This is a genomic window from Streptomyces sp. NPDC025784, from assembly GCF_055558435.1.
In genome coordinates this window covers 1-56190 of sequence record NZ_JBVHMN010000016.1, presented here as the reverse complement: position 1 = coordinate 56190, position 56190 = coordinate 1, and the positions used below count along the sequence as shown (strand labels likewise).

The following is a 56190-nucleotide window of genomic DNA, read 5'->3' as shown; positions in this document are numbered from 1 at the left end:
GAGGGGACCCCGCGCCCGTTGCCCAGCGGTGTGGAGCTCACGGCGTACCGGATCGTGCAGGAGGCGCTCACCAACACGCGCAAGCACGGCGGTCCGAACACCGGTGCGAGCGTGCGCCTGGTCTACTTCGACGACGGCCTCGGCCTGCTCGTCGAGGACGACGGCAAGGGCGCGCCCCACGAGCTGTACGAGGAGGGCGGCGCCGACGGCCAGGGTCACGGCCTGATCGGCATGCGCGAACGCGTCGGTATGGTCGGCGGCACCCTGGACGCGGGGCCGCGCCCTGGTGGAGGCTTCCGCATCAGCGCGCTGCTGCCGCTGAAACCGGCCCACTGACCACGGCCCACTGACACCTGTAACGACCGTTTCCGACTGTTTTCAACTGTTTCTGGCTGTTCCCAAAGCTTTTCGGCCTTTGGTGGAGAGGGAAGAGGACCCCGATGGCGATCCGAGTCATGCTCGTCGACGACCAGGTGCTGCTGCGCACCGGTTTCCGGATGGTGCTCGCCGCCCAGCCGGACATGGAGGTCGTGGCCGAGGCGGGCGACGGGGTCGAGGCCCTCCAGGTGCTGCGCACCACCGCGGTCGACGTGGTCCTGATGGACGTGCGTATGCCGAAGCTCGACGGCGTCGAGACGACCCGGCGGATCTGTTCCGATCCCAATCCGCCGAAGGTGCTGATCCTGACCACCTTCGACCTCGACGAGTACGCCTTCTCCGGGCTGAAGGCCGGCGCCTCCGGCTTCATGCTCAAGGACGTGCCCCCGGGAGAGCTGCTCACCGCCATCCGGTCCGTGCACAGCGGCGACGCCGTGGTCGCCCCCTCCACCACCAGGCGGCTGCTCGACCGCTTCGCCCCGATGCTGCCCAGCGCGGGCAAGCAGCCGCAGCACAAGGAACTGGAGCGACTCACCGACCGTGAGCGCGAGGTCATGGTCCTGGTCGCGCAGGGCCTGTCCAACGGCGAGATCGCGGCGCGCCTCGTGCTGTCCGAGGCGACCGTGAAGACGCACGTCGGGCGGATCCTGACCAAGCTGGGGCTGCGCGACCGGGTGCAGGTGGTCGTGCTCGCCTACGAGACGGGGCTCGTGCGCGCGGGCGGACACGGCTGACCCGGGGCGGACCGGGGGCGTGACCCCGGCGTGACCGTCGGCCACTAGGGTCTGCGCATGCTCCTGTGGATCAACGGCCCCTTCGGGGGCGGAAAGACACAGACCGCACACGAGATCCGGCGACGGCTGCCCGGAAGCGTCATCTGCGACCCGGAACACGCGGGTTTCGGCCTGCGTCGCATGCTGCCTCCCGAACTGCGCGGCGATTTCCAGGACTTGGCGTCCTGGCGCGAGGGTGTGGTCGAGGTGCTGGACCTCGCCCTCGCCAAGCACGACGGCGTGGTCATCGTCCCCATGACGGTCACGAACTCCCGCTATTTCGAGGAGACGGTCGGCCGGCTGCGCGAACGGGGCCACGACGTACGGCACTTCGCGCTGCTCGCCGAGCGCGAGACCGTGCTCCGGCGGCTGCGGGAGCGCGGCTTCGGGCACCTCCTGCGGTACGTCGCGGGCAAGGACGCCCCGCTGCGCCGCGAGAGCTGGGCCGTGCAGCAGCTCGATCACTGCCTGGAGCGGCTGCGTGAGGCCGAGTTCGCCGAGCACCTGTGGACCGACCACACGACGGTGGCCAAGACGGCGGACCGGATCGCCGTACTGGCGGGGCTGACGCTCACGCCGAACCGCGACGGGGCGCTGCGGGGGCGGCTGCGCAGGGCGTGGACGGGCGTGCGGCACATCCGGTTCGACTGACCCGGGCGGAACGGCTTGCGACCTCTTGCGGCGCGAGCCGTGCGGGGGTCAGCGCAGGACGCTCTCCAGGAAGTCGCTGCCCAGTCGGGCCACCACGGTGACGTCCAGCTGGTGCAGCACGTACCGGCCGCGGCGGCGCGTGGAGATCAGACCCGCCTTCTTGAGCACGCCCAGGTGACGGGATATCTCGGGCGCCGTCATCCCGTGCACCTGCGCCAGCTCGCCGGTGGTGTAGGCGCTGCGGGCCAGATGACGGCAGATCCGCATCCGGACCGGGTGGGACAGCGCGGTCATCCGCCGGGACAGCTCCTCGACTGAGGGCGGCGCGGCGAGCTCGGGCGAGCCCACGGGGTAGTGCAGCACGGGCTGCCAGCCGGGCCGGTGCAGCACCATCAGGTGCGGCCGTCCGAGGCTGGTGGGGACGAGGAGCAGACCGCCGTCCGCCGTGACCGTGTGTCCCTCCGTCAGCTTGTCGACGGTGAGCCGCCCGGCCGCCTCGTCCAGCGACACCGCGGGGGAGACGGACGTCAGCGCCTCGGCGGGGCCCTTGTGCCGCAGCAGGTCCGTCTTGTGGCGGGCCTCCGCGGCGAGCTGGTGGCGCAGCCGGGACCAGGTCTCCGCGAAGAACGCCTCGTCGCAGTCCTGAAGGAACTGCCTCAGCCAGGCCCGCACGCGCGGCGGATCCTCCAGGAGGCGCTGGGTGAAGCGGGTCTGCTGCGGTCCGCGCGAGGCGGCCAGGTCCACGGCGCGGCGCCGCACCTCGGGGTCGGAGAGATAGCCGGGCTCCTGCGAGCCGTACGCCAGCGCGCAGGTGAACTCCAGCGCCGCGTCCACGAACTGCTCGTCCGTCAGCTTGTCCAGCAGGTCCAGGTCGTCGGCGAGCGTCGCGCCCGGCAGCGTGTTTCCGCCGGGGATGCCGGCGAAGGGCAGGAACAGGTCCGAGAACGTCGTCCGCCACAGGAAGTCCGCCTCGCACATCCGGTCGGCGAGATGCGGGTCGAGCCGGGCCGTGACCCCGGTCGCCCAGGCCTGGAGGCCCGGGTGGTGACCCGGCTCGGCGAGGGCGTGCAGCGCCATCCCGAGCTCGGCCAGCGGGGACGGCACGACGGCGATCCGCTCCCGTCGCAGCCCGGAGATGTCGATGTGCACGCTCATGCCCCCATGGTGCACCCCGCCACCGACAACGCCGCCTTCGATTGACACCGCCCGTCAATCGGGGCGACATGCGCCGCGAGCGGGCGCAGCCTGGGAGGACACCGGGGCAACCGCGGGCCTTCGGATCCCATCTCCCGTCCCGAGAGGCGATCGGCCGTGAGCATTACCCAGCAGTACCTCCTCGACACCTACCGGTCCCGGCAGCACGGCGAGTCCGTGCCCCCGGCGCCCGGCCGGTACGACCGGCGGCTCGTGAGCGAGCTGCGCGTCCAGCGGCAGTTCCGGGCCGTACTGGCGGGACACCCGGCCCACGGGCGGATGCGGGAGGCCCTGGTCCGTCTGCTGCACGGGCGCCGCCGTCAGGTCGGCTGCTGACCCCGTGCGGGGGTGCGGGTGCGGCGCCGGGCCGGCGGGCGCTCCGGCTCGGCCGCGCCCGCCGTACACGTCAGCGCGGCAGCGGGCTCGGCCGTGCCCGCCGCGCCCGGTCACTGCGGCGGCGGGCCCACTCGCTCGCCCGCGCCCGCCGTACACGTCAGCGCGGCAGCCGCTCCACGAGGTCCTTCACGACCGACCTGACGTCCTCGGCGGTCCACTCCAGCCCCGCCGCGTCCACCGTGACCTCGGTGGACGCGAGGCCGGGACCGGCATGCCCCCACCGCTGCCCGAAGAGGCCGGCGCCCGTCTCCTCGACCTGTGCCGTGCCCGCTTCCGTGAGGACGTCGGCGTCGTACGGCAGCCATACCTGGAACTGGTGGGTGTGGGGCTGCTCGGGGTGTACGCGGGCCCAGGGCACCCCGGCCTCCGCGAACCCCTCGCGCAGCGCGGCGGCGACCACGCGCGCGTGCGCCACGTACTCGGGCAGCCGGGGCAGCTCCCGCTCCAGGCCGACGAGCGCGGCCAGGGCCGTCGGGAACTGCTGGAGGACCATGCCGCCGTACCGGTGCCGCCAGGCCTTCGCCTCGTCGACGAGCGTCCGGGGTCCCGCGACCGCCGCCCCGCCCAGGCCGCCGAGCGACTTGTAGAACGACACGTACACGCTGTCCGCGAGACCCGCGATCTCCTCCAGGGGGCGCCCGAAGTGCGTGGTGCACTCCCACAGCCGGGCCCCGTCGAAGTGGACCACCGCGTCGCGCTCCCGGGCGGCCTCCACCACCTCGGACAGCTCCTCCCAGGAGGGCAGCACGAAACCGGCGTCCCTGAGGGGCAGCTCCAGCATCAGCGCCCCGAAGGGCTCGTCGAAGTCCCGTATCTCCGCCGCGGTCGGCAGTCGCTGCCCGTCCGTCACCCGGACCGGACGCAAACCGCTGACCTGGCTGAACGCATGCCGCTCGTGGACCTCCGGATGGCTGAGCGCGTGCACCGCCACCGTGGTGTTCCCGGTGCGGCCCGCCCAGCACCGCAAGGCGACCTGCTGGGCCATCGTGCCGGTCGGGAAGAAGACCGCGGCTTCCTGGCCGAGCAGGTCCGCGACCCGTTCCTCCAGGGTCTCGACGATGCCGTCGCCGTACATGTCGACCGGCCGGTCGAGGTCGTACACGCCCTCGGCGTTCTCCGCCAGCCACGTCAGGCGCTCGCGGACCGTGTCGCGGAAGCTGGGCCGCCACAGCACCCGACGCGCCGCCCGCCACGCGGCCGCCCGCCGTTCCTTCCCCCCGTCCGCCGGCTCCGCGCCGGCCGTCGCTCCCGCCTCCGTGTCCGTGGCCGTCCCGTCCTCGTGTCGTTCCGCCGCCTCTTGCGTCCTGTCACTCATGACCGGATCATCCCGCGGGCCGACCTGACGAAGCACCCCGATTTCGGCACCCGCGTGACCTGCGGAAACCCACAGGCTGTGGACAAGGAAACAGCCGCTCGGACCAATCGCGTTAACATGACGAGAAATCGTCCGGTACCCCGAGCGGACTGGAACGGAAGGCCGCCGTCGAGTGAGTACATCGCCACAGCAAGATCCCAAGGACCGCCCCGCCAGGCTGGCCGTCGGTGTCGTCGGGGCCGGCCGGGTCGGCCCCGCGCTCGCCGCGGCGCTCCAGCTCGCCGGGCACCGGCCGGTCGCCGTCTCCGGGGTCTCCGACGCCTCCAGGCGGCGGGCCGCCGAGATGCTGCCCGACGTGCCGCTGGTGTCCCCGGCGCAGGTCCTGGAGCGTGCCGACCTGGTGCTGCTGACCGTCCCCGACGACGCCCTGCCCGCTCTCGTCGAGGGGCTGGCGGAGACCGGAGCCGTCCGGCCCGGCCAGCTGCTCGTCCACACCTCCGGGCGGTACGGCGCGCGCGTGCTGGACCCCGCGCTCCGGGCCGGTGCGCTGCCGCTCGCGCTGCACCCCGCGATGACGTTCACCGGCACCGCCGTGGACGTCCAGCGGCTCGCCGGATGCTCCTTCGGGGTCACCGCGCCCGAGGAACTGCGGCTGGCCGCCGAGGCCCTGGTGATCGAGATGGGCGGCGAGCCCGAGTGGATCGCCGAGGAGTCCCGGCCGCTGTACCACGCGGCCCTCGCGCTCGGCGCCAACCACCTGGTGACGCTGGTGGCCGAGTCCATGGACCTGCTGCGCGCCGCCGGCGTGGAGGCCCCCGACCGGATGCTCGGCCCGCTGCTCGGCGCCGCCCTGGACAACGCGCTCCGCTCGGGCGACGCCGCCCTGACCGGCCCCGTCGCCCGTGGTGACGCCGGCACCGTCGCGGCGCACGTCTCCGAGCTGCGCAGGCACGCCCCGCAGACCGTCGCGGGCTATCTGGCCATGGCCCGCGCGACCGCCGACCGCGCGCTCGCCCACGGACTGCTCAAGCCGGAGCTCGCCGAGGACCTCCTCGGGGTGCTCGCCGACGGGACCGCCGGAACCGCCGGGCCCGGAAGCGCCGAGGGAGACGCCCGATGAGCGGGGTGCGCGACGCCGCGTGCGTCGCTCGGAGCGGGGCCGCGGACCGCGCCCGTCCGGCGAACCGGGCCGCGTCCGGGACCGCAGAGGAAGGCCGCCCGACCACGCGCGTGCCGGAGAACGGAGACGCCCGATGACCACCGCCCTGCTGCGCACCGCCGACGAACTGCACGCACGCACGCGTGCGGGCCGCCGAGCCGTCGTGATGACCATGGGCGCCCTCCACGAGGGACACGCCACGCTGGTCCGCGCCGCCCGCGAGATCGCCGGGGACGGGGGCGAAGTGGTCGTCACCGTCTTCGTCAACCCGCTCCAGTTCGGCGCGGGGGAGGACCTCGACCGCTACCCGCGCACCCTGGACGCCGATCTGAAGATCGCCGAACTGGCGGGCGCCGACGTCGTCTTCGCCCCCTCCGCCGACGAGGTCTACCCGGGGGGTGAACCCCAGGTCCGTATCAGCGCGGGCCCCATGGGCGAGCGCCTGGAGGGCTCCTCGCGGCCCGGGCACTTCGACGGCATGCTCACCGTCGTCGCCAAGCTGCTGCACCTCACCCGGCCCGACGTGGCGCTGTACGGGCAGAAGGACGCGCAGCAGCTGGCCCTCATCCGCCGCATGGTCCGGGACCTGAACTTCGGCGTGGAGATCGTCGGTGTGCCCACGGTGCGGGAGGAGGACGGGCTCGCCCTCTCCAGCCGCAACCGCTACCTCTCGGCGGAGGAGCGGCGCACCGCGCTCGCCCTGTCGGGCGCCCTGTTCGCGGGCCGCGACCGGCACGCCGCCCAGGAGGCGTTGCGCGCGCGTGCCCGCGAAGTGCCCGCCACGCGCGCGCGTGCCGAGGCCCTGAGCGCCATAGGCGAGTCCCGCGCCGCCGCCGACGCCCACGCCGTGGCGAAGGCCGTCCCCGGCGGTCCCGCGGGCGTCCGCGCGGCGGCCAGGCTCGTCCTCGACGAGGCGGCCCGGACGAAGCCGCCGCTGCTTCTCGACTACCTGGCCCTGGTCGACCCCTCCGACTTCACCGAGGTCGGGGACGACTTCACCGGCGAGGCGGTCCTCGCCGTCGCCGCTCGGGTCGGGACGACCCGGTTGATCGACAACATCCCCCTCACCTTCGGAGCCGCCTCGTGACCGGCACAGGCACAGGTACTGGTATACGACTGCACGCGCCCGCCCCGGGCTGGGCCCTCACCGCCGACGTCGTGGTCGTCGGCTCCGGAGTGGCGGGCCTCACCGCGGCCCTGCGCTGCGAGGCGGCGGGTCTGCGGACCGTGGTGGTCACCAAGGCCCGTCTGGACGACGGTTCCACCCGCTGGGCGCAGGGCGGCATCGCCGCGGCCCTCGGCGAGGGCGACACCCCCGAGCAGCACCTCGACGACACCCTGGTGGCGGGCGTGGGCCTGTGCGACGAGGAGGCCGTCCGCATCCTCGTCACCGAGGGCCCCGACGCCGTACGCCGTCTCATCGCGACCGGCGCCCACTTCGACGAGTCCTCCGAGGGCGATCTGGCCCTCACCCGCGAGGGCGGCCACCACCGGCGCCGCATCGCGCACGCGGGCGGCGACGCCACGGGAGCCGAGATCTCCCGCGCCCTGGTCGAGGCGGTCCGCGCGCGTGGTCTGCGCACCGTCGAGAACGCGCTCGTCCTGGACCTCCTCACGGACGCCGACGGCCGCACCGCGGGCGTGACCCTGCACGTGATGGGAGAGGGCCAGCACGACGGCGTGGGGGCCGTGCACGCCCCCGCCGTGGTCCTCGCCACCGGCGGCATGGGACAGGTCTTCTCGGCGACCACCAATCCGTCCGTGTCCACGGGGGACGGCGTCGCGCTCGCCCTGCGCGCCGGGGCCGAGGTCAGCGACCTCGAGTTCGTGCAGTTCCACCCGACGGTGCTCTTCCTCGGCCCGGACGCGGAGGGCCAGCAGCCGCTGGTCTCGGAGGCGGTGCGCGGCGAGGGAGCCCACCTGGTCGACGCCGACGGCGTGCGCTTCATGGTCGGGCGGCACGAGCTCGCCGAGCTGGCGCCCCGGGACATCGTCGCCAAGGGCATCATGCGCCGCATGCAGGAGCGGGACGCCGAGCACATGTTCCTCGACGCCCGGCACTTCGGCGCCGAGATGTGGGAGCACCGCTTCCCGACGATCCTCGCCGCCTGCCGGGCCCATGGCATCGACCCCGTCCACGAGCCGATCCCGATCGCCCCGGCCGCCCACTACGCCTCCGGCGGAGTCCGCACCGACTCCCGGGGCCGCACCACGGTCCCGGGGCTGTACGCGTGCGGGGAGGTGGCCTGCACCGGCGTCCACGGCGCCAACCGGCTCGCCTCCAACTCGCTCCTGGAGGGCCTGGTCTACGCCGAGCGGATCGCCGCCGACATCGCGGGCAGCCGCGCGGAGAACGGTCTGCACGCGCGCGTGCCCGAGCCGGTCCCGCACCCGGAGAAGCCCGCGCACCCGCTGCTGGCGCCCGAGGCACGCTTCGCGATCCAGCGGATCATGTCGGAGGGAGCGGGCGTACTGCGCTCCGCCGAGTCCCTCGCCACCGCCGCCGACCAGCTCCAGCGGCTGCACACCGACGCGCGCGACGCCCTCGACGAGAACGGCAAGACCTCCGAGCCAGGTGTCGACACCTGGGAGGCCACCAACCTCCTGTGCGTGGCACGCGTCCTGGTCGCCGCCGCCCGGCTGCGCGGGGAGACCCGCGGCTGCCACTGGCGGGAGGACCACGCCGACCGGGACGACACACAGTGGCGCCGTCACATCGTCGTACGGCTGAATCCCGACCGGACGCTCGCGGCGCACACCACCGACACAGCAGACTTCCCCCCGACCCTCCCAGGGGGGTCCCCCGAGCCCCAGCCGGCGCTTCGGCATCGTTCTCAGGAGCAGTGACAGCAGTGAGCACCCCCGACCTTCCCCTCGCCCAGAGCGGCGGCTGCGGCGACGGCTGCGGCTGCGGCGCCGAATCGGACGACGCGTACCTGGAGTGCGGGCTCGACCCCGCGCTCGCCCAGCTCCTCGCCGACGCCGGACTCGACCCCCTGGAGGTCGAGGACGTCGCGAACGTCGCCATCCAGGAGGACCTCGACCACGGCGTGGACGTGACGACCGTCGCGACCATCCCCGAGGACGCCGTCTCCACCGCCGACTTCACCGCCCGGGACGCGGGCGTCGTCGCCGGCCTGCGGGTGGCCGAGGCGGTCATCTCCGTGGTCTGCACCGACGAGTTCGAGGTCGAGCGGCACGTGGAGGACGGCGAGCGCGTCGAGGCCGGCCAGAAGCTGCTGAGCGTCACCACCCGCACCCGTGACCTGCTCACGGCCGAACGCAGCGCGCTGAACCTCCTGTGCCGCCTCTCCGGCATCGCGACGGCCACGCGCGCGTGGGCGGACGCCCTGGAGGGCACGGGCACCCGGGTCCGCGACACCCGCAAGACGACGCCGGGTCTGCGCTCCCTGGAGAAGTTCGCCGTGCGCTGCGGCGGCGGCGTCAACCACCGCATGTCCCTCTCGGACGCCGCGCTGGTCAAGGACAACCACGTGGTCGCCGCGGGCGGTGTGGCACAGGCCTTCGAGGCCGTACGGGAGGCTTTCCCCGAGGTTCCGATCGAGGTCGAGGTCGACACGCTGCACCAGCTGCGCGAGGTCGTGGACGCGGGTGCCGACCTCATCCTTCTGGACAACTTCACGCCGGTCGAGTGCGAGGAGGCGGTGGCCATCGTCGACGGCCGGGCGCTGCTGGAGGCCTCCGGGCGGCTCACCCTCGACAACGCCGCGACGTACGCGAAGACGGGCGTCGACTTCCTCGCGGTGGGCGCGCTGACCCACTCCTCCCCGATCCTGGACATCGGCCTGGACCTGCGAGCGGCGGAGTAACCGGGACCATGCTGCTGACCATCGACGTGGGCAACACCCACACCGTCCTCGGCCTCTTCGACGGCGAGGAGATCGTCGAGCACTGGCGCATCTCCACCGACTCGCGCCGCACCGCCGACGAGCTCGCCGTGCTCCTCCAGGGCCTCATGGGCATGCACCCGCTGCTCGGCGAGGAGCTCGGCGACGGGATCGACGGCATCGCGATCTGCGCCACGGTCCCGTCCGTGCTGCACGAACTGCGCGAGGTGACCCGCCGCTACTACGGCGACGTGCCGGCCGTCCTGGTCGAGCCGGGCGTGAAGACCGGCGTGCCGATCCTCACGGACAATCCCAAGGAGGTCGGCGCCGACCGCATCATCAACGCCGTCGCGGCCGTCGAGCTGTACGGCGGGCCCGCGATCGTCGTCGACTTCGGCACGGCGACGACGTTCGACGCGGTCAGCGCCCGCGGCGAGTACATCGGCGGTGTCATCGCGCCCGGCATCGAGATCTCCGTCGACGCGCTCGGGGTCAAGGGCGCGCAGCTGCGGAAGATCGAGGTGGCCCGGCCGCGGGCGGTGATCGGCAAGAACACCGTCGAGGCCATGCAGTCCGGGATCATCTACGGCTTCGCCGGGCAGGTCGACGGGGTCGTCAACCGGATGGCCCGCGAGCTCGCCGGCGACCCCGACGACGTCACCGTCATCGCCACGGGCGGGCTGGCCCCCATGGTGCTCGGCGAGTCCTCGGTCATCGACGAGCACGAGCCGTGGCTCACGCTCATCGGGCTGCGCCTGGTGTACGAGCGGAACGTGTCGCGCATCTGAAACGTGTCGCGCATCTGAGGGGCCTCGCCGCTCCGGCAGCGCCCCGCACCGTCCCGGCCGGGGGCGGCAGCCCCCGTGTCCGGGGGCTGCCGCCCCCGGCCGTTCGGCGCCGCCGCGATGCGGACGCGCCACGATATGCCCGCTATGCGGATTTTGTCTGATTAGCGCGTATCGTCGGCGCATGCCCACGCCATACGGATCCCACGGCGGCATGGCGTTCGGTGCGGAGGAGCTGCGTGTGCTCCGCCGCGCTCTCGCCCTCGCCCTGCAGCCCAGCCCCGCCTCGGCCGAGGACGTCCAGGACTGTCTCCGCCTAGCCGAGTCCGTCGACGAGGCCGCCCGCGAAGGGGCCAGGCTCCGGGCCTTCCTGCTGGCCGACCTGGGCCGCTACCGGGCCGCGCTGCCGGGCTCGGTCGCCGGCTACCTCGCCCTCCTGGAGGAGATGCTCGTGGCCGGCTACCGGCCCGTCCCCGACGACCTCGCGGCGCTGCGGGCGCTGCGCGGCAACCCCGCGGCGGCCGCCCTCCTGGACCGCTGCCGGACTCTCGCCGAACAGGACGTGCGCACCCGGCTGGCGGGCCGCGCCGCCCCGGTGGTCCCGCAGTCCCGCACCCGTCTGCTGGCGCTGCCCGGCGGCCGGGCGGCCGACGAACCCGCGAAGAAGCCGGCGGAGCGGCCCGCCGCCGCGCCGAAGCCGCAGTCCCCGGACAGGTCACCGCGACCGGACAGGCCCATCCCCACTCCGGGTGAGGTCTTCCCCCCGAGGCGCAAGCCCACGCCGCCGCCGGCGAACCCGCCGCAGCAGCTCGCGGCGGGCTAGCTACCCTGGAGGCATGGACTACGTCTCCGCGCTCGTGCCCCCGGTAGTGATGGCCGTGTTCTTCATCGGGCTGATCGTGACGATCGTGAAGACCCAGGGTGGGGCCAACAAGGCCAAGGAGGACGCCGTCGTCGACGCCGCCCTCGCCCGCGCGGAGAGCGCCCCCCGGCCCGCGAAGGACAGCGGGGCCTGACCCGCCCGGCGCGGTTCCGGGCGGGCCCGTGCCCGCCCGCAACGCGTCCCACCTGCTCCTCCCGGCCCCCTGCGGCCCGCTCCCGCCCCTTCGACGGGACACCAGGGCGTACGACTCATACGTTTTTCGAGTCGTACGCCCTTTTTGCCGCCTATCTCCCACTATTGTGCTGAGCGTGCCTCGCCCATTGGGAGAACTCGAAGACGCGGTCATGACGCGGGTGTGGAAGTGGAACCGCCCGGTGACCGTTCGGGAAGTCCTGGAAGACCTTCAACAGGAACGGTCCATCGCGTACACGACGGTGATGACCGTTTTGGACAATCTCCATCAGAAGGGCTGGGTGCGCCGCGAGGCGGAGGGCCGGGCCTATCGATATGAGGCGGTCTCCACCCGAGCCGCCTACGCGGCCGCGCTGATGAACGACGCGTGGTCGCAGAGCGACAACCCGGCGGCCGCTCTCGTCGCCTTCTTCGGCATGATGTCGGCGGAACAGCGCGAAGCCCTGCGGGACGCCGTGCGTATGGTCCAGGGGCCGGAAACCCCCACCGGGCAGAACCCGCAGGAGGGCCCCGCGGACGAGAGCCCCGCCGCCCCCGAGGCCGACGACGGGCGATAGCGTCCGTTCATGCCAGCAGAGCATCCCGCAGAGCATCAGGCAGGGGTTTCGGCGGAGCGTCCGGAAGCCGCGGCAAAAGCCGTCACCGTCCGGCGGGCCAGGACCAGCGATGTCACGGCCGTACGACGCCTCCTGGACCAGAACGTCCGGCGCCGCATCCTGCTCGACAAAGCGACCGTGACGCTTTACGAGGACATCCAGGAGTTCTGGGTCGCGGAACGCGACGACAACGCCGAGGTGGTCGGCTGCGGTGCGCTGCACGTCATGTGGGAAGACCTCGCGGAAGTCCGCACTCTCGCGGTGAACCCTGCGGTCAAGGGCCTCGGGGTCGGACATCAGTTGCTGGAGAAGTTGCTGCAGACCGCGCGCTGGCTCGGCGTTCGACGCGTTTTCTGTCTGACCTTCGAAGTCGACTTCTTCGCGAAGCACGGCTTCGTGGAGATCGGGGAGACACCCGTCGACACCGATGTGTACGCGGAGCTCCTTCGTTCCTATGACGAGGGTGTCGCGGAGTTCCTCGGTCTCGAACGAGTGAAACCGAACACCTTGGGCAACAGCCGGATGCTTCTGCATCTGTGATCGCCCGCCGGTATTCCGGCGGAGTGCACTGCCCAGGTTCCCTATGTCCGAAACGCGCATCTTTCCGGGCCGTCGGGCCGCTGTGAGTCTCCTCCAGGGGTTTGTGTTTTTCCAGCAAAAGCGGTTTGCTTTCCGACGTACTGCAGTACTGCATATAACAGGGGACGGCGAAACGGGTGGACGCCGCAGACCCCCGGCCCTGAAGTTATCGATGAAAGGAAATCCGGTGGCACAGAAGGTTCAGGTCCTTCTTGTCGACGACCTCGACGGTGGCGAGGCGGACGAGACCGTGACGTTCGCGCTGGACGGCAAGACGTACGAAATCGATCTCACGACCGCCAATGCGGACAAGCTCCGTGGCCTTCTCGACCCCTACGTGAAGGGTGGCCGTCGCACCGGAGGCCGCGCTTCTGGAGGCCGCGGAAAGGCCCGCGTCGCTTCCGGTGGTGGCAGCCAGGACACCGCGCAGATCCGTGCCTGGGCCAAGGAGAACGGCTACGAGGTCAACGACCGTGGCCGAGTTCCCGCGTCCATTCGCGAGGCCTACGAGAAGGCCAACGGCTGAGCGCACGCGCGCCGCAGCCTCACGCGATGGCAGTGCGTCGCCATCGTGTCCACGAGTCGTACGAGATCGGGGGCGCCCCCACCGCCCCCTCCGACCGCTCGGCCGCCCAGGGCCGACAGTGTCGGCAGGGTCGGCTCGACCTCGCAGCCGGGCTCCGGGGGCCGCAGCCAGACGGCGGCCCTTCGTGAGCCCAGGCGTGTTCGCGCCCCCGGCGCGGGCCGTGCGGCGGCTCCGGCCGTCCGCTCCTCTCCCGGCGCCGCGGGCGCTCCGGTGCCGTGCCCGTGCGGCGGCCCGGCCGTGCGGTCGGCGGGCGGCCCGTCGGCGCCCCATGGAGGCGTCGGGGCCTCGATACTCCCGCCCGCACCGATGGCCGTCAGGTCCAGCGGCAGATCCCCCCACTCCAGCCAGTCGAGCAGGCCGGGCAGCTCGTCCGCGCTGCCCGCGGCCGCCAGCAGCAGCATCCGCCCGCCGCGCAGGGCCACCGGAGACGTGGGACCCAGATGCCGCAGCGCCGCGCACCCCGCCTCCGCCGGGACCTCCAGGACGTCGAACCGCAGCCCGGTGACGAGTCGCAGCGGCGGGCCGGGCACTGCCGTCCACCCCAGTTCGTTCTCGTACCAGTGCCGCACCGGATCGTCCGGGCCGAGCGGCCGGCGAGGGAGAGGGACGGTGGGGACCATGCCAGGAGAAACCGCCGGAAGCCGCCCCGGGTTACGCTGTGTATTCCTGTGAATGCGCAGAGTGCCGATTCGGGGGGCGCGTGAGGCCGGTCGGCGGCGCAAGGATGTTCGCCCATAGCGGAGGGAACCGGTGCGCGCGGCATGGAGTGTCAGTGCGTGCGGGTAAGACATCCCTAGTGGGAGAGGCGACACGCATGGCTCGGGCATCTCACGTTCGCCATCGGCGTACAGCTGGAGAGGGTATCTGCCTGGCCTGCGGGAACATCGTCTCGCACCATCGGGTTGGAGCATATGTCGGCGTTCGGGGTCAGGAGGCCAAGGACGGTGTCGGCAGTTGGAATGAGCGGTCCCCGCTTGCGGGACTAAGCTGCGGAAGGACAGGGAGGGGAGCGTCCCCTTACTGCCTGACCGCTCTGAGGAGCGATTAACGATGTTCGAGAGGTTCACCGACCGCGCGCGGCGGGTTGTCGTCCTGGCTCAGGAAGAAGCCCGGATGCTCAACCACAACTACATCGGCACCGAGCACATCCTCCTGGGCCTGATCCACGAGGGTGAAGGTGTCGCCGCAAAGGCCCTGGAGAGCCTCGGCATTTCGCTTGAGGCGGTCCGCCAGCAGGTGGAGGAGATCATCGGTCAGGGCCAGCAGGCTCCGTCCGGTCACATCCCCTTCACCCCCCGTGCCAAGAAGGTCCTGGAGCTGTCGCTCCGCGAGGCTCTTCAGCTGGGCCACAACTACATCGGCACGGAGCACATCCTGCTCGGCCTGATCCGTGAGGGCGAGGGCGTCGCCGCCCAGGTCCTGGTCAAGCTGGGCGCAGACCTCAACCGGGTGCGGCAGCAGGTCATCCAGCTGCTCTCCGGATACCAGGGCAAGGAGACCGCCGCGGCCGGCGGTCCTGCCGAGGGCACCCCCTCCACGTCCCTGGTCCTCGACCAGTTCGGCCGGAACCTCACCCAGGCCGCTCGCGAGTCCAAGCTCGACCCGGTCATCGGGCGCGAGAAGGAGATCGAGCGGGTCATGCAGGTGCTGTCCCGCCGCACCAAGAACAACCCGGTCCTCATCGGTGAGCCCGGCGTCGGCAAGACCGCCGTCGTCGAGGGCCTCGCCCAGGCCATCGTCAAGGGCGAGGTGCCCGAGACCCTCAAGGACAAGCACCTCTACACCCTGGACCTCGGTGCGCTGGTCGCCGGCTCCCGCTACCGCGGTGACTTCGAGGAGCGCCTGAAGAAGGTGCTCAAGGAGATCCGCACCCGCGGCGACATCATCCTGTTCATCGACGAGCTCCACACGCTGGTCGGTGCGGGTGCCGCCGAGGGCGCCATCGACGCCGCTTCGATCCTGAAGCCGATGCTGGCGCGCGGTGAACTCCAGACCATCGGTGCGACCACGCTCGACGAGTACCGCAAGCACCTGGAGAAGGACGCGGCCCTGGAGCGCCGCTTCCAGCCCATCCAGGTCGCGGAGCCGTCCCTGCCGCACACCATCGAGATCCTCAAGGGTCTGCGCGACCGGTACGAGGCGCACCACCGCGTCTCCATCACCGACGAGGCACTGGTGCAGGCCGCCACCCTGGCCGACCGGTACATCTCGGACCGCTTCCTGCCGGACAAGGCGATCGACCTGATCGACGAGGCCGGTTCCCGGATGCGCATCCGCCGGATGACCGCGCCGCCGGACCTCCGCGAGTTCGACGAGAAGATCGCCGGCGTCCGCCGCGACAAGGAGTCCGCGATCGACTCGCAGGACTTCGAGAAGGCCGCGTCCCTGCGCGACAAGGAGAAGCAGCTCCTGGCCGCCAAGGCCAAGCGGGAGAAGGAGTGGAAGGCCGGCGACATGGACGTCGTCGCCGAGGTCGACGGCGAGCTGATCGCCGAGGTCCTCGCGACCGCCACCGGCATCCCGGTCTTCAAGCTGACCGAGGAGGAGTCCTCGCGTCTGCTCCGCATGGAGGACGAGCTCCACAAGCGGGTCATCGGGCAGAAGGACGCCATCAAGGCGCTCTCGCAGGCGATCCGTCGTACGCGAGCGGGTCTGAAGGACCCGAAGCGTCCCGGTGGTTCGTTCATCTTCGCGGGCCCGTCGGGTGTCGGTAAGACCGAGCTCTCGAAGACCCTCGCCGAGTTCCTCTTCGGTGACGAGGACGCGCTGATCTCCCTCGACATGTCGGAGTTCAGCGAGAAGCACACGGTGTCGCGTCTCTTCGGTTCGCCCCCCGGATACGTGGGCTACGAAGAGGGCGGCCAGCTGACCGAGAAGGTCCGTCGCAAGCCGTTCTCCGTCGTCCTGTTCGACGAGGTGGAGAAGGCCCACCCGGACATCTTCAACTCGCTGCTGCAGATCCTGGAGGACGGTCGCCTGACCGACTCCCAGGGCCGGGTCGTGGACTTCAAGAACACGGTCATCATCATGACGACCAACCTCGGCACCCGGGACATCTCCAAGGGCTTCAACCTCGGCTTCGCGGCCGCGGGTGACGTCAAGACCGGCTACGAGCGCATGAAGGCCAAGGTCAACGACGAGCTGAAGCAGCACTTCCGCCCGGAGTTCCTGAACCGTGTCGACGACACGGTGGTCTTCCACCAGCTCACCGAGGAAGACATCATCCAGATCGTCGACCTCATGATCGCCAAGGTGGACGAGCGGCTGAAGGACCGGGACATGGGCATCGAGCTCAGCCCGACCGCCAAGTCGCTCCTCGCGAAGAAGGGGTACGACCCCGTCCTGGGCGCCCGGCCGCTGCGCCGGACCATCCAGCGCGAGATCGAGGACGTCCTCTCCGAGAAGATCCTCTTCGGGGAGTTGCGTCCCGGCCACATCGTGGTCGTCGACACGGAGGGCGAGGGCGACGCCAAGACCTTCACCTTCCGGGGCGAGGAGAAGTCCGCGCTCCCCGACGTCCCGCCGATCGAGCAGGCGGCCGGCGGTGCCGGGCCGAACCTGAGCAAGGACGCGTGACACCGCGCCCGCGCGGAGCATGACAGCGGCGCCCGACCGGGCGTCACGAGGGTGGCCCCCCGGAACCACGGTTTCGGGGGGCCACCCTTTTGTGCGAGAAGGGCCCTAGAACTCTCCGGGCCTCAGCACGCGCCCGTTGGCCTCGATCACCAGCCCGGGGTGATGGCCCAGCGGGGACAGGTCGAGCGGGGCGTTCCGCGGGTAGTGGAGGGTGAGGCGGACGAGCGAGGGAAATACCCGGGCGAGATCCACCGCGGAACCGCCGCGGCCCACCGATCTCAGCGTCAGACTTCGAATTCCGGGCAAGGGGTCGAGTTCGCGCGGTTTGCGGGGAAGCAACTCAAGACCTTCGATACTGGGCGGCTCGATCTGCCGGGGCAGGTACAGAGAAGGCAGCGAGAAGTCCAGGCTGTGCAGTGAAGGGGCCCTCGAAGCCGCGAGGAGCAGTGAGTGCGCGTCGCAGTCGCCCTGCACGACGAGTTCCTCCAGCAAAGGCCACTGACCGAGTTCGTTGATCACTATCGGTATCTGACTGGCGACGCGCAGATTCCGTACGTTCGGATGTCCGGCGGGCAAAGGGATATCGCTGTCGAGAAGACTTCCCACCAAGGACAGGGACGTGAGCCGGTCGAGGCGCTGAAGGGAAGCCAGATCCGCCTTCCGCACTTCGTGGAGTTCCAGGACCAGTGAGGTGAGCGCCAGTCCTTCCAGCGCGGACAGGTCCCGTACCCGCGGGCAGGTGGTGAGCCGCAGGGAAGTCAGCCCGGACAACTGCCGTGCGAAGGAGAGGGAGGCCAGGCGTGGATTGTCGACCACTTCGATTTCCCGAATGCCTTCGTGCGGCAGGACCGCGCGGAGTTCTCCGTCGTCGAGCGGTGCGTCCACGACCAGCCGGCCGATGGGCCCGCAGTGACGCAGCGCGGCCGTCATACCGTCGTCGACGACGATGACCTGGTCGTCCGCCAGATCCATGTGGGCGAGGACCTCGCGGGCGTAGTCGTCCGCCGGATAGCGCGGCCACGCCGTGGTGAGGACGGCGCGGACCTCCGGGGAGGGGTGCGGGGCGAACCGTCGCAGCAGGGGCATCGACGCGGGACCACCGATGTCGCGGACCAACTGCACCACCGTTTCGGCCTGTTCGGGGCTCAGTTCCTCGGGCCCGGGGACGAGCGGCAGTACATACGGGCCGAGGGATGTCAGTTTGGCGGCCAGGGTGGCGTCGGCCGGCGGGATCAGCGCCCGGACGCGGTCGGCGATCTCTTCCCGCACCTCCTCGTCCAGCACCACCGCGCTGATCGCGCACCGGGCCGCCAGGACGTGGATGTCGCCGCGGGTCCTGTCGTCCTCGGCCCGGTCGCCCCGCTCCACCAACCCCTCGACCAGACGCCGGACTTCGCCGCGATGGCAGTGGCCGACGGCCAGCAGGACGATGTCCTGCCACTGTTCGTCGGCCGCGTGCTGCAGCAGCTCGCCCAGACCGTCGCTCTCCTGGAGCTCCTTCGCCGCGAGATAGTCCTGGAAGGTGCGGTGGATGAACTGGACGACCTTCTCGTTGCGTTCCTGGAGGAGGCCGCTGCGGTTGAGCAGGTGGACGAGTACGTCCTGCGGAGTGCCCTGGTCGCGGACCTGGGGCATGCCGCGCATCGCGAGCTCGATCTGCCGTGCCGCCTGGGCGTGGGTGAACTCGACGTGCCCGCTGCGCGCGAGCCAGGCCGCGATGGTCTGGAGGAGCTGCTGGTGCTCCTCGACGCCCAGGCTGATGCCCTCCGGCGCGCCGACCCTGCGCAGGGTGTCCCGGCCGCCGAGGAGCATGGTCAGGGCGGCGTTGTAGAGGGACCAGCGGGATTCGGGCAGGAACCCCCTGCGGCGGCGGTGCAGTGCGCAGACGACGCCGGCCAGCAGCGGGGTGCGGGCCAGTGAGCGCAGCGTCGTGTTGTGCCGCAACTCCCGTTCCAGGGCCTGTTCCAGGGCGCGCAGATTCTCGTCCTCGGCGGCGGCCCGGTGGGCGTCGCGGAAGCCCGCGCATTCGAGGCGGGCCGCGTTGTGCCACGCCTTGGAGAAGGCCAGGATGTCGTCGTCCCGCATGGGCAGCAGGCGGAGTTCCTCGAAGTGCTCCGAGGCCAGCCAGTCGCTGGCGACGGCGAGGGGCCGCACGGTGACCAGGCAGCGGTTGTGCGGGTACATGCTCAGCAGGTCGGTCAGACGGCGCCGTGCCGCGTCCCGCTCGGCCGGCGGCACCTCGTCGATCCCGTCGACCAGGATGAGGGCGCGGCCGGCCTCCAGCACGCGGCGCGCCCATCCCTCCGGGACCCCGTCGAGGGGGAGTTCGGCGACCGAGGGAAGCTGCTGGGGCGAGGGGAAGGCCATGCCGAGGGTGGGCAGGCTGCGCATGGGGACGACGAAGGGCACCAGGTCGTTCAGTTCGGCGAGTTCGTGGCCGAGTGCCCCGCACGCCGCGTGGGAGGCGAGCCACCACACCAGGGTGGTCTTGCCAGCTCCGGCCTCACCGCGCAGCAGGGTCTTCGGGCGGCCGGCGAGGAGGTCGTTCACCCGGCGCGGCACGACGACGGAGCCCTGCGCGGGTGTGGGACCGGAGGGGCGTGCGGTGGGCACGGCCTCCAGGCTCAGATACGCGGTGTCGAGATCCCAGGTGGTCTCGGTGGTGCCGAGTTCGTCGATCCCGAAGATCTCGATCTTGCGGTAGCGGGTCCGCAGCGCGCGTGCGTAGTGCCGCTCGAACTCCTCGTCCCGGAGGTGGAATCCTGTCACCGGCTCCAGGACGGGCGGCACATGGCCCGGTTCGGCACCCATCACATGGCGGGGGAAGTCCGGCGCCTCCAGGATGCGTGACACGGGTACGGCCTCGACGCGGCGGTGGTCCCGGCCGTCCGGGACCTCCGTCACCACGCCGATGAGGACGGCCCCGGCGAACACGGGAGCCCCGGACAGTCCGGCGAGCGGTGACTCCCCGCGCCGGGGCGGGGCGACCGGCGGCCTGTCGAACTCGCACACCAGCGTCGACCGGATCCGCCCCGCCATGGGGAGCACGGTCCCCGTCAGCTGGTCGAACTCCAGGTGCTGTTCGGGCCCGTACCGTCCTACGGCGGGGAAGCCGACGGTCTGGCAGCCGGGCAGCGGGTCCGTGGTGTCGAGGACACCCCAGCGCAGCCGGGCGAGCGCCCACTTCTCCGGGGCGACCAGTTCCTCCCCGGTGAGCAGCAGCGCCACGTCGCTCTCCTCGTCCCGCCAGATCGCCCGGCCCGGGATCGGCCGCTCGCTGTCCGGGTGGACCGTGCGGATCCATTCCTTGTCCCGCAGGACGTGTGCGCTGGTCAGCACGAGGCGCGGGGACAGCATCACGCCGCTGCCCTGCGAGCCCGCCAGGACCACCACGGTCCGTTCGGCCGCCGAGCGCAGCATCACGGGGCCGTGGAGGAGCCGCGGCCGAAGGCGGCGACACTTCCCTCGGTCTCGTTGCTCACCTTCAGTGGCGCGCCGGTCCGGGCGTCCTGGGCCCGCAGGGTGAAGGACACCTTGTGCGTACGGCTGCCGGCGCGGGTGCCGTCGATGTTCGCGTCCACCACCCAGGCGCGCACCTTGGCGCCGGCCTTCATCTCCTTGCGCAGCTCTACGGTGAACTCCATCTGGATGTCGCCCAGTTCGAAGACGATGTCCTGTCCGGCCGCGTTGCGCGACGCGAGCAGCAGCTCGTCGCGGATGCTCCGTACGGCGTCGGACAGTCCGATGCGCGTCTCGTCGGGGTTGCTCATGGTCTCCCTCTTGCTGGTTCGGGCAGGACGCCGGTGACGTCCGGCTCCTCGTTCTCCGCGCCGCGCCGCACACCGGGCGGTCACGTCTGCTGGGTCCAGGTCGTTCCGCCGAGGTGGCGCTGGGGCTGATGGACGACAGTCTGCTCCGGGAGCTGGTCGACGCCGCACAACTCGCCCTCCCCGCCCGGGACGACGAGCAGCTCCCGCAGGCCGTGGGCGGCCTTCAGAGGGGAGACGTCCAGTCGGGTGCGGGTGGTGACGTCACCGATGATGTGCAGCTTCGTCAGGTGCGGGAAAACCGCCGGGACTCTCTCCAGGTCGAGGGTCCCGGCCATGTCGTCGAGGAGGAAGAGGTCGGTGACGCCGGGGAGTTCCAGGGAGTCCGGGCACAGCGCGAACAGGCTCACGCTCATCTGGAGATGGACGAGTTCGGGCAGTGTGGCCACGGCCGACCAGCCGTGGAGGAACCGGGTGTCCGCGGGCCAGCCGCTCGCGAGGAAAGCGAAGGTCAGCTCCTTCAGATGGCGCAGCGTCGCCAGCGGGCGCAGGTCCGGCTCGGGGCCCAGGCCGCCGAGGATCAGTGCCTCGATGGTCTGTCCGGTCAGGGCCGACAGGTCGGTCAGGTGCGGGCAGGCGTCGATCTCCAGGCGGGTCAGCGTCGTCGCCCCGCCGAGGAAGGAGATGTCGGTGAGGGTGCTGTTGCTCCGGATGCACAGATGGGTGGGCGGGACCTCCGAGACGTACGCCCGTAACTGGTCGGCGGGCAGGTCGCCCTGGACGTCGACCATGGGGCGCCCGCCCAGCGCCCGCAGCGCCCGCAGTTGTGCGGCTTCGGTGACCAGGAAGTAGACCTCGTGCGGGTCGACCTGGGCGATGACCTCGCGGGCGAAGCGCTCGGTGTCGAACCGGGACCAGCTCCTGACGATCCGGTCGCGGACCCGCGGGGAGTCGTGGCAGGCGAATCGGGTGAGGTACGGGATCGCCGCGTCCGACGCCAGGTGCAGCGCGGTCGCGACGACGGCGCCGGCCTCCTCGACGCTGAGTTCCTCGGGCCCCGGGAGCAGGTCCAGGACGAGGGGGCCGACGGTGGCGAGTTCGACGGCCTCCTGCGAGGTGGACGGCGGGATCAGTGTGCTCGTGCGTTCCTTGACCGCGAGCCGGACGGCCGGGTCGAGTTCGGCGGCGTGCTCCAGGCAGGCGGCGGCCAGCAGGAACACCCTGTTGCGCACCGGAACGTCCGTGGTCCGGTCGCCCACGGCGAGCAACTCGGTCAAGATGTCGGCCCGTTCGCGCGGCCTGCTGTGGGCCACGGCCATCCGGATGACGTCCTCCCACTGGTCGTCGGCCGCGTGCTCGATCAGCAGGCCGATGTCCCACACCTCCACGGCCGCTCGTGCTCCCAGATAGTCCTGGAAGGTGCGGTGGATGAAGTCGACGGCGCCGGGGGCCGGTTCGCGCAACAGGCCGCTGCGCAGGAGGAGATGGCGGAAGACGGCCGTCGCGTCGCCCAGGGCTGCCGCGGCGGGCACCGAGGGGAGGGCCTCCTCGATGATCTGCTCGGCGCGTTCGCGGTCGAGTTCGGTACGACCGTTGCGGATCAGCCAGTACGCGAGCCGCTGGAGCAGCTGGGTCTGCGGCTCCTGCTGCAGTTCGAGTGTCAGGATGTCGCGCTCCCGATCCCGGCGCGTCAGCAGCATGGTCAGCGCGGCCTCGTACAACTCCTTGCGTCCTTGCGGGAGATAGCCGCGCCGGTCGCGGTGGAGCGCGCAGATGAGCCCGCACATGAGCGGGTTGGTGGCGAGCCGGCCGAGATCCCCCTTGCTGCGTACGGCGGTCAGCAACTGGGTCTTGTACGTGGTGAGGGCCTCGTCCTCGTCCGGGCTGCCGATCCGTGCGGCGGTGTGCCAGCGCTCGATGAACGCGGCGACGTCCGCCGGGCTCATCGCGGAGAGGGTGAGCTCGGCGAAGTCGTCGTCCGTGAGCCAGTTCTCGCGCACCGCCGAAGGCCGCGAGGTGACCAGCCAGCGGTTGCCGGGATAGGCGCTGATGAGGTCGCTGAGCCAGACACGGGTCCGCTCCCGTTCCGAGTCGGGCACCTCGTCGATGCCGTCGACGAGGACCAGTCCGCGCCGGGAGCCGAGGACCCGGTCCGCCCAGCCGTCCGGCTGGCCGGCGGCGAGCGGGCAGCCGGTGGCCTCCAGGAAGCGGTCGGGCACGGGGAGCCGCTCCCCGTGCCGGGTGAGGGTGCGCAGGGGGAGCACGAAGGGGACCCTCTCGTGCAGGTACGACATCGGGCCCTCCGGTGCCGAGCGGGCGGCGGAGACGGCCAGCCACTGGACGAGGGTGGTCTTGCCGGAGCCGGCGACCCCGCGCAGCAGGACGCGTTCGTGGGCGGCAAGGGCCTGGTCGGCGGGGCGCGAGTCGAAGCGTTCGAGGTGGCGCCGGCCCGTCTCGGTCTTCGCCGGGGCCGGGACCGCCCGCGCGCCGCGGGTGTCCGCGTCGGCGGGCCGCCGGTGGGGGGCGGTCGTGGGCGGGTGCGTGCCGGACGCCTCTTCCGCGGATGTGGTGCCGGCGGTCTCCCCGGGTGCCGGGCCGCCGGTCTCCCCGGGCGCCGTGCCGTCGTTCCGCCCGAGGACCGGGCGGGAGGCGGTGAACGTGCCGGGCCGCACATAGCCGAGGAGTCGCTTGCGCGGGGCGGTCGCCTCCAGGCTCAGGTACGCGGCGTCCAGCGGCCACTTGCCGGGGGAGTTGGTCAGGTCGATCCCGTAGATCGTGAGCTGCCCCTGCTTCTTGGCGACATAGGCGAGGTAGCGGCGCTCGAAAGAGGTGTCGCGTGCGTCGGGCCGCGGGACACGGGTGATCAGCTCGTCGAGTTTCGCGACGAGCTCGGCCAGCAGGCGGGTCTGTTCCACCAGCGTGCGCGCCACGAACGTGGAGCGCTGGGTGAAGAAGTGCATGACATGGACGCAGGCCCACTCGGTCAGGGAGTCGAGGAAGAAGGAGGCGTCGGCGGAGAGGTCCCCGGTGGGGGCTCGGTGGTGGAGCTTGCGGGCCAGCTCGCGGTGGCCGAGCCGGACGGCCTGGACGTCGTCCATGTCGAGGTCGCCGAGGGCGAGCAGCTTGCGGGACAGCGCGTCCGTGACCGCCGTCTCCTCGTCGGGCGGGAAGGGGCGCTCGCCGGGTGAGTCGAGCGCCGCCCGGACCAGCTGGGCGGCGAGGCGGCGGACGTCCTTCTCGGTGAGCGTGCGTTTCTCTCCGCGGAAGGAGACCAGGGCCGAGAGGCGTACCGGCTCGTCCACGAGGCCGGCTCCCGGGCCGTCGCGCCGGAAGAGTTTCTTGACCACAGGCGCGATGAGGCTCGACGCCAGTTTCGTGCCCAGTACCGACGGATCCATACGGCCTCCCCCAAGAGCCCTGAACCAGGCAAGCAGAGTAGCCCCGGTCACATTCCCGGGGGGCTTGATCTTGCCGTCCGGTGACATGGCGCACAGGCGTTTTGTCCGGTACTAACCTGCCTAGTGGACAGAGTAAAACGGACATTCAGGACCTTTGACCCAGGGCCCTCGGGACGGTTCGCGTGCCGCGGGGCTGAAGGGCCATGAAGGGCTTTTTCCAGCGGGCGCAGCCCTCCGAAGTGCGGTTAAACCGTGTTTCGGGCGAGGAAAACGGCAGATCCGGTACGGGATGTCCGAACTGTCAAGGTTCATTAAGTTTTCGGGTGAAGTACGACCTAACGTCGTAGGTCACACTGTTTGGGGGTCTGTGGGGTGGCGGGTTACCAAGGTGATGGGCCGCTCGCCGGACGACATGTCCACCGGGCGGTTTCCCGAGTCCCAGTCCCCGTTCCCGCGAGGTCCTCACATGTCGAAGCGCGTCACGTCCCGTCAGTCCCGTACGTCCCTGATTCGCACCCGGGCCGCCGTCCTGGCCGTGGGCCTCGGAGCCACGGCCGTACTGGGCGCCGGGGTCGCGAGCGCCGCCGAGACCGGGCTGAACAGTGCCGGCACCGTCAAGGCCGCGAGCACCGTCCAGGCCAAGTCCGCCGCCGCCAAGAAGGGCGCCTCCTGGGTCGACCCGGTGAAGCGATACGCCCTGTCCGCCAGCTTCAACCAGGCCGGCGGCATGTGGGCCCACAAGCACTCCGGCCAGGACTTCGCCGTGCCGCAGGGCACCCAGGTCGTCGCCGCGCACGGCGGCACCGTCGTCAAGGCCGGCCCCAACGGCGCCGGTGACGGTCCCGCGTACGGCAACGCCATCGTCATCAAGCACGGCAACGGCACGTACTCGCAGTACGCCCACCTGTCGCGCATCGACGTGCGGATAGGCCAGGTCGTCGGCACCGGTCAGCACATCGCGCTGTCCGGCAACACCGGCAACTCCAGCGGCCCGCACCTGCACTTCGAGATCCGTACCACCCCGAACTACGGGTCCGCGATCGACCCCGTCGCCTTCCTGCGCGCTCAGGGTGTCGTCGTCTGATCACCTGACCCCCACAGGGTGATCACCCCGTAGGTGTGGCCGGGCGTCCCGAAAGGGGCGCCCGGCCTCATGCGTCGGCGCCGCCGTTGGCCTGTGTCACCAGGTCGATCGCGACCTCCAGGACCGCCTTGCGCTTGTCCTCGGGGTCGCCCTCGACGTCCCTGAGGACGAACATCCCGGCGTGCATGGAGAAGAGCGCGCTGATGCACCGGACCTGGTCCTTCAGGTCGGCGTCCGGCTCCTTGAGCAGGTCGACCATCCGGATCATGCGGTCCTTGAAGTCCTCGCCCGTGCGCAGTTCGCGCACCGTCGCCTGGTTCTCCTGCATGAAGCGGAAGAGTGGGGCCGCCTCGGCGAGGGCGTCGCTGTAGCGGTGCAGGATCTCCTGCTTCGTCGCCAGCGTGCGCGGCTGCTGCGCCCCCCATTCGATCAGCTCGTCCATGGGCCGGGACAGGTCCTGGAAGAGGCTGATGAGGATGTCTTCCTTGGTCTTGAAGTGGTAGTAGAGCGCCGCCTTCGTCACGTCGAGATGCTCGGCGATCTCGCGGAGCGAGGTCTTCTCGTAGCCCCGCTCGGAGAAGAGTTCGAGGGCCACGTCCTGGATGCGCTGGCGGGTGTCGCCGCGGCGCTGTCGCTTGGTGCCGTCCATGGTGCCGCCCATCCTCTTACTCCTCGCGCTCCCTGAAAACTTACCTGTCGACCGGCTGGTAAAACTACTTAAACTTACTTGACGCCCGGCTAGTTCGGGGTCTAGTTTCCCTGAGTGTAGTCAACTTGCCGGTCGGCAAGTAAGTAGTCGAGGGGCGGCGGCCGCACCAGAGGGCGGCGCCGGTACTCAGGGGAGTGGGAAAACGATGGCGGACACCACGGCAGCGGCCGCACCGGTCGCCGAGGACGGCGGGAAACAGCCGCGCAGCGTACGGGTCGTACTGCTCGCGCTCATGATCGCGATGCTGCTCGCGATGCTCGACAACATGATCGTCGGTACGGCGATGCCCACGATCGTCGGTGAACTGGGCGGGCTGGAGCACCTGTCCTGGGTCGTCACCGCGTACACGCTCGCGACCGCGGCCTCGACCCCGATCTGGGGCAAGCTCGGCGACATGTACGGGCGCAAGGGCGCCTTCATGACCTCGATCGTGATCTTCCTGATCGGCTCCGCGCTCAGCGGCATGTCCCAGGACATGGGGCAGCTCATCGGCTTCCGCGCCATCCAGGGTCTCGGTGCCGGCGGTCTCATGGTCGGTGTCATGGCGATCATCGGCGACCTGATCCCGCCGCGGGAGCGCGGCAAGTACCAGGGCATGATGGCCGGCGTCATGGCCTTCGCCATGATCCTCGGCCCGCTGGTCGGCGGCTCCATCACCGACCACTGGGGCTGGCGCTGGTCCTTCTACATCAACCTTCCGCTCGGCGTCGTCGCGCTCCTCGCGGTCAGCGCCGTGCTGCACCTGCCCAGGAAGCGGGTCGAGGCGAAGATCGACTACCTCGGCGCCGGCCTGCTGGCGCTCGGCATCTCGTCGATCGTGCTGGTCACCACCTGGGGCGGCACCGAGTACTCCTGGGGCTCCGCGCGGATCATGGAGCTGATCGGCATCGGCGTCGCGGCACTCGTCGGCTTCGTCTTCTGGCAGACCCGCGCCGCCGCGCCGATCATGCCCCTGCACATCTTCCGCAGCCGCAACTTCACCCTGATGTCCGTCATCGGCTTCATCACCGGCTTCGTGATGTTCGGTGCGGTGCTCTTCCTCCCGCTGTACCAGCAGTCCGTGCAGGGTGCGTCCGCGACCAACTCCGGTCTGCTGCTCCTGCCGATGCTCGGCGCGATGCTCGCCGTGTCGATGGTCGCGGGCCGGGTCACCACCAACAGCGGCCGCTACAAGGTCTTCCCGCTCGTCGGCAGCGTCCTGATGATCGTCGGGCTGTTCCTGCTCGCCCAGATGGACACCGGGACGACCCGCCTGACCTCCGGTCTGTACATGGCGGTGCTCGGCGCGGGCATGGGCTGCCTGATGCAGATCACCATGCTGGTCGCGCAGAACAGTGTGGAGATGAAGGACATGGGTGTCGCGTCCTCCTCGACCACCCTGTTCCGGACCCTCGGTTCCTCCTTCGGCGTCGCCATCATGGGCGCCCTGTTCAACCACCGGGTGCAGGACGTGATGGCCGAGCGGGCCGGAGCACTCGGCTCCAAGGTGACGGAGCAGTCCGCGCAGCTCGACGCGGCCAGCCTGGCGAAGCTGCCCACCGCGGCGCGCGAGGCCTACCAGTACGCGGTCTCCTCCGGTACGCACTCCGCGTTCCTGCTCGGGTCCGTGGTGGCGGTGGTGGCGCTGGTCGCCGCCGTGTTCGTCAAGGAGGTCCCGCTGAAGGGGGCGGGCGCGCCCAAGCCGGAGGACGGCGCGGTGCAGGACGCGGCCCCCGCGGCGAGCATCGCCGAGGCGGTCTGACCCTCCGCGAACCCCACGGGTTCCGCGAGCTCCGGTCCGGCGAACTCCACCCCGAGTGCCGCGAGCTCCGGGGTTCGGCGAGATCCACCCGAGTTCCACGCGTACTCGGACCGAAGGCCCCCGGCGTTGTCCGCCCCGGGGGCCTTCTCCCGTCTCCGGCCCCGGTCCGTGACGGACCGGGGGGCCTGCCGCCGGGCCCGCGACGGACCGGGCGCTCCGGCGCCGCCGGGAGACGGCCGCGGCGGTGTCGGTGCCGCGTGCCACCATCGGGAGCGTGGACAGGATGCGGCAGCTGCGGCTGGCCAAGGACGCGATGGACCGGGACTGGGCCGAGCCCGGCCTCGATCTCGACGCGCTGGCCGCGCACGCCGGGTACTCGCGCTATCACTTCATCCGCGCCTTCAAGGCGGCGTACGGCGAGACACCCGGCCAGTATCTGACGCACCGCCGCATCGAGCGGGCTGAGGAGATGCTGCGCACGGCGAACCTCTCGGTCACCGACATCTGCCACCTGGTCGGGTTCAGCAGCCTCGGCACCTTCTCGGCGAGCTTCAAGACGTGGACCGGACTGACACCGAGCGAGTACCGCGCGAAGCACGTGCGGAAGGGGGCCGCCCTCATCCCCGGCTGCTACGCCATGTTGTGGGCGGGCGGCTTCCGGCGCAGGGCCGCTTCCCCGCCCGCCGAGGACCGCAACTCTGAAGAAGCACCCTGAGCGGGCCCGCGCCTACGGTGGCGAGCAGGAGCTGGTGCCGGACGGGCAGCAGTGGACGACAGGAGAGCAGAGCCATGATCAAGGGCCTGGGCATCACCACCGTCTGGACGTTCGACCAGGAGCGGACCAAGGCCTTCTTCACCGAGAAGCTCGACTTCGAGGTGCGCAACGACCTGGCCATGGGGTCCATGCGGTGGATCACCGTGGGGGCCAAGGACCAGCCGGACGTCGAGCTCGCGCTGATGAGCCTGGACGGCCCGGGGCTCGACCCGGAGTCCGCGGAGGCGCTGAAGAAGCTGGTCGGCAAGGGCGCGCTGGGCGCGGGCGCCTTCCGCACCGACGACTGCCGCGGTGACTACGAGAAGTTCAAGGCGCGCGGAGTGGAGTTCCTCCAGGACCCCCAGGAGCGGCCGTACGGAATCGAGGCGATCTTCCGCGACGACAACGGCAACTGGTACTCGCTCACCCAGCGCAGCGAGGAGCTCGACTTCTCGAAGGACTTCGGCTGCTGAGCATTCCCACGCGCCGCGGCAGGCCCCGGCCGGTGAGGGTTCCGGGGCCGCCGGACCCTCACTTGCCGGAGGCCGACGGCAGCATCGGATAGCTCCCGGTGTTCGTCGGGGCGTGCTCCGGCAGCCACAGCACCGCGACCGCACCCTCCGCGGGCACCTCGTCCGGAGCCCCGGCGGGCCGTACGTTGCGGAACGTCAGCCGGGCCCCGAGCACCCGGGCCTGCCCCGCGGCGATCGTGAGGCCCAGCCCGTGCCCGTGGCCGGCGCGGTCGGTGCTGCCCGTACGGAAGCGGCTCGGGCCCTCGGCGAGGAGCTTCTCCGGGAAGCCGGGGCCGTGGTCGCGGACACGGATGACACGGCCCTCGACCGTGACCTCGACGGGCGGCCTGCCGTGCCGGGAGGCGTTCGCGAGGAGGTTGAACAGGACACGCTCCAGACGCCGCGGGTCGGTCGTGACCTCCGACTCGTGGACCACGCGCACCTCGACGCCCGCGTCCTTCGCGGCCACGCGGCGCGTGACGAACTCGCCGAGCATGATGTCCTGCAGCTCGGCCCGTTCGGAGGCGCCGTCGAGGCGGGCGACCTCCAGGACGTCCTCGACGAGCGTGCGCATGGCCTGCGCCCGGTCCCGGACGAGTTCGGTGGGACGGCCGGGCGGCAACAGCTCCGCCGCCGTCAGCAGCCCGGTCACCGGCGTGCGCAGCTCGTGGGCGATGTCGGCGGTCACCCGGCGCTCCGCCTCGATGCGCTGCTGGAGCGCGTCCGCCATCGCGTCGACGGCCCGCGCCAGGTCGTCGGTCTCGTCGCGCACGACACCGCCGATCGCGTCCCGCACCCGCACGTCGGTGTCGCCCTTGGCGACCTGGTTCGCGGCGGCCGCGGCCTTGCGCAGCCGGCGTGACAGCTGGCCGCCGATGAGCACGCCGAGCGCGCTGCCGCCGAACACGACCGCGATGGACCCGATGATCAGGGCCTGGTCGAGGTCCTTCATGACGTCCGCGTTGCGGTCGGTGAACCGCTCGTGCCAGGACAGCACCCGGCCGTCCCTGAGCGGTACGGCGGCCCAGATGTCGGGTACCCCGTGCGTGCCCTCGGAGATGTAGGTCGCCCGCCGGCCGTGCGAGACGCTCTCCAGCAGTTCACTGGGTATCGACGGGTCGTCGATCTTGGCCCCGAAGGGCGGCGGCCGGCCGGGTCCGTACATGCGCTGGGCGAGCTGGATGCGCTCGTCCGCGAGGTCCCGCGAGTTGTCGAGCATCGACACCCGGGCCGCGTTGTGCACGACCAGGCTCAGCGCGATCGCGACGAGCGCGCCGACCAGGGCGATCGCCGTGCTCAGCTTCCAGCGGATGCCGGTGCGGATGTTCGTGCCCGAGTCGGAGCCGTCGTCCGCGGCACCGCCTGGACGCGGGCGCGCGCCCGCACCCGCCCGTCCGCCCGGAACCGCGCCGGTACCCGTCCGTCCGCCCGGAACCGGGCCCGCGTCCGTCCGTCCGCCCGGAGCCGGGCGCCCGGCCGGACCACCGGACCCCGGACGCTGAAATATCCCCCGCATACCCCTGCTCAGGCCTTCAACTTGTAGCCGAAGCCGCGGACCGTCTCGATCCGGTCCTGGCCGATCTTCGTACGCAGCCGCTGCACGTGCACGTCGACGACGCGGGTGTCACCGCCCCAGCCGTAGTCCCACACGCGTTCGAGCAGCTTGTCGCGGCTCAGCACCGTACCCGGCGCGGCGGAGAACTCCAGCAGCAGCCGCATCTCGGTGGGCGTCAGCGCCACCTGCGCACCGCTTCTGCGCACCTCCATGCCCTCGGTGTCGATCTCCAGATCACCGAAGGCGAGGACCCCGCCGTCCACCGGGGCCGGTTCGTCGGCCGCCGCGCCCCGCCCGCCGTTGGCGTGCCCGAAGCGGCGCAGCACCGCGCGGATACGGGCGACCAGGACGGCCCCGTCGAAGGGTTTGGTCACATAGTCGTCGGCGCCGGCCTCCAGACCGAGCACGACGTCGATCGAGTCGGCGCGCGCGGACAGCATGATCACGGGGACGGTCGACTCGTCCCGGATGCGGCGGCACAGCGAGACCCCGTCGAGCCCGGGGACCATCACGTCCAGCAGGGCGATGTCCGGGCGGTCGGCACGGAACGCCTCCAGGCCGGACAGCCCGTCGGGCATGGCGGTCACCGCGAAGCCGTCGCGTTCCAGGGCGAGTTGCGTGGCCTCCCGGATGACGTCGTCGTCCTCGACGAACAGGACGTGGGTCTGCTCTGCCATCCGTCTGCTCTCAGTTCGCCTCGGGCGAGGGCGAGTTGGCGCCGCCCACCGCGTTGCTGTAGTCGTTGTGGATCCGGGACTCCTCGGTGAAGCGGGTCGCGGACCAGTCGTAGGTGATCACTTCTTCGCTGGAGGGGTACGACACCGGGTCGCCCTTCTCGTACAGCTGCTGGGTGACCACCAGATCGCCGCGGTCTATCTCCGCGTAGACCGGCGGCTCCTCGGCCTTGAACACATTCTGGTATCTGCCGTTGGCCTCGCGGTACACGTACGAGCCGATACCGACGGCGTCGCCGCAGGTCATCACGTTGACCACGACGTCGTTCGAGGAGCTCTTGGTGAGGTTGCCGTACGACACGTCGACGGGGTACTCGTCGCCGACGCACGGCTTCAGGTCGCGCTTGACCGCCGCGCTGACCCCCGGGTCGTTCTTGACCAGCCGGACGGCGTCGACGCGCCGTGCCGCCCTGCTCGGCGAGGCGGCGGCCGTGGGCGTGGCGGCGCCCTTCGCGACGGCGTCTCCGCCCGCCGGGCCCTCGTCGCGGGCGCCGGTGCCACCGGTGGCGCAGGCGCTCACGAAAAGGCCGAGGGCGGTGAGCACGGCCGTGGCCGTGCTCCCCGCCTTCAGGACCTGACTGGCCCGACTTTCTAGGCCGCGCAACGCTCCCGCTCCTCACCCGGTTCGAGCGCGCGGGCGCCGCGCTCCGCGAGGTCGCGGCTCTCCAGCTCCTCGCGGAGCCGGGCCAGCGCCCGGTGCAGCGTGCTCTTGACCGTTCCGGCCGACATGCCGAGGGCGGCGGCCGTCTCCTCCGTGGACATCTGCTCCCAGTGTCGCAGCACCACGACACTGCGTTGCTTGGGAGCGAGAACCTTCATGATGTCCATCAGCAGCGCGCGGTCCGCGTGCTGCTCGGTGGAGTCCTCGACGCTGGCGTCCGGAAGCTGCTCGGTGGGCACCTCTTCGAGCTTGCGGGCCCGCCACCACTCGGTCCGGGTGTTGATCATGACGCGGCGCAGGTAGGCGTCGGCCAGCCGCTTGTCCGCGATACCGTCCCAGCGGCCGTACGTCCGCACGAGCGCGGTCTGCAGCAGGTCCTGCGCGTCGACCGGGTCGGGGACCAGGCGGCGGGCACTGCGCAGCAGCGCGTCCTGCCGGGTACGGACGTACTCCTCGAATTCGAGCACCTCGCCCTGCGCCATGATCAACCGCCTCCATCCCCGTTTCCGACCTGCCTGCTGCCGGTTGTCCGTCTGCTGTCGCATCGCCGGCGTGCCGCGGTCTGTGCGGCCGCTCCTGCGGTACGGCAATGAAGCTACGGAGGCGTTGTCACGGGGTTGTCCGAGACAGCCTGCGGCAAGCAATCGGCTGTCCGTCGGTTGTGTAACGGATGTAGGCGCGGGGTAAGGGAGAGGCTGCTTTCTGCCCGTACTGGTCCCGTTGTGGGTGTTTTTGTCAGGTCAGGGGGAGTCGATACAGAGCGCCGGGGAGCGGCTCCACCAGTCCGTCGGCGACGAGTCCGTCGAGCGCGCGTGCCCGCTGCACCGGTTCGCCCCACACGCGGTCAAGTGCCGCCTGAGGTACGGGCGCGACCGCTTCCCGCAGCACGGCGAGCAGCTTTCCGCGCACCTGCCGGTCCGTGCCGGCGTACGTCTGACCGCGCCGCGGTGGGCCCTGGTGCTCCGGCTTGCCCGCCAACTGCCACGCGCACTGCGAGGCGATGGGGCAGCGGTGACAGGTCTCGTTCTTCGCCGTGCAGACGAGTGCGCCGAGCTCCATGGAGGCGGCGGCCCAGCGGGACGCCGTGTGCTCGTCCTCGGGCAGCAGCGCCCGCGCGAGCTTGCGCTCGGCCGCGGTGGTGGCGTTCGGCGGGTACTGGACGCCGGTGACGGCCCGCGCGAACACCCGTCGCACATTCGTGTCCAGCACGGCGTGCCGCTGGCCGTAGGCGAAGGACGCGACCGCCGCCGCCGTGTACTCCCCGATGCCGGGCAGTGCCAGCAGCTGGGCGTGCTCCGCCGGTACGTCGCCGCCGTGCCGCTCCGTTATGGCCACCGCGGCGCCGTGCAGGCGCAGCGCACGCCGTGGGTAGCCGAGCCGGCCCCAGGCGCGGACGGCCTCTCCCGGGGCCTCCTTCGCCAGGTCGGCGGGGCGGGGCCAGCGGGCCAGCCACTGCTCGTACACGGGGAGTACGCGGTTGACCGGGGTCTGCTGGAGCATGAACTCGCTGACCATCACTCCCCAGGGACCGGCGTCGGGGCGCCGCCACGGGAGGTCACGGGCGTGCTCGTCGAACCAGGCGATGACGGGTGCGTGGAGCGTCTCGCCGGAGGCGTTCTGGGTGGGTTTGGTGGGTGCAGTCATGGCTCTGTCGATCCTGCCAGATCTTTGCAGCCCGTCCGGCGATTGAGCGCGCGCCCGTCCGGGCCGTCACGGCGTCCGGGTGCGAAGTCCGCAGGTACCGGACGGGTGGGGGCGGAGGGGGTGAAAACTCGCCAGGTCCCGGGATGATGATCCGGAAAAGTTGCCGACAGGGCGGCGGGTGCGGCAAGTCGCGGCGCCGATCTCTCGTACAGTTTGCGCCGTGGGATCTCTGCGCAATCCTGTCGGGCCGCTTCCCTCCACCATCTACTGGCGTCGGAGGGCCGTTCTGCTGTCTGTGGTCGCGCTGTTGGCGCTGCTCATCGTATGGGTGGTCGGTTCCGGCGGCGGAGGCGGAAAGCACGACAACGGCGGGTCCAACGGCAAGAACCCCGCGCCCACCATCACTCCCGGCCCCTCCGGTTCGGGGCCCGCGATCAGCCAACACCCGGGCGGGCGCGACGAGTCGAGTGGCAGTGGCAGCGGTGGCGGCGGTGACGAGGGCGGCGACGGTGACGGCGACGCGAGCGGCGGCGGTTCCGCCGGCGGTGCCGGTTCCGGCGGCTCCGAGGAGAGCGGCGGCGGAGCCGGAGGCGGCTCGGACGACGGGTCCAAGAACGGCGGCGGATCGGGGGACCGGCTCCCGGCCGGCTCCACCCTCCCCAACTGCACCCCCGGCAATGTGAAGTTGACGCTGCACAGCGAACACAACAGCTACGCTCCCGACGAGACCCCCACGATCGATCTCATCGCCAAGAACTCCTCGGGCAGCGCCTGCAAGCTCGATCTCGGCCCCGGGAACACCGTGCTGACGATCACTCAGGCCGGGAGCGACGACGACATCTGGGCCTCGGACGACTGCCCGAAGGGCGGCAGCCGGCTGTACCGCGTGCCCGCCGACGACCAGCTGATCTACAAGGTGAAGTGGGACCGCAAGGCCAGCGCCCCCGAGTGCGCCACGCCTCCGGCGGGTTCGGCGTCCGCGGGCACGTACCTGGTGGAGGCGAAGGCGCCCGGACTGGCCAAGGCGCAGACGTCGTTCGTCCTGGCCAAGGACTGAGCGAGGGCCGAGCGAGGAGTGGGTCCGGGAGCTCGGCGTGAGTGCCGACCCCGGGCGCGGCGCCCGCACGGCGCGCCGAGCCAGGAGCTGCGTCCTGCCCGCCTGTCGCCCCCGAGGGCCGTGCCCGGGGCGCGCGCCGGCCTCGAACGCTCAGGTTCCGGGTGGCGCGCCCAAGCCCGGGACGCGGCCCGCGGGCCGAAGGGAGGGGGCCGGCCCGAGCGGTGAAGAACCTGAGGGCCGAGGGTCCGGCGATCCGCCGGACCGGCTAGACGTACCGCTCCAGGATCGACGACTCGGCCAGGCGGGACAGGCCCTCGCGGACGCTGCGCGCCCGTGCCTCGCCCACGCCGTCGACCGTCTGGAGGTCGTCCACGCTGGCCGCGAGCAGCTTCTGCAGCCCGCCGAAGTGCTCGACGAGCCGGTCGATGATCGCGCCGGGCAGCCGGGGCACCTTCGCGAGCAGCCGGAAGCCGCGCGGCGAGACCGCGGAGTCCAGCGCCTCGGGGGAGCCGGTGTAGCCCAACGCCCTCGCCACGGTGGAGAGTTCGAGGAGCTCCGCGTGGGTCAGCGCGTCCAGCTCGGACAGTGCCTCGTCGACCGTGCGGGAGCGCTTGGCGGTCGGCTCCGGTACGTAGTCCCGTACGACGAGCTCGCGCTCGGGCTCCACGCCCGCGATCAACTCGTCCAGCTGGAGCGCGAGAAGACGCCCGTCGGTGCCCAGTTCGACCACGTACTCGGCGATCTCGGTGGCGATGCGGCGGACCATCTCCAGACGCTGGGCGACCGCCGAGACGTCCCGGACGGTGACGAGGTCCTCGATCTCCAGCGCGGACAGTGTGCCCGCGACCTCGTCGAGGCGGAGCTTGTAGCGCTCCAGGGTCGCGAGCGCCTGGTTGGCGCGGGAGAGGATCGCGGCGGAGTCCTCCAGGACCCGGCGCTGACCGTCGACGTACAGCGCGATCAGGCGCATCGACTGGGAGACCGAGACGACGGGGAAGCCGACCTGCTTGCTCACCCGGTCCGCGGTGCGGTGCCGCGTGCCCGTCTCCTCCGTGGGGATCGTCGGGTCGGGCACCAGCTGCACGCCCGCACGGAGGATCTTGGTGATGTCCTTGTCGAGGACGATGCCGCCGTCGAGCTTGCACAGTTCGCGCAGCCGCGTGGCGGTGAACTCGACATCCAGGACAAAACCGCCCGTACACATCGCTTCGACGGTCTTGTCGGATCCCAGCACGATGAGTCCGCCCGTGTTGCCGCGGAGAATCCGCTCGAGCCCGTCGCGCAGGGCCGTGCCGGGTGCCACGGCGCTCAGTGAGGCGCGCATCAGGCCATCGGCACCGGAGCTCCCACCGGACTTTCCGGGAGCTGCTGCCCGGTCGTTGGCTGCCACTGCACTCCTCCGGTCGCAGGTTTCCGGTCGCCCTCGGTTCGTACGGACGGGCGAGACCAGGGCAAAGTCTACCGGCGCTCTTCCTCCTCCCGTGGGGCCTCTCGACGACGGGAGCGAGGAAGGACCCGCAGCGCGTCGCCCATGTCGGCGACTTCCAGGACCTTCATACCGGGAGGGATCTTGCCCGGGTCGGCCGGTACGAGGGCGTGCGTGAAGCCCAGGCGGTGCGCTTCGGAGAGCCTGCGCTGGACGCCCGTGACCCGTCTGACCTCGCCCGCGAGCCCCACCTCGCCGATCGCCACGAGGTTCTTGGGGAGCGGGGTGTCACTCGCGGCCGAGGCGAGCGCGAGCGCGATCGCGAGGTCCGCGGCGGGCTCGGAGAGCTTCACGCCGCCGACCGTCGCCGAGTAGATGTCCCGCTTGCCGAGGGCGCTGATCCTTCCGCGCTGCTCCAGGACGGCGAGCATCATCGAGACCCGGGAGGTCTCCAGGCCGGACGTCGTCCGGCGCGGGGAGGGGATCTGCGAGTCCACGGTGAGTGCCTGCACTTCGGCGACCAGGGGGCGGCGGCCTTCGAGCGTGACCGTGAGGCAGGTCCCGGGCACCGGCTCGTCGCGGCGCGTCAGGAACAGGCCCGAAGGGTCCGCGAGGCCCGTGATGCCCTCGTCGTGCAGCTCGAAGCAGCCGACCTCGTCCGTCGTCCCGTACCGGTTCTTCACTCCTCGGACGAGCCGGAGGCGGGCGTGCCGGTCGCCCTCGAAGTGCAGCACGACGTCCACGAGGTGTTCGAGCAGGCGGGGGCCCGCGATGGCGCCGTCCTTGGTGACGTGGCCCACGAGGAGGGTGGACATGCCCCGCTCCTTGGAGGCGCGGATGAGCGCTCCGGCGACCTCGCGCACCTGTGCCATGCCACCGGGGGCGCCGTCGATCTCCGGGGAGGCGACGGTCTGCACCGAGTCCATGATGAGCAGGGACGGCTTCACCGCGTCCAAGTGGCCGAGAACGGCCGCCAGATCGGTCTCCGCGGCGAGATAGAGGTGGTCGTCGATCGCCTTGATGCGGTCGGCGCGCAGCCGGACCTGGCTCGCCGACTCCTCGCCGGTCACATACAGCGTGCGGTGCTCGTCGCTGGCCGACTTCGCGGCGACGTCGAGCAGGAGGGTGGACTTGCCGACGCCGGGCTCGCCCGCGACCAGGACGACCGCGCCGGGCACCAGTCCGCCGCCGAGGACCCGGTCCAGCTCGGGCACGCCGGTGGAGCGGGCGGTGGCCTGACGGCCGTCCACCTGCCCGATCGGTACCGCGGAGGTGGTGACGCGGCCCGGCGCCGTGGTGCGCACGGCGGGCGCGCCGTACTCCTCGATCGTCCCCCATGCCTGGCACTCGGGGCAGCGGCCGAGCCACTTGGCCGTCTGCCAGCCGCACTCGGTGCAGCGGTAGGACGGCCGGTCCTTCGCGGTTTTCGTTCGGGCAGCCATGACGGAACCGTAACCGAGCCCACTGACACCCCGGCCTGGACCTGTGGGGAAGGCCGGGAAGCGGGGCCCGGCGGTGAGCGGGCGCTCGGCCGGGGCGGTGGCCAGGCGCTCGGCCGGGGCGTCCGCCGGGCCGCTGCTTCCCGGTCCGCCGGCGCACCCGGCTGGGGTATCTGCCATCGCCGCCCGTGACGGCCTGGGCCACGGGATCGGAGGTTCGTGTACACGATTGAGGGATCGTTTCACCCGTACGGATTAAATGTGCTCAAGGGGGAAGAAGGGGCCACCTCAGGGCGCCTACGGTCGCACGGGTGATGAGCAGCAGTCCGGAGACCACCACGCACACCACCGGCGCACACCGGGCGCACGGACCCGCCCGCAAGCGGGTGGCGGCGCCCCGTGGCGCGAGCACCCGCACCCTGGCCCAGCGTCCTCCCGCGCGCTACGAACCGTACCTGGACGGCCTGTTCACCTACTGCCTGAGCGTGCTGTGCGACCACGACTCGGCCACCGCCGCCCTCGGCGACGTCCTCGCGCTGGCCGAGCGCCGGAGCCCGCGCGGGCCCGAGTCCGCGGCCGATTGCCGCGCCTGGCTGTACGCGCTGGCCCGCTGGTCCTGTCTGCGCAAGCTCACCGAAGCCCGGCGCAGACGCCAGGCGGCGCACGCCTCCGGGCGGCGCGCGGCCCACCGGTCGCACCAGGACGCCGCCGACCGGCGCGCGGCCGAGGCGCTGGGCGGCACCGTGTCCGAGGAGGTCAGGGCGCGGCGCCAGCGCGAACTCGCCCTGCTCGCCTGGCCGGAGGCCGCCGGCACCACTCCGGAGCAGCGCGAGGCGCTCGAACTCGCCGTGCGTCACCAGCTCGCCGCCCACGAGGTCGCCGCCGTCCTCGGCATGGACCTCGCCGCCGCCCGCGAGCTGCTCGGCTCCGCCGCCTGCGAGGTCGAACGCACCCGCGCCGCGCTCGCCGTGGTCGAGACCGGCGCCTGCCCCAGCGTCGCCCGCCTCACCGGCGACAACCAGCTCGTCCTGAGTGCCGCCCTGCGCTGCGAGCTGGTCCGGCACGTCGACGACTGCCCCCGCTGCCGCCGCACCGCCGAGCGCGCGGTCCCCGGCACCTGGCCCGGCACCAGCGTCACCCCCGCCGCCCTGCCCGTCCTGGAGGCGCCCCGCCGGGCGCTGCACACCGCGATGGCCCACGCACCGCGCGCGCGAAGCGGCGCTCCGCGCTTCGACCGGCGCGGTTTCCCGATGGACCCCAAGGACCACGCGGCCCGCCGGGACCGGCTCCGCGCGCGTGCCGTCACGACGACGGTCGTCGCCACCGTCGTCGCCGCACCGGTGCTCGCTCTCTGGGCGGCCTACCGGGGCGCGCCCCTCACCGGTGAGGGGACCGACGGCCGCCCGGTCACCGCGAGCGAGGCGCACGGCCCCGACGGCATGGACGGCGACGGGGCGGGCGGCTACGAGAACGCGGGCAACGCCAGCGCCCGGCCCGACGCACGCTTCACCAAGGGCAGCCGCTCACCGGACGTCTCCGTGGAGGTCGTCAGTGCCCCCGGAAGCACCCCGGGGCAGGGCGCCGGGCAGCTCGCCGTGACGGCGGGCAACAGTGGAGACACCACCCTCATCACGCTGACCGCGTCCGGGAGTTCACCGGTCCACTGGTCCGCCCGCACCGGAGCCTCGTGGCTCTACCTGAGCCAGTCCGCGGGGACCCTCCACCCGGGTGAGTCGGTGACGGTCAAGGTGTACGTCGATCATCTCCGGGAGCCGGTCGGCCACTGGAGCGCGCAGGTGGCGATCGCCCCCGCGGACGCCGTGGTCACGATCGCCGGCTACGGCAACGCGGGGCCCTCCGGTCCCGGGGGCCACGACCCGGCGCCGACGCCCAGCGACCCGGTCCCGACCGACCCCGGCTCGACCCCGCCACCGTCCGACCCCGACCCGTCGCCGACGCCGTCCGACCCGACGACCTCCCCGACGCCCACCGGTCCGACGCCGTCGGACCCGGGCGGCTCGACGCCGCCGCCGAGCGACAGCGGCGCGCCGACCCTGTCGTCGTAGGACGTGCCCATACGGCCCCGGGGCCGTCGTCCGGGCCCGACGCACCGGGGGCGGATGCTCTTCGGCCCTGGCGTCCCGGCCCGCCGTGCCCGCGGGCGTGGACGCGCCCCGTGCCCCTTCTCAGCCCGTCGGATCCGCCGGGTGCGGTGCCAGCAGCGGCAGCTGCGACGCCAGCCGCTCCTCGCAGAGCTCGACGAGGCGGTCGTACCCCGCCTTGCCCATGAGCTCGATCAGCTCCGGGCGGTACGACACGTACACCGGGTCGCCCGCGCCGTGCGCGGAGGTCGCCGAGGTGCACCACCAGTGCAGGTCGTGGCCGCCGGGGCCCCAGCCGCGCCGGTCGTACTCGCCGATGGAGACCTGGAGCACCCGGGTGTCGTCGGGCCGGTCGATCCACTCGTACGTCCGGCGGACCGGCAGCTGCCAGCAGACGTCCGGCTTGGTCTCCAGCGGCTCCCGGCCCTCCTTCAGGGCGAGGATGTGCAGCGAGCAGCCCGCGCCGCCCGCGAAGCCCGGACGGTTCTGGAAGATGCACGAGCCCTGGTACGGGCGCGTCTGGCGGTCGCCGTCCTCGTCCTCGGAGACCCAGCCGGTCTTCGTGCCCACGTCATGGTGCTGCCAGATGTCCGGCGTGAGGCGCGCCACGTGCTCGGCCACCCGCTTCTCGTCGTCCTCGTCCGAGAAGTGCGCCCCCAGCGTGCAGCAGCCGTCGTCGGCGCGGCCCGCCTGGATGCCCTGGCAGCCGCTTCCGAAGATGCAGTTCCAGCGAGAGGTCAGCCATGTCAGATCGCAGCGGAAGACCTGCTCGTCATCGGCGGGATCTGGAAATTCCACCCATGCGCGAGCGAAGTCGAGTCCCTTCTCGTCGGACACGGCGGCCTTCGTCGGGGACTTCTTGGGCTTGGGCGCCTTCGTCTGCGAAGAACCCTTGGCTGATTTGTCGGGCTTCGCCTTTTTCGTCTTTGGCACCCGTCCAGGGTAAGTCGCTTCTGCCCGCTCCGGGGACGGCCGACGGCCGTGAGGGCAGTAGCGTTCCGTATATGAGACTCGGTGTCCTCGACGTGGGTTCGAACACGGTGCATCTGCTGGTGGTGGACGCCCACCCCGGCGCCCGCCCGCTGCCCGCGCACTCGCACAAGGCCGACCTGCGGCTCGCCCAACTGCTCGACGGGAGCGGGGCGATCGACCCCGCGGGTGTCGACAAACTGGTCGAAACGGTCCAGGGTGCGCTGGAGGCCGCCGAGGACAAGGGCGTCGAGGCGCTGCTGCCCTTCGCCACGTCCGCGGTCCGCGAGGCGCGCAACGCCGACGACGTCCTGGCCCGGGTCCAGGCCGAGACCGGCGTGGAGCTCCAGGTCCTGACCGGCGAGGAGGAGGCCAGACTCACCTTCCTCGCCGCCCGCCGCTGGTTCGGCTGGTCCGCGGGCAAGCTCCTCGTCCTCGACATCGGCGGCGGCTCCCTGGAGATCGCGTACGGCATGGACGAGGAGCCGGACGCGGCGGTGTCCCTGCCGCTCGGCGCGGGGCGGCTCACCGCCGGCTGGCTGCCCACGGACCCGGCCGATCCGGCCGACGTGAAGGCGCTGCGCCGCCATGTGCGGGCGCAGATCGCCCGCACGGTCGGAGAGTTCAGCCGCTTCGGCGCCCCCGACCACGTGGTCGCCACCTCCAAGACGTTCAAGCAGCTCGCCCGCATCGCCGGCGCCGCACGCTCCACGGAGGGCCTCTACGTCCAGCGCGAGCTGAAGCGACGGGCCCTGGAGGACTGGGTGCCGCGTCTCGCCTCGATGACCGGGGAGGAGCGCGCGGAGCTCCCGGGCGTCTCTCCCGGCCGCTCGGCCCAGCTCCTCGCGGGCGCGCTCGTCGCCGAGGGCGCGATGGATCTCTTCGGCGTCGAAACCCTGGAGGTCTGCCCCTGGGCCCTCCGCGAGGGCGTCATCCTCCGCCGCCTGGACCACATGCCCTCGGAGTGACCCCCCGGCGACACCGGGCCCGCCCGCGTGGGCGTGGCCCGGGTCCGGCGGGCTCAGGGGCGCGGGGAACCGCGCACCCGGCGGCACCGGGCGGTTTCGGGCGAGCCTGGTCCGGGTCCGGCGGGGGTTAGGGGCGCGGGGAACTGCGCACTCAGCGGCACCGGGCGGTTTCGGGCGAGCATGGTCCGCGCTCGGCGGACCCAGGGCGGCTGGCGATGCGGGGTGACCGCGGCACGGTGGGGGCCGGGGGCGCAGTTCCCCGCGCCCAGGCCGGGTGGTCGCAACCCGCACTGATCCGTGCGGGCCCCTCGCCCCCGGGAACCGGACGAACCATCCCGGAACCCCGCCCTCAGAAACAGGACGAAACGCCCCCGCGTCACCGAGACCCCCACCACGTGACGGACCCCACCCCCGGCGCGAAGAGACCGGGAGACCACGGGTCACGGCCCTTGACGCCCCCGGCCGGAAGCCCACCACCCACGGCCCCCGGCCGGAGCCAACCCGTACTCTGTCCCTCGTGGCAGAACCAGTCGTACGCATCCCGGATGCGAAGGTCGCGTTGTCCACGGCCTCCGTGTACCCGGAGTCGACGGCGACGGCCTTCGAGATCGCCGCACGCCTCGGCTACGACGGAGTCGAGGTCATGGTGTGGACCGACCCGGTCAGCCAGGACATCGAGGCACTGCGCAGGCTCAGCGACTACCACCAGATCCCGGTCCTCGCCGTACACGCCCCCTGCCTGCTGATCACCCAGCGGGTGTGGTCCACCGACCCGTGGGTCAAGCTCCAGCGCGCCCGCGCGGCGGCGGAGAAGCTGGGCGCGTCGACCGTCGTGGTGCACCCCCCGTTCCGCTGGCAGCGCCAGTACGCGCGCGACTTCGTCAGCGGGATCTGGCGGATGGCCCATGAGACGGACGTACGGTTCGCCGTCGAGAACATGTACCCCTGGCGCTACCGCGACCGCGAGATGCTCGCGTACGCCCCCGAGTGGGACGTGACGAAGGACGACTACCGGCACTTCACGATCGACCTCAGCCACACCGCGACGGCCCGTACCGACGCCCTGCAGATGATCGACCGCATGGCCGACCGCCTCGGCCATGTCCACCTCGCCGACGGCAACGGCTCCAACAAGGACGAGCACCTGGTCCCGGGCCGCGGTACCCAGCCCTGCGCGGAGCTGCTCGAACGCCTCGCGCTGTCCGGGTTCGACGGCCACGTCGTCATCGAGGTCAACACCCGCCGCGCGATGTCCGGCGCCGAGCGCGAGGCCGACCTGGCCGAGGCCCTGGCCTTCACCCGGCTCCACCTCGCCTCCGCGGTGAAGGTGCCCCGCCGGTGACGGACGCCACGCCCCGCCGCGGCCGGGGGCGCCCCTCCCGTACGCAGACCCAGGCGGCCCCCGCCACCCGCGACCAGATCCTGGAGGCGGCCCGCGCCGAGTTCTCCGAGCGCGGCTACGAGAAGGCCTCGGTCCGGGGCATCGCGAAGGCCGCCGGGGTGGACTCCGCGCTCGTGCACCACTACTTCGGCACCAAGGAACAGGTCTTCGAGGCGGCCATCGAGGTCGCCTTCGCGCCCGCCCTGGCCGCTCCGGCCGCCATCGCGGACGGCCCCCTCGACGGCGTCGGCGAACGACTCACCCGCTTCGTGTTCGGTGTCTGGGAGAACCCGGCCACCCGCACCCCGCTCCTCGCGATCGTGCGCTCCGCCGTGAACAACGAAGCGGCCGCCGCCGTCTTCCGCCGCCTCGTGACCGCCCAGCTGCTGCGCCGCATCGTCCAGCAGCTCGACCTCCCCGACGCCGAGCTGCGCGCCGAGCTCGCCGCCGCCCAGCTCGTCGGCATCGCGATGCTGCGCTACGTGATCAAGATAGAGCCGCTGGCGTCGGCCGACCTGGAGCGGATCGTGGCGCGGGTGGCGCCGGTGGTCCAGGGACACTTGACGAACCCCTGAGCGATCGGCCCCCCGTGCGGCTCACCGCTGTTTCACTCGACGTACGCCGATGTCCGGACCCGTCGGTCGGGGTGCGCTCGGCGACCGAGATGTGTGTCCCGTATTTCGGACCGCCTGTCCGGATCCTGGAGCACCGGCGTACGCTCGACCCAGTCATAACTCTCCGAAGGAGCGAGCGACGATGCCCGAGCTGAGGTCCCGCACAGTCACCCACGGCCGCAACATGGCGGGCGCCCGCGCCCTTATGCGCGCCTCCGGTGTACCGGGCGCGGACATCGGGCGGAAGCCGATCATCGCGGTCGCCAACTCCTTCACGGAGTTCGTGCCGGGCCACACCCACCTCCAGCCGGTCGGCCGGATCGTCAGCGAGGCGATCAGGGAGGCGGGCGGCATCCCGCGCGAGTTCAACACGATCGCCGTCGACGACGGCATCGCCATGGGCCACGGCGGCATGCTCTACAGCCTGCCCTCCCGCGACCTGATCGCCGACAGCGTCGAGTACATGGTCGAGGCCCACTGCGCCGACGCGCTGATCTGCATCTCCAACTGCGACAAGATCACCCCGGGCATGCTGAACGCCGCCCTGCGGCTGAACATCCCGACGGTCTTCGTCTCCGGCGGCCCGATGGAGTCCGGCCGCGCGACCCTCGTCGACGGCACGGTCCGCACGCTCGACCTGGTCGACGCGATCTCCGACGCGGTGAACGACAAGATCTCGGACGAGGACATCCTCCGCATCGAGGAGAACGCCTGCCCGACCTGCGGCTCGTGTTCCGGCATGTTCACCGCCAACTCGATGAACTGCCTGACCGAGGCGATCGGCCTCTCCCTCCCGGGCAACGGCTCGGTCCTGGCCACGCACACCGCCCGCAAGGCGCTGTACGAGAACGCCGCCCGCACGGTCATGGACATCACCCGCCGCTACTACGAGCAGGACGACGAGACCGTCCTGCCCCGCAACGTCGCCACCTTCGCGGCCTTCGAGAACGCGATGGCCCTCGACATCGCGATGGGCGGCTCGACCAACACGATCCTGCACCTGCTGGCGGCGGCGCAGGAGGCGGGCCTCCCCTTCGGCCTGGAGGAGATCAACGAGGTCTCGCGCCGAGTGCCCTGCCTCGCCAAGGTCGCCCCGAACGTGGCGAAGGACCGCACGTACTACATGGAGGACGTGCACCGCGCCGGCGGCATCCCCGCGCTGCTGGGCGAACTGCACCGCGCGGGCCTGCTGAACGAGGACGTGCACGCCGTGCACAGCCCGTCCCTGGCCGACTGGCTCAAGACGTGGGACGTGCGCGGCGGCTCCCCGTCCGCCGAGGCGGTCGAGCTGTGGCACGCGGCCCCCGGCTGTGTCCGCTCCGCCGAGGCCTTCTCCCAGTCCGAGCGCTGGGAGGCCCTCGACGAGGACGCCGAGGGCGGCTGCATCCGCTCCGCCGAGCACGCGTACTCCAAGGACGGCGGCCTGGCGGTCCTCAAGGGCAACCTCGCCGTCGACGGCTGCGTGGTGAAGACGGCCGGCGTCGACGAGTCCATCTGGACCTTCGAGGGCCCGGCGGTCGTCTGCGAGTCGCAGGAGGAGGCCGTTCAGAAGATCCTCACCCAGCAGGTCAAGGAGGGCGACGTCGTCGTCATCCGCTACGAGGGCCCCAAGGGCGGCCCGGGCATGCAGGAGATGCTGTACCCGACCTCGTACCTGAAGGGCCGTGGCCTGGGCAAGGCGTGTGCCCTGGTCACCGACGGCCGCTTCTCCGGCGGCACTTCGGGCCTGTCCATCGGCCACGCTTCCCCGGAGGCGGCCGCGGGCGGCACCATCGCCCTGGTGCGGGACGGCGACCGCATCCGCATCGACATCCCGAACCGCTCGATCGATCTGCTGGTGGCGGAGGAGGAACTGGACGCCCGCCGCGAGGCCCTGAACGGCGTGTACGCCCCCGCGAACCGCGACCGCAAGGTCTCCGCCGCCCTGCGCGCCTACGCCGCGATGGCGACCAGCGCGGACAAGGGCGCGGTGCGCGACGTCTCGAAGCTGGGCTGAGCCGGCCGGCGGCCACGACGGCCGCCCGGACCGACAGCCGTGCGAGGGGCCGCTCCTTCAGGAGCGGCCTCTTCGCTTTCCCTCTCGCCCGGGCGTGAGGGGCGTCACGAGGTGGTCGCGTCGGAACCCCGGGGCCCGTACCTCACCACGCAGAGGGATCGCGGGCGTCGACCGCGAACAGCGAGCCGTCCGGGGCGGTCCCGTAGACCCTGCCCGGGGCGGCGACCGGAGCGGGAAGCACATTGACGAGGGAGCCCCGCCGGTCGCCCAGGCGTGCCTTCGTCTGGCCGAGCAGGGTGCCGCGCGCCGCGTCGACCGCGAGGAGCCTGCCGTCCACGGCGCTCAGGTACAACCGGTTCCCGGCCACGACGGGCGCGGACGCCCAGCTGACGGACGTCTCCGCCCGCCACAGCTGCTTCGACGTCCTGGTGTCGACGGCCACCAGCGCGCCGCCGTCGGCCAGTAGATAGACGGTGTCGCCGGCCACGGCGGCCTGCGCGCCGGGCAGCGGGAAGCGCAGCGCGACCCGCTCGGCCGTGCGGTGGGCGACGTCGTAGCGGACGACGGCGTCGGTGTAGCTGTCGGTGGCCGTCGAGGTGAACCACACCGCCCCGTCGTGCGCGCCCACGATGTTCAGTGTCCCGGCCAGGTGCCGCTGCCAGCTCATGGCACCGGTCTGCGGGTCGACCGCGGCCACCCGGGTCTCCTTCCCGGCCGCCGTCACCGCGTAGGCGACTCCGTCCCCGTACGAGGAGAAGCTCGGCATCGTCTGTCCCGGGAGCGTGTGCTGCCACTTCTCGTTCCCGGTCGTCGCGTCGAGTGCGGTGACCCGGGAGTCGGGGCCGGTGAGCAGGACGACGCCGCCGGCGTGCGCGACGCGCCCCTCGTAGCGGGTGACGTCGCGGCTCCAGCGGGTCCTGCCCGTGGCCGGGTCGAGCGCCGTCAGCTGCTTGCCGCCCCGGCTGAGGACGTGCAGGAGCCCGCCGGAGAGGACCGGCTCCTGGGCGACGTCGGTGCCCCGCCGGGCGGTGTCGTTCCGGGACCACAGCACCCGGCCGTCCGTCGCGTCGACGGCGGCGGCCAGCACACCGGGCCTGATGCAGTACAGGGTGTGGGGTGTGTACGTGCAGTGCGGCTGGCCGGTGGCCTCGGCGCCCCGTGCGGTCAGCTCGACCTCCCACGGGCGGAAGGCGCTCGCCGACCGCTGCCCTGTGTCCTTCTTCTGCGGTGCCGGGTCGTCCGATCCGGCGAGGAGGACCGTGGCGCCGACGCCCACCGCGACCGCGAGTCCGGCCGCCGCCACGGCGAGGAGCGGACGCCGCCGGGCCGACCGCGGCGCGGCCGGCCCGGTCTCCGTCCCCGACGTCCCCGACCTCCCGGGCTGCGCGGGCCCGATCTCGGGAGCGGGTGCCGTGGGACGCGCCGGACCGTCCCCGCGCGCGTGTGTCGCGTCGTCGGCCGTCGGACGGCTCCCGGCTCCGGACACCCGACCGCTCCGGGCTCCGGACACCGGTCCGCTCCCGGACGCGGGACTCTCGTCGTCGGCCGCCGGGTCGGTCCACGGCGAGGCGGCCGCGGGGGACGGTGCATCCGCCCGTTCCTCCTGCCCGTGCCGCGCCGACTCCCCGTTCCGGGTGCGCTGTTCGGGTATGAACGCCTGGGTGTCGTACGAGGCCGACACCGAACGCAGCGCGGTCATCAGTTCGTCCGGCGTGGGCCGGTCCTCGGGCTCCTTGGCGAGGCATCGCGAGACCAGTCCTGCGATGTCCTCCGGCACTCCTGTCAAGTCCGGCTCTTCGTGGACGACTTGATACGCGACGAGATACGGACTGTCCGAGTCGAAGGGCCCGCTCCCGGTGGCCGCGTGCACGATCACCGAACCCAGCGCGAACACGTCGGCGGCCGGCCCGACCTGCCGTGGCCTGCGGAACTGTTCGGGAGCCATGAACGGCGGCGTGCCGATCAACTTGCCGGTCTCCGTGCGCAACTCGCTGTCCGAGGGCCGGGAGATGCCGAAGTCGATGACCTTGGGGCCGTCGCCCGCCAGCAGCACGTTGCTCGGCTTGAGGTCGCGGTGCACGACACCGGCCCGGTGGATGTCGCGCAGCGCCTCGGCCAGCCCGGCCATCAGATGGCGCAGCCGGGCGGGCGGCAGCGCGCCGTTCCGCTTCACATGCTCGGCCAGGGTCGGCCCAGGGATGAACAGGGTGGCCATCCACGGGTGTTCGGCCTCCGGGTCGGCGTCCACCACGGGCGCGGTGAAGGCGCCGCTGACCCGTCGGGCCGCCGCGACCTCCTGCCTGAACCGCCCCCGGAATTCCGGGTCTTGAGCGAACTCGGCATGGACGACCTTGACCGCGAGCCGTAGCCCGGAGGCGGACCGTGCGAGATGCACGATGCCCATGCCACCGGATCCGAGTTCCGCCTCCAGCAGGTACTGCCCGGCGTACCGCGGATGTTCCGCTTCCGGGTCCGTACCGGTGCTGCGCCGTGGCGGCATCACTCACCCCCGTGTGTTCGTCCGCACGCGCGACGCGCAGAGCCTAGTCGATGCTTCGTGCGAAACCTCGGCGGCTTGCTAGCCTCGGCGCTCAGTATGAACTTGGCGTGAACCATTCACGGGGGGAGGCCAGAATGGCCACGGAGGACATCGAGATCACGGGCGCGGGGGAGACGGCGGACGCCGAGGCTCTGACCACCGAGACGGCGCGGACGTACCCGCTCGCACCGGGGTACAGCGTCAACGTCCGCAGCGGCCCGGGCACCCACTACAGCATCGTCCGCACTCTGCCGGCGGGCTCCAGCGTCCCGATCCGCTGCCAGTGCCCGGGCGAGACGGTCACCGGCCCGTACGGGACGTCGAAGATCTGGGACAACATCGCCAACGCGCAGTTCGTCGCGGACGCGTACGTGAAGACCGGCAGCGACGGATACGTCGCCCCGCGCTGCTCCTGACCGAGGACGGTCCCGGCCGTCGTCCGACGACGGCCGGGAATCCGCGGAGGAGCGCCGGAGCGATAATCGTCGGGTGAGCGACGAGACAGAGACCGGCACCCCGGCAGGCCCCCAGCCCGAGCCCCTGCGTTTCTTCGGGACGACCTGGGTGGCGCACGAGGGCGGCTACACGGGCCGCCGTGTCGGTGTCGCCGTGGGGTCGCTGGCCGCCGCGGTGGCCTCCTGCTTCGTGCTCCGCTTCGCCTACCAGGGCCTTGCCATCGCGGACGTCGGCAAGCCCGTGACCGTGCTGGTCGTGGTGATGTTCGCGGTGTGCAGCGCGCTCGCGTTCCGGCACACCTGGGACTCGTTCGCCAAGCGCCCCGACGCCGAACGCCAGGCCTCGCTCCGCGGTCTGCTGGCCATCGGCTTCATCGGCTCCCTCTTCGCCTACTTCTTCCGCTCCTTCACCGAGGCCCCGGGCGAGCGCCTGCATCGCGAGGAGTACGAGGAGGCGCGGCAGCAGTACGAGCGGCGCAGCAAGCGCCGTACGGGCAACCCTTCTAAGAAGCGGGGCCGACGCTCCTGACCCCTGGCCTCGGATCGGGGTCGGCACCCTGGGAGCCGGGGCTCGTTCGTGGTTCCGCGCGCGGCTCCTGGGGGCGGGATCGGGTGCCCGACGGCGGGCAGGGCCGAGTGACGGCCGAGATGCCGGGCCGCCGAGGCGCCGCGATCCTGGGCTGCCGCGACGGCGCGACGGCGCGATGCCGAGGCGCCGGGGTGCCGGGGTGCCCGAGGTGCCGACCCGCCGGGCCCGCCGGGCCGCGGTCCGCAGCCGCGGCGGGCCGAGCCGGAACCCGGAGGCGTGCCCCGGGACACGTACCGGACGACATGCGGCGGCGCTCAGCCAGGGGCACCCGCCGAGGCACCCTGCCCCCGGCTCGTACCACCCGCCACCATGGACACATGACCGCTTCCGCCTCCGCGTCCTCGCACGCCACCCGGGCCCACTCCTTCAACGCCGCCGCGGCCCAGTACGCCGCGAACCGCCCCTCCTACCCGCCGGCCCTCTTCGACGCGATCGAGGACCTGGCGTCCCGCCCGCTCGCGGGTGCGAGGGTCGTCGACGTGGGTGCGGGCACCGGCATCGCGACGGCGCTGCTGCACGCGCGGGGCGCGGATGTGCTCGCCGTGGAGCCCGGCGAGGGGATGACCGCGCAGTTCCGCCGCACCCTGCCCGGCGTCCCGATCGTCCGGGGCACCGGCGATGCCCTCCCGCTGGCCGACGCCTCCGTCGATTTCCTCACCTACGCCCAGGCCTGGCACTGGACCGACCCGGCCCACTCGGTGCCCGAGGCGCTGCGCGTCCTGCGTCCGGGCGGCGCCCTCGCCCTGTGGTGGAACACCGACGCCCTGGACGTTCGGTGGATCGCCGAGGCGGCCGAACGTGTCCAGCGGCGCTTCGGTATCGACCCGGTCGTGGAGAAGAGCGGCAGCGGCGCCCGGGCCGCCGCCGCGCTCGCCGCCGACCCGAGCCGACGACTGGACTTCGACCGCCGCCAGGTCCGCTGGAGCCGCCGCGTCCCCCTCGACACGCATCTCGCCAACCTCGGCAGCCATTCGGCGTTCCTGGTCCTTGGCGAGGAGGCCACCCGGGCGTTCCTCGCCGAGGAGCGCAATCACCTCCTGCCCCTCTTCCCGGACGGAACAGTGGAGGAGACCTACGTCGTGGACCTGCTGGTGGCGACCCGCTCGTGATCCCGCCCGGCGGCCCAGCCCTCCAGGGCCGCCGCACACGCGTGGTCCACATGCCGGAGCCCGCCCAACTCCAGCCGTACATCGCGGTCGTGAGGCAGCGCCTCCAACGCGTCCAGCAGCTTCGGCAGCCGCAGGAAGGTGGCGTTGCCGACGACCCGTACGACGATGCCCGCGGCCCCGCGGTCCTCCGTGTCCACGTGCACATGGCTGATGTCCCACGCGGTCTTCGCCACCGCGAGCGCCAGCCCGGCCAGCACGCCCTCGAACAGGTTCCCGACCACGATGGCCACGGCCGTCACCGTGAGCACCACCAGTTCGCCCCGGTGCGTCCGCCACAGCGGCCGCAGCTCCCGTACCGGCACGAGCTTGCAGCCCGCGTGCACCAGCAGCCCGGCCAGCGCGGCCACCGGGATCACGCCGAGCACGCCCGGCACGACGGCCGTGAAGAGCAGCAGCCACACCCCGTGCAGCACCCGCGAGGCCTTGGTCCGCGCCCCGGCCTGCACGTTCGCCGCGCTCCGCACGATCACCGCGGTCATCGGCAGCGCCCCGAGCATGCCGCACACGGTGTTGCCCGCGCCCTGCGCGATCAACTCACGGTCGTAGTCGGTGCGCGGACCCCGGTGCAGCCGGTCCACGGCCGCCGCGCTGAACAAGGACTCCGCCGAGGCGATCAGCGCGAACGCCAGCACCGTCCCGATCACGCCCACTTCCGTGAGCCGCCCCAGATCGTCGGCGGACGGCGGACGGACGGCATCGAGCAGGCCGCGCACCTCGACGCGCCGCACCGACAGGTCGAACAGCCCGGTCACGAGTGAGGCGAGCGCCACCGCCACGAGCGGCGCCGGCACCAGGCGTGCCCCTCGCCGCCACCGCGGCCACAGCAGGAGTACGGCCACGGTGGCGCCGCCGACCGCCAGCGCCACCGGGTCCGCGTCACCCGCCAGCGACACCAGCCCGCCGATCTTCCCGAGTCCGCTGCCGGGCGCGGTCGCGTCACCCATCGCGTACACCTGGCCGGCGATCAGGACGAGCCCGATCCCGGCGAGCATTCCGTGCACCACGGCCACGGACACGGCCCGGAACCACCGTCCGAGACGCAGCACTCCGAGCGCGAGCTGCGTCAGCCCGGCCGCGAGCACCAGCACGCCCAGCGCTTCCACGCCGTACGCACGCACCGCCTCGTACACCAGGACGGTCAACCCGGCGGCGGGCCCGCTCACCTGGAGGCTGCTCCCGGGCAACGCCCCGGCCACCAGGCCGCCGACGATCCCGGTGACCAGCCCCAGTTCGGCGGGCACACCGGAGGCCATGGCGACACCCACGCACAGGGGCAACGCGACGAGGAACACGACGAGGGACGCGAGTAGATCGGCTTTACGCATGACAACGGCACCTCCGGTCGAAGAGCGGGAGATGCGTGGGTGCCGGGCCGGGGGAGGGCACGGCGGACCTGCCGGCGCGTCACATGGTCGCTCGGCACCCGTCGTCCGGGCGCCGAGCGGCATATGTCCGCGCACTGAAATCCATTGTCAGGAAGGGCCGTTGATTGCACACCCCTTCCGTGGAACAGCCACGTGGACACGGAAGCGCACCGTCCCGCGCACCCCCGGAGCGCTCCCCTCCGATCACGCCGACGCGCGCTTGCGCCGCCTCGTGCGACCGGGGTTGACCGGCGCGCCGCACAGGAGGAATATTCATCGCATGATGATTATTCGGTCGCGTCCGCCCGACCCGTCGGACCCCTCCACGCCCTTTGACCAGCCCGCTGTCCGCGCCCAGGAACTCACCGTCGTCCGAGGGACGCGCACCGTCCTCCGCGGACTCGAATTCGCCGTGCCCCGCGGCCAGATCACCGGACTGCTCGGCCCCTCCGGCTGCGGCAAGTCGACACTCATGCGCTCCATCGTCGGCACCCAGGCGAAGGTCACCGGCACGCTCGACGTCCTCGGCCGCCCCGCCGGCGACCCCGCACTCCGCTCCCGCATCGGCTACGTCACCCAGGCCCCCTCCGTCTACGACGACCTGACCGTCCGCCAGAACCTCGCCTACTTCGCCGCGATCCTCGACCCCGGCCGGGCCGCCGCCGAGCGCCGCCGCGCCGACGTCACCCAGGCCATCGCCGACGTCGACCTCACCTCGCACGCCGACGCCCTCGCCGGCAACCTCTCCGGCGGCCAGCGCAGCCGTGTCTCCCTGGCGGTCGCCCTCCTCGGCACCCCCGAACTCCTCGTCCTCGACGAGCCGACCGTGGGCCTCGACCCCGTCCTGCGCCGCGACCTGTGGAACCTCTTCCACACCATCGCCGCGGAGCGGAACGCGACCCTGCTCGTCTCCTCCCATGTCATGGACGAAGCCGAGCGCTGCCACCGCCTCCTGCTCATGCGCGAGGGCCGGATCCTCGCCGACGACACCCCCGACGCGCTGCGCGCACGCTTCGACTCCGACACCGTCGAAGCCGCCTTCCTCCGCCTGGTCGACGAGGCGGCAGGGGCCGGCAACCGGCCGGCGAAGGACACCGAGCCGGCGTCGGACGACAGGAGCGCGACGGGCGACGGGCAGGGAACCGACTCCCGGACCGGCGACCCCAGCCGAAAGGAGACCGCCTGATGAGCACCACCGGCACCACGTCACCCGCGAACCCCGGCACCAGCGCTTCGGCGGCCCCCGCACCACGCCCGAGCGCACTCAACCTCTCGCGCACCACCGCGACGGCGACCCGCGTGCTGCGCCAGCTCCACCACGACCCGCGCACCATCGCCCTGATGATCCTCATCCCGTGCGTGATGCTCTTCCTGCTGCGCTACGTCTTCGACGGGAGCCCCGCCACCTTCGACTCCATCGGCGCCTCCCTCCTCGGGATCTTCCCGCTGATCACGATGTTCCTGGTGACCTCGATCGCCACACTCCGCGAACGCACCTCGGGCACCCTCGAACGCCTCCTCGCCATGCCCCTCGGCAAGGGCGACCTGATCGCCGGCTACGCCCTGGCCTTCGGCGCCCTGGCCATCGTCCAGTCCGCCCTCGCCACGGGCCTGGCCGTCTGGTTCCTCGGTCTCGACGTGACCGGCTCCCCCTGGCTCCTCCTGCTCGTCGCCCTGCTCGACGCGCTTCTCGGCACCGCCCTGGGCCTCTTCGTCTCCGCCTTCGCCTCCTCCGAATTCCAGGCCGTCCAGTTCATGCCGGCCGTGATCTTCCCCCAGCTCCTCCTCTGCGGCCTGTTCACACCCCGCCCCAACATGCACCCCGTCCTGGAAGCCATCTCCGACGTGCTGCCCATGTCCTACGCGGTCGACGGCATGAACGAAGTCCTCAAACACACCGACATGACGGCCGACTTCGTCCGTGACGTCGCGATCGTCGCGGGCTGCGCCCTGCTCGTCCTCACCCTCGGAGCCGCAACGCTCCGGCGCCGCACCGTCTGACGGCCCGCACCGTCCGCACACCGGACACACCGACCCGTCCGCCCCCCTGAGTGCGAGGATGAGCCCAGGACGACGCACCCCGGAGGGCACCCGCACATGACGCAGAAAGTCGCAGTCCTCGGCACCGGCAAGATCGGCGAAGCCCTGCTCAGCGGAATGATCCGAGCGGGCTGGGCTCCCGCCGACCTGCTGGTCACCGCCCGGCGCCCGGAGCGGGCCAGGGAGCTCCAGGAGCGCCACGGAGTCACCCCGGTCACCAACCCGGAAGCGGCGAAGACCGCCGACACCCTGATCCTCACGGTCAAGCCACAGGACATGGGCACCCTCCTCGACGAACTCGCCCCGCACATCCCCGCCGACCGCCTGGTCATCAGCGGCGCGGCCGGCATCCCCACCTCCTTCTTCGAGGAGCGCCTGGCCACAGGCACCCCGGTGGTCCGCGTCATGACGAACACGCCCGCCCTCGTCGACGAGGCCATGTCCGTCATCTCCGCCGGCAGCCACGCCACCGCCGACCACCTCGCCACCGCCGAGGAGATCTTCGGAGCGGTCGGCAAGACGCTCCGCGTCCCCGAGAGCCAGCAGGACGCCTGCACCGCCCTGTCCGGCTCCGGCCCGGCGTACTTCTTCTATCTGGTCGAGGCCATGACCGACGCGGGCATCCTGCTCGGCCTGCCCCGCGACAAGGCCCACGACCTGATCGTCCAGTCCGCGATCGGCGCCGCCGTGATGCTCCGCGACAGCGGGGAGCACCCCGTGAAGCTGCGCGAGAACGTCACGTCCCCCGCGGGCACCACGATCAACGCGATCCGCGAACTGGAGAACCACGGCGTGCGCGCCGCACTCATCGCCGCTCTGGAGGCGGCCCGCGACCGCAGCCGCGAGCTGGCCTCCGGCAACAACTAGCCGAGCAGCTCCCGACCGCCGGGGCGTCCGGGTACAGCCCCGGGGCGCCGGGCAGCCTCCGGGCCACAGCGGGAAGACGGTGGGCCGGCCGACACCGGCCCACCGTCCCTCAGCTCACACCGACCCCACCCGCCCGGCCCCCGCGTCTTCGCGCCCTGTCCCCTCCGAGGCCTGTCGACGCGCACGGGACCGCATCAGCCGGCCGGCAGCAGCCCGATCGCCCGATAAGCGGCATCGACTCTCGGCCTCGCCATGGCCCTCGCCTTCTCCGCCCCACTTCGGAGCACCCCCTCCACATACGCAGGATCCGCGCACAACTGCTGGTGCCTCTCCTGTACGGGCCTGAGGAGCTCGACCACGGCCTCGGCGGTGTCCTTCTTCAAAGCGCCGTACGACTCATATACACCGGCCAAGGCCTCGGGGTTCCCACCCTCACAGGCCGCGAGGATCTCCAGCAGATTCGAGACCCCCGGCCTCGCCTCCCGGTCGTACACGACGTCCTGACCGCTGTCCGTCACGGCACGCATGATCTTCTTCCGTACGACATCCGGCTCGTCGAGCAGATAGACCACCCCCGGTCCCACGTCGTCGCTCTTGCCCATCTTCGACGTCGGCTCCTGGAGGTTCATCACCCGTGCGGCGACGTCCGGACGGGTGGCCCGGGGCACCACGAACGTGTGGCCGTACCGCTGGTTGAAGCGCACCGCCAGATCCCGGGTGAGTTCGACGTGCTGGGTCTGGTCCTCCCCGACCGGCACCTCGTCGGTTCCGTACGCCAGGATGTCCGCCGCCATCAGCGCGGGATACGTCAGCAACGACAGCCGCACACTCCCGCCGCGCTCACGCTCCCGCGACGCCTTCTCCTTGTACTGGATCATCCGACGCATCTCCCCGTCGGTCGCGACGCACTCCAGCACGTACGACAGCCGGGCGTGCTCGTCCACATGGCTCTGCACGAACACGGTGCACAGGTCCGGATCGAGCCCGGACGCGAGCAACAGCGTCGCCGCCTGCCTGCTGAGCCTGCGCACCCGCGCCGGATCGTGGTCCACGGTCAGCGCGTGCAGGTCGACGACGCAGAACAGGGCGTCGGCCCGATGCTGATCGACGTCGGCCCAGCGCCGTACGGCCCCCAGGTAGTTCCCCAGCGTCAGATGCCCGGTCGGCTTGACCCCGCTGAAGATCCGCGTCATCTCTCCACCTCCTGGTCGAGGCCGCCGCGCCCGCCGGCCGGCTCTCCAGGAGGGAGATACAAGAACGGCCGCCGAGGCGGCGGCCGTTGAGTGCATACGTGAGTACGGCCGCCGTCAGGTGGCCCACCACAGCTGGGTGCACGTACGCGTTGTCATGGAGACGAGCGTACGCCTGCAGGGCACCGTCCGGGCGCGAGTTGACACACCCAGGCCCCGTCCGTAGTGTTCTCCGAGTTGTCCGACGTGAGCGCCGACTCCGGTCGGTCCCCGGACAGCCATTCCGCACCAAGCATTCAACGATCGACGACCTCGTCGTCGACGCGTTTTCATGCATGTTTGCGAAATGAGGAATCCGCGTTCGAAAGAGCGCGACCCCGATTAGCTCGGGGGCCGCGATTCCGCTAAAGTCTCACTCGTCGGAACGGCCCAACAGCCGCGAAGACAAAACCCGCCGACGGGGAATCGGACACGAAAGAGTCTGATAGAGTCGGAATCGCCGGAAAGGGAAACGCGAAAGCGGGAACCTGGAAAGCACCGAGGAAATCGGATCGG

The 56190-nt window shown here is 71.8% G+C and carries 49 protein-coding genes (1 of these 49 only partly in view); 31 read left to right on the top strand and 18 right to left on the bottom strand.

Translation table 11 applies throughout. From position 1 onward, the window contains the following. The 3 genes from ACZ4IF_RS30905 to ACZ4IF_RS30895 all read left to right on the top strand — a co-directional run. Positions 1 to 336, top strand: the 3' portion of a protein-coding gene (locus tag ACZ4IF_RS30905; RefSeq protein WP_467568662.1) for a sensor histidine kinase. 870 nt of this gene lie to the left of the window's left edge; the window shows 336 of its 1206 coding nt (coding positions 871-1206); its start codon lies beyond the left edge, outside the window; the stop codon is at positions 334 to 336. A 104-nt stretch (positions 337 to 440) separates the two neighbouring features. Beyond that, the gene (locus ACZ4IF_RS30900) at positions 441 to 1112 is read left to right on the top strand and encodes a response regulator transcription factor (RefSeq protein WP_028799059.1); all 672 of its coding nucleotides are present in this window, start codon (positions 441 to 443) and stop codon (positions 1110 to 1112) included. A gap of 57 nt (positions 1113 to 1169) precedes the next feature. Continuing rightward, positions 1170 to 1802, top strand: a complete 633-nt coding sequence (locus ACZ4IF_RS30895) for an AAA family ATPase (RefSeq protein WP_467568660.1) — start codon at positions 1170 to 1172, stop codon at positions 1800 to 1802. A 48-nt stretch (positions 1803 to 1850) separates the two neighbouring features. Here the strand turns inward: ACZ4IF_RS30895 and ACZ4IF_RS30890 are convergent, their stop codons facing one another. Further along, complete coding sequence (locus ACZ4IF_RS30890; protein ID WP_359491880.1) at positions 1851 to 2957, bottom strand: DUF5937 family protein; 1107 nt, start codon at positions 2955 to 2957, stop codon at positions 1851 to 1853. A 156-nt stretch (positions 2958 to 3113) separates the two neighbouring features. Between ACZ4IF_RS30890 and ACZ4IF_RS30885 the strand changes: the two genes are divergently transcribed. Beyond that, on the top strand, positions 3114 to 3332 hold the full coding sequence (locus ACZ4IF_RS30885; RefSeq protein ID WP_467568657.1) for a hypothetical protein: 219 nt from the start codon (positions 3114 to 3116) through the stop codon (positions 3330 to 3332). 157 nt (positions 3333 to 3489) lie between these two features. On the opposite strand, the gene ACZ4IF_RS30880 is transcribed toward ACZ4IF_RS30885, so the two are convergent. Further along, positions 3490 to 4707, bottom strand: coding sequence for a threonine aldolase family protein (locus ACZ4IF_RS30880; protein WP_467568655.1), 1218 nt, complete (start codon positions 4705 to 4707; stop codon positions 3490 to 3492). 172 nt (positions 4708 to 4879) lie between these two features. Here ACZ4IF_RS30880 and ACZ4IF_RS30875 point away from each other — a divergent pair, with 172 nt between their 5' ends. The 10 genes from ACZ4IF_RS30875 to ACZ4IF_RS30830 all read left to right on the top strand — a co-directional run bounded on the left by ACZ4IF_RS30875 (position 4880) and on the right by ACZ4IF_RS30830 (position 13275). Beyond that, positions 4880 to 5827: a Rossmann-like and DUF2520 domain-containing protein gene (locus tag ACZ4IF_RS30875; RefSeq protein ID WP_467568653.1), complete on the top strand. Its 948-nt coding sequence runs from the start codon at positions 4880 to 4882 to the stop codon at positions 5825 to 5827. A 133-nt stretch (positions 5828 to 5960) separates the two neighbouring features. After that, positions 5961 to 6953, top strand: coding sequence for a pantoate--beta-alanine ligase (gene panC, locus ACZ4IF_RS30870; protein ID WP_467568651.1), 993 nt, complete (start codon positions 5961 to 5963; stop codon positions 6951 to 6953). Then, positions 6950 to 8713 (top strand): L-aspartate oxidase, encoded by a 1764-nt coding sequence (locus tag ACZ4IF_RS30865; RefSeq protein ID WP_467568649.1) that lies wholly within the window; start codon positions 6950 to 6952, stop codon positions 8711 to 8713. The genes panC and ACZ4IF_RS30865 overlap by 4 nt, the downstream gene beginning before the upstream one ends. Positions 8714 to 8718: 5 nt before the next feature. Continuing rightward, positions 8719 to 9696, top strand: a complete 978-nt coding sequence (gene nadC, locus ACZ4IF_RS30860; RefSeq protein WP_028799051.1) for a carboxylating nicotinate-nucleotide diphosphorylase — start codon at positions 8719 to 8721, stop codon at positions 9694 to 9696. A gap of 8 nt (positions 9697 to 9704) precedes the next feature. Next, positions 9705 to 10502, top strand: coding sequence for a type III pantothenate kinase (locus tag ACZ4IF_RS30855; protein WP_467568647.1), 798 nt, complete (start codon positions 9705 to 9707; stop codon positions 10500 to 10502). Positions 10503 to 10713: 211 nt separating this feature from the next. Beyond that, positions 10714 to 11322, top strand: a complete 609-nt coding sequence (locus ACZ4IF_RS30850; protein WP_467568966.1) for a hypothetical protein — start codon at positions 10714 to 10716, stop codon at positions 11320 to 11322. A 13-nt stretch (positions 11323 to 11335) separates the two neighbouring features. Further along, positions 11336 to 11515, top strand: coding sequence for a hypothetical protein (locus ACZ4IF_RS30845; protein ID WP_467568645.1), 180 nt, complete (start codon positions 11336 to 11338; stop codon positions 11513 to 11515). 175 nt (positions 11516 to 11690) lie between these two features. Continuing rightward, complete coding sequence (locus tag ACZ4IF_RS30840) at positions 11691 to 12131, top strand: BlaI/MecI/CopY family transcriptional regulator (RefSeq protein ID WP_467568643.1); 441 nt, start codon at positions 11691 to 11693, stop codon at positions 12129 to 12131. 9 nt (positions 12132 to 12140) lie between these two features. After that, on the top strand, positions 12141 to 12710 hold the full coding sequence (locus ACZ4IF_RS30835; RefSeq protein ID WP_095935742.1) for an amino-acid N-acetyltransferase: 570 nt from the start codon (positions 12141 to 12143) through the stop codon (positions 12708 to 12710). A 226-nt stretch (positions 12711 to 12936) separates the two neighbouring features. After that, positions 12937 to 13275, top strand: a complete 339-nt coding sequence (locus ACZ4IF_RS30830; protein ID WP_028799045.1) for a histone-like nucleoid-structuring protein Lsr2 — start codon at positions 12937 to 12939, stop codon at positions 13273 to 13275. Here ACZ4IF_RS30830 and ACZ4IF_RS30825 read toward each other — a convergent pair. Next, the gene (locus tag ACZ4IF_RS30825; protein WP_467568640.1) at positions 13254 to 13955 is read right to left on the bottom strand and encodes an SCO3374 family protein; all 702 of its coding nucleotides are present in this window, start codon (positions 13953 to 13955) and stop codon (positions 13254 to 13256) included. The two genes, ACZ4IF_RS30830 and ACZ4IF_RS30825, sit on opposite strands and share 22 nt — an antisense overlap. Before the next feature lie 430 nt (positions 13956 to 14385). Here ACZ4IF_RS30825 and ACZ4IF_RS30820 point away from each other — a divergent pair, with 430 nt between their 5' ends. After that, entirely contained in the window at positions 14386 to 16911 is a 2526-nt protein-coding gene (locus tag ACZ4IF_RS30820) for an ATP-dependent Clp protease ATP-binding subunit (RefSeq protein ID WP_095935746.1), read from the top strand. A 105-nt stretch (positions 16912 to 17016) separates the two neighbouring features. On the opposite strand, the gene ACZ4IF_RS30815 is transcribed toward ACZ4IF_RS30820, so the two are convergent. The 3 genes from ACZ4IF_RS30815 to ACZ4IF_RS30805 form a co-directional block, all read right to left on the bottom strand. Beyond that, on the bottom strand, positions 17017 to 20331 hold the full coding sequence (locus tag ACZ4IF_RS30815) for an NACHT domain-containing protein (protein ID WP_467568638.1): 3315 nt from the start codon (positions 20329 to 20331) through the stop codon (positions 17017 to 17019). Beyond that, positions 20331 to 20681: a trypco2 family protein gene (locus tag ACZ4IF_RS30810; RefSeq protein WP_467568636.1), complete on the bottom strand. Its 351-nt coding sequence runs from the start codon at positions 20679 to 20681 to the stop codon at positions 20331 to 20333. Before ACZ4IF_RS30810 ends, ACZ4IF_RS30815 begins: the two co-directional genes overlap by 1 nt. Before the next feature lie 80 nt (positions 20682 to 20761). Beyond that, a complete protein-coding gene (locus ACZ4IF_RS30805; protein ID WP_467568634.1) occupies positions 20762 to 24076 on the bottom strand; it encodes an NACHT domain-containing protein in 3315 nt (1104 codons plus the stop codon). Positions 24077 to 24542: 466 nt separating this feature from the next. Here ACZ4IF_RS30805 and ACZ4IF_RS30800 point away from each other — a divergent pair, with 466 nt between their 5' ends. Beyond that, positions 24543 to 25160 (top strand): M23 family metallopeptidase, encoded by a 618-nt coding sequence (locus ACZ4IF_RS30800; RefSeq protein ID WP_467568632.1) that lies wholly within the window; start codon positions 24543 to 24545, stop codon positions 25158 to 25160. 67 nt (positions 25161 to 25227) lie between these two features. Here ACZ4IF_RS30800 and ACZ4IF_RS30795 read toward each other — a convergent pair whose 3' ends face one another. Beyond that, positions 25228 to 25821: a TetR/AcrR family transcriptional regulator gene (locus tag ACZ4IF_RS30795; protein ID WP_467568630.1), complete on the bottom strand. Its 594-nt coding sequence runs from the start codon at positions 25819 to 25821 to the stop codon at positions 25228 to 25230. 193 nt (positions 25822 to 26014) lie between these two features. Between ACZ4IF_RS30795 and ACZ4IF_RS30790 the strand changes: the two genes are divergently transcribed. The 3 genes from ACZ4IF_RS30790 (at position 26015) to ACZ4IF_RS30780 (ending at position 28837) form a co-directional block, all read left to right on the top strand. Continuing rightward, on the top strand, positions 26015 to 27610 hold the full coding sequence (locus tag ACZ4IF_RS30790) for an MDR family MFS transporter (protein WP_467568628.1): 1596 nt from the start codon (positions 26015 to 26017) through the stop codon (positions 27608 to 27610). A gap of 283 nt (positions 27611 to 27893) precedes the next feature. Further along, entirely contained in the window at positions 27894 to 28325 is a 432-nt protein-coding gene (locus tag ACZ4IF_RS30785) for a helix-turn-helix transcriptional regulator (RefSeq protein WP_467568964.1), read from the top strand. Between the two features lie 74 nt (positions 28326 to 28399). Beyond that, positions 28400 to 28837: a VOC family protein gene (locus ACZ4IF_RS30780; RefSeq protein WP_095935754.1), complete on the top strand. Its 438-nt coding sequence runs from the start codon at positions 28400 to 28402 to the stop codon at positions 28835 to 28837. Between the two features lie 58 nt (positions 28838 to 28895). Here the strand turns inward: ACZ4IF_RS30780 and cseC are convergent, their stop codons facing one another. From cseC to ACZ4IF_RS30755, 5 genes are all read right to left on the bottom strand, one after another. Beyond that, complete coding sequence (cseC, locus tag ACZ4IF_RS30775; protein WP_467568625.1) at positions 28896 to 30392, bottom strand: two-component system sensor histidine kinase CseC; 1497 nt, start codon at positions 30390 to 30392, stop codon at positions 28896 to 28898. An 8-nt stretch (positions 30393 to 30400) separates the two neighbouring features. Beyond that, complete coding sequence (cseB, locus tag ACZ4IF_RS30770) at positions 30401 to 31108, bottom strand: two-component system response regulator CseB (protein WP_467568623.1); 708 nt, start codon at positions 31106 to 31108, stop codon at positions 30401 to 30403. A 10-nt stretch (positions 31109 to 31118) separates the two neighbouring features. After that, a complete protein-coding gene (locus tag ACZ4IF_RS30765) occupies positions 31119 to 31769 on the bottom strand; it encodes a hypothetical protein (protein ID WP_467568621.1) in 651 nt (216 codons plus the stop codon). Beyond that, positions 31757 to 32308 carry a SigE family RNA polymerase sigma factor gene (locus ACZ4IF_RS30760; protein WP_095935757.1) on the bottom strand — a complete coding sequence of 184 codons (552 nt, stop codon included), beginning with the start codon at positions 32306 to 32308 and terminating at the stop codon, positions 31757 to 31759. Before ACZ4IF_RS30760 ends, ACZ4IF_RS30765 begins: the two co-directional genes overlap by 13 nt. A 253-nt stretch (positions 32309 to 32561) precedes the next feature. Next, positions 32562 to 33470, bottom strand: coding sequence for an HhH-GPD family protein (locus ACZ4IF_RS30755; protein WP_467568618.1), 909 nt, complete (start codon positions 33468 to 33470; stop codon positions 32562 to 32564). A 220-nt stretch (positions 33471 to 33690) separates the two neighbouring features. Between ACZ4IF_RS30755 and ACZ4IF_RS30750 the strand changes: the two genes are divergently transcribed. Then, positions 33691 to 34527, top strand: a complete 837-nt coding sequence (locus tag ACZ4IF_RS30750) for a hypothetical protein (protein WP_467568616.1) — start codon at positions 33691 to 33693, stop codon at positions 34525 to 34527. 265 nt (positions 34528 to 34792) lie between these two features. Here ACZ4IF_RS30750 and disA read toward each other — a convergent pair whose 3' ends face one another. Together disA and radA are read right to left on the bottom strand one after the other, a co-directional pair. Further along, entirely contained in the window at positions 34793 to 35917 is a 1125-nt protein-coding gene (gene disA, locus ACZ4IF_RS30745; RefSeq protein WP_095935760.1) for a DNA integrity scanning diadenylate cyclase DisA, read from the bottom strand. Positions 35918 to 35985: 68 nt separating this feature from the next. Then, a complete protein-coding gene (radA, locus tag ACZ4IF_RS30740; RefSeq protein ID WP_467568614.1) occupies positions 35986 to 37395 on the bottom strand; it encodes a DNA repair protein RadA in 1410 nt (469 codons plus the stop codon). Positions 37396 to 37706: 311 nt separating this feature from the next. Here radA and ACZ4IF_RS30735 point away from each other — a divergent pair, with 311 nt between their 5' ends. Further along, positions 37707 to 39458 (top strand): BACON domain-containing protein, encoded by a 1752-nt coding sequence (locus ACZ4IF_RS30735; RefSeq protein ID WP_467568612.1) that lies wholly within the window; start codon positions 37707 to 37709, stop codon positions 39456 to 39458. Between the two features lie 120 nt (positions 39459 to 39578). Here the strand turns inward: ACZ4IF_RS30735 and ACZ4IF_RS30730 are convergent, their stop codons facing one another. Continuing rightward, on the bottom strand, positions 39579 to 40427 hold the full coding sequence (locus tag ACZ4IF_RS30730) for a DUF3109 family protein (RefSeq protein ID WP_095935763.1): 849 nt from the start codon (positions 40425 to 40427) through the stop codon (positions 39579 to 39581). Between the two features lie 71 nt (positions 40428 to 40498). Between ACZ4IF_RS30730 and ACZ4IF_RS30725 the strand changes: the two genes are divergently transcribed. The 4 genes from ACZ4IF_RS30725 (at position 40499) to ilvD (ending at position 45422) form a co-directional block, all read left to right on the top strand. Continuing rightward, on the top strand, positions 40499 to 41431 hold the full coding sequence (locus tag ACZ4IF_RS30725) for a Ppx/GppA family phosphatase (RefSeq protein WP_467568610.1): 933 nt from the start codon (positions 40499 to 40501) through the stop codon (positions 41429 to 41431). 517 nt (positions 41432 to 41948) lie between these two features. Continuing rightward, on the top strand, positions 41949 to 42773 hold the full coding sequence (locus ACZ4IF_RS30720) for a sugar phosphate isomerase/epimerase family protein (protein WP_467568608.1): 825 nt from the start codon (positions 41949 to 41951) through the stop codon (positions 42771 to 42773). Further along, on the top strand, positions 42770 to 43387 hold the full coding sequence (locus tag ACZ4IF_RS30715) for a TetR/AcrR family transcriptional regulator (RefSeq protein WP_467568606.1): 618 nt from the start codon (positions 42770 to 42772) through the stop codon (positions 43385 to 43387). The genes ACZ4IF_RS30720 and ACZ4IF_RS30715 overlap by 4 nt, the downstream gene beginning before the upstream one ends. Before the next feature lie 181 nt (positions 43388 to 43568). Next, complete coding sequence (gene ilvD / locus ACZ4IF_RS30710) at positions 43569 to 45422, top strand: dihydroxy-acid dehydratase (RefSeq protein ID WP_467568604.1); 1854 nt, start codon at positions 43569 to 43571, stop codon at positions 45420 to 45422. Positions 45423 to 45564: 142 nt separating this feature from the next. Here ilvD and ACZ4IF_RS30705 read toward each other — a convergent pair whose 3' ends face one another. Beyond that, a complete protein-coding gene (locus ACZ4IF_RS30705) occupies positions 45565 to 47922 on the bottom strand; it encodes a serine/threonine-protein kinase (protein ID WP_467568602.1) in 2358 nt (785 codons plus the stop codon). Between the two features lie 134 nt (positions 47923 to 48056). On the opposite strand from ACZ4IF_RS30705, the gene ACZ4IF_RS30700 reads away from it, so the two are divergent. From ACZ4IF_RS30700 to ACZ4IF_RS30690, 3 genes are all read left to right on the top strand, one after another. After that, positions 48057 to 48377 carry a peptidase gene (locus ACZ4IF_RS30700; protein WP_467568600.1) on the top strand — a complete coding sequence of 107 codons (321 nt, stop codon included), beginning with the start codon at positions 48057 to 48059 and terminating at the stop codon, positions 48375 to 48377. Positions 48378 to 48450: 73 nt separating this feature from the next. Beyond that, the gene (locus ACZ4IF_RS30695) at positions 48451 to 48945 is read left to right on the top strand and encodes an EamA/RhaT family transporter (protein ID WP_467568598.1); all 495 of its coding nucleotides are present in this window, start codon (positions 48451 to 48453) and stop codon (positions 48943 to 48945) included. A gap of 377 nt (positions 48946 to 49322) precedes the next feature. After that, entirely contained in the window at positions 49323 to 50114 is a 792-nt protein-coding gene (locus tag ACZ4IF_RS30690) for a class I SAM-dependent methyltransferase (RefSeq protein ID WP_467568596.1), read from the top strand. Here the strand turns inward: ACZ4IF_RS30690 and ACZ4IF_RS30685 are convergent. Next, positions 50078 to 51499 carry a SulP family inorganic anion transporter gene (locus tag ACZ4IF_RS30685; protein WP_467568594.1) on the bottom strand — a complete coding sequence of 474 codons (1422 nt, stop codon included), beginning with the start codon at positions 51497 to 51499 and terminating at the stop codon, positions 50078 to 50080. The two genes, ACZ4IF_RS30690 and ACZ4IF_RS30685, sit on opposite strands and share 37 nt — an antisense overlap. Here ACZ4IF_RS30685 and ACZ4IF_RS30680 point away from each other — a divergent pair. From ACZ4IF_RS30680 to proC, 3 genes are all read left to right on the top strand, one after another. Then, the gene (locus tag ACZ4IF_RS30680) at positions 51426 to 52724 is read left to right on the top strand and encodes an ABC transporter ATP-binding protein (RefSeq protein WP_467568592.1); all 1299 of its coding nucleotides are present in this window, start codon (positions 51426 to 51428) and stop codon (positions 52722 to 52724) included. The two genes, ACZ4IF_RS30685 and ACZ4IF_RS30680, sit on opposite strands and share 74 nt — an antisense overlap. Further along, entirely contained in the window at positions 52724 to 53539 is an 816-nt protein-coding gene (locus ACZ4IF_RS30675; RefSeq protein ID WP_467568590.1) for an ABC transporter permease, read from the top strand. The genes ACZ4IF_RS30680 and ACZ4IF_RS30675 overlap by 1 nt, the downstream gene beginning before the upstream one ends. 96 nt (positions 53540 to 53635) lie before the next feature. Then, positions 53636 to 54445, top strand: coding sequence for a pyrroline-5-carboxylate reductase (gene proC / locus ACZ4IF_RS30670; protein WP_359491811.1), 810 nt, complete (start codon positions 53636 to 53638; stop codon positions 54443 to 54445). A gap of 194 nt (positions 54446 to 54639) precedes the next feature. Here proC and trpS read toward each other — a convergent pair whose 3' ends face one another. Further along, positions 54640 to 55638, bottom strand: coding sequence for a tryptophan--tRNA ligase (trpS, locus tag ACZ4IF_RS30665; RefSeq protein WP_359491809.1), 999 nt, complete (start codon positions 55636 to 55638; stop codon positions 54640 to 54642). Positions 55639 to 56190: the final 552 nt, after the last annotated feature.

Excerpts from the sequence above, each read along its gene's own strand:
- ACZ4IF_RS30900 (WP_028799059.1), top strand. The coding sequence starts at position 441 with ATGGCGATCCGAGTCATGCTCGTCGACGACCAGGTGCTGCTGCGCACC.
- ACZ4IF_RS30895 (WP_467568660.1), top strand. The coding sequence starts at position 1,170 with ATGCTCCTGTGGATCAACGGCCCCTTCGGGGGCGGAAAGACACAGACC.
- ACZ4IF_RS30890 (WP_359491880.1), bottom strand. The coding sequence starts at position 2,957 with ATGAGCGTGCACATCGACATCTCCGGGCTGCGACGGGAGCGGATCGCC.
- ACZ4IF_RS30880 (WP_467568655.1), bottom strand. The coding sequence starts at position 4,707 with ATGAGTGACAGGACGCAAGAGGCGGCGGAACGACACGAGGACGGGACG.
- panC (WP_467568651.1), top strand. The coding sequence starts at position 5,961 with ATGACCACCGCCCTGCTGCGCACCGCCGACGAACTGCACGCACGCACG.
- ACZ4IF_RS30855 (WP_467568647.1), top strand. The coding sequence starts at position 9,705 with ATGCTGCTGACCATCGACGTGGGCAACACCCACACCGTCCTCGGCCTC.
- ACZ4IF_RS30850 (WP_467568966.1), top strand. The coding sequence starts at position 10,714 with ATGGCGTTCGGTGCGGAGGAGCTGCGTGTGCTCCGCCGCGCTCTCGCC.
- ACZ4IF_RS30845 (WP_467568645.1), top strand. The coding sequence starts at position 11,336 with ATGGACTACGTCTCCGCGCTCGTGCCCCCGGTAGTGATGGCCGTGTTC.
- ACZ4IF_RS30835 (WP_095935742.1), top strand. The coding sequence starts at position 12,141 with ATGCCAGCAGAGCATCCCGCAGAGCATCAGGCAGGGGTTTCGGCGGAG.
- ACZ4IF_RS30825 (WP_467568640.1), bottom strand. The coding sequence starts at position 13,955 with ATGGTCCCCACCGTCCCTCTCCCTCGCCGGCCGCTCGGCCCGGACGAT.
- ACZ4IF_RS30820 (WP_095935746.1), top strand. The coding sequence starts at position 14,386 with ATGTTCGAGAGGTTCACCGACCGCGCGCGGCGGGTTGTCGTCCTGGCT.
- ACZ4IF_RS30815 (WP_467568638.1), bottom strand. The coding sequence starts at position 20,331 with ATGCTGCGCTCGGCGGCCGAACGGACCGTGGTGGTCCTGGCGGGCTCG.
- ACZ4IF_RS30810 (WP_467568636.1), bottom strand. The coding sequence starts at position 20,681 with ATGAGCAACCCCGACGAGACGCGCATCGGACTGTCCGACGCCGTACGG.
- ACZ4IF_RS30805 (WP_467568634.1), bottom strand. The coding sequence starts at position 24,076 with ATGGATCCGTCGGTACTGGGCACGAAACTGGCGTCGAGCCTCATCGCG.
- ACZ4IF_RS30800 (WP_467568632.1), top strand. The coding sequence starts at position 24,543 with ATGTCGAAGCGCGTCACGTCCCGTCAGTCCCGTACGTCCCTGATTCGC.
- ACZ4IF_RS30795 (WP_467568630.1), bottom strand. The coding sequence starts at position 25,821 with ATGGGCGGCACCATGGACGGCACCAAGCGACAGCGCCGCGGCGACACC.
- ACZ4IF_RS30790 (WP_467568628.1), top strand. The coding sequence starts at position 26,015 with ATGGCGGACACCACGGCAGCGGCCGCACCGGTCGCCGAGGACGGCGGG.
- ACZ4IF_RS30785 (WP_467568964.1), top strand. The coding sequence starts at position 27,894 with ATGCGGCAGCTGCGGCTGGCCAAGGACGCGATGGACCGGGACTGGGCC.
- ACZ4IF_RS30780 (WP_095935754.1), top strand. The coding sequence starts at position 28,400 with ATGATCAAGGGCCTGGGCATCACCACCGTCTGGACGTTCGACCAGGAG.
- cseC (WP_467568625.1), bottom strand. The coding sequence starts at position 30,392 with ATGCGGGGGATATTTCAGCGTCCGGGGTCCGGTGGTCCGGCCGGGCGC.
- cseB (WP_467568623.1), bottom strand. The coding sequence starts at position 31,108 with ATGGCAGAGCAGACCCACGTCCTGTTCGTCGAGGACGACGACGTCATC.
- ACZ4IF_RS30760 (WP_095935757.1), bottom strand. The coding sequence starts at position 32,308 with ATGGCGCAGGGCGAGGTGCTCGAATTCGAGGAGTACGTCCGTACCCGG.
- ACZ4IF_RS30755 (WP_467568618.1), bottom strand. The coding sequence starts at position 33,470 with ATGACTGCACCCACCAAACCCACCCAGAACGCCTCCGGCGAGACGCTC.
- radA (WP_467568614.1), bottom strand. The coding sequence starts at position 37,395 with ATGGCTGCCCGAACGAAAACCGCGAAGGACCGGCCGTCCTACCGCTGC.
- ACZ4IF_RS30735 (WP_467568612.1), top strand. The coding sequence starts at position 37,707 with ATGAGCAGCAGTCCGGAGACCACCACGCACACCACCGGCGCACACCGG.
- ACZ4IF_RS30725 (WP_467568610.1), top strand. The coding sequence starts at position 40,499 with ATGAGACTCGGTGTCCTCGACGTGGGTTCGAACACGGTGCATCTGCTG.
- ilvD (WP_467568604.1), top strand. The coding sequence starts at position 43,569 with ATGCCCGAGCTGAGGTCCCGCACAGTCACCCACGGCCGCAACATGGCG.
- ACZ4IF_RS30705 (WP_467568602.1), bottom strand. The coding sequence starts at position 47,922 with ATGCCGCCACGGCGCAGCACCGGTACGGACCCGGAAGCGGAACATCCG.
- ACZ4IF_RS30700 (WP_467568600.1), top strand. The coding sequence starts at position 48,057 with ATGGCCACGGAGGACATCGAGATCACGGGCGCGGGGGAGACGGCGGAC.
- ACZ4IF_RS30690 (WP_467568596.1), top strand. The coding sequence starts at position 49,323 with ATGACCGCTTCCGCCTCCGCGTCCTCGCACGCCACCCGGGCCCACTCC.
- ACZ4IF_RS30680 (WP_467568592.1), top strand. The coding sequence starts at position 51,426 with ATGGCGACACCCACGCACAGGGGCAACGCGACGAGGAACACGACGAGG.
- ACZ4IF_RS30685 (WP_467568594.1), bottom strand. The coding sequence starts at position 51,499 with ATGCGTAAAGCCGATCTACTCGCGTCCCTCGTCGTGTTCCTCGTCGCG.
- ACZ4IF_RS30675 (WP_467568590.1), top strand. The coding sequence starts at position 52,724 with ATGAGCACCACCGGCACCACGTCACCCGCGAACCCCGGCACCAGCGCT.
- proC (WP_359491811.1), top strand. The coding sequence starts at position 53,636 with ATGACGCAGAAAGTCGCAGTCCTCGGCACCGGCAAGATCGGCGAAGCC.
- trpS (WP_359491809.1), bottom strand. The coding sequence starts at position 55,638 with ATGACGCGGATCTTCAGCGGGGTCAAGCCGACCGGGCATCTGACGCTG.